Annotated in this window: 53 protein-coding genes, 3 tRNA genes and 1 pseudogene; 44 read left to right on the top strand and 13 right to left on the bottom strand. The window is 67.3% G+C overall.

The features are described from left to right. Positions 1-256 precede the first annotated feature (256 nt). From EX88_RS0108005 to EX88_RS0107995, 3 genes are all read right to left on the bottom strand, one after another. Entirely contained in the window at positions 257-1,213 is a 957-nt protein-coding gene (locus tag EX88_RS0108005) for a patatin-like phospholipase family protein (RefSeq protein WP_051884722.1), read from the bottom strand. Positions 1,214-1,366: 153 nt separating this feature from the next. Further along, entirely contained in the window at positions 1,367-2,524 is a 1,158-nt protein-coding gene (locus tag EX88_RS0108000) for a phospholipase A (protein ID WP_031371476.1), read from the bottom strand. A gap of 132 nt (positions 2,525-2,656) precedes the next feature. Continuing rightward, positions 2,657-3,142 (bottom strand): DUF456 domain-containing protein, encoded by a 486-nt coding sequence (locus EX88_RS0107995; protein WP_031371475.1) that lies wholly within the window; start codon positions 3,140-3,142, stop codon positions 2,657-2,659. 218 nt (positions 3,143-3,360) lie between these two features. On the opposite strand from EX88_RS0107995, the gene EX88_RS0107990 reads away from it, so the two are divergent. After that, entirely contained in the window at positions 3,361-3,570 is a 210-nt protein-coding gene (locus EX88_RS0107990; protein WP_031371474.1) for a cold-shock protein, read from the top strand. 687 nt (positions 3,571-4,257) lie between these two features. Here the strand turns inward: EX88_RS0107990 and EX88_RS0107985 are convergent. From EX88_RS0107985 to EX88_RS0107975, 3 genes are all read right to left on the bottom strand, one after another. Beyond that, entirely contained in the window at positions 4,258-5,367 is a 1,110-nt protein-coding gene (locus tag EX88_RS0107985) for a M35 family metallo-endopeptidase (protein WP_031371473.1), read from the bottom strand. A 282-nt stretch (positions 5,368-5,649) separates the two neighbouring features. Beyond that, positions 5,650-6,150, bottom strand: a complete 501-nt coding sequence (locus tag EX88_RS0107980) for a glycine zipper 2TM domain-containing protein (RefSeq protein WP_031371472.1) — start codon at positions 6,148-6,150, stop codon at positions 5,650-5,652. A gap of 150 nt (positions 6,151-6,300) precedes the next feature. Beyond that, positions 6,301-6,753 (bottom strand): hypothetical protein, encoded by a 453-nt coding sequence (locus EX88_RS0107975; RefSeq protein WP_036148322.1) that lies wholly within the window; start codon positions 6,751-6,753, stop codon positions 6,301-6,303. 221 nt (positions 6,754-6,974) lie between these two features. Between EX88_RS0107975 and EX88_RS0107970 the strand changes: the two genes are divergently transcribed. Further along, positions 6,975-7,793, top strand: coding sequence for a tRNA threonylcarbamoyladenosine dehydratase (locus EX88_RS0107970; RefSeq protein ID WP_031371470.1), 819 nt, complete (start codon positions 6,975-6,977; stop codon positions 7,791-7,793). A gap of 119 nt (positions 7,794-7,912) precedes the next feature. Here the strand turns inward: EX88_RS0107970 and EX88_RS0107965 are convergent, their stop codons facing one another. Together EX88_RS0107965 and EX88_RS0107960 are read right to left on the bottom strand one after the other, a co-directional pair. Next, complete coding sequence (locus EX88_RS0107965) at positions 7,913-8,704, bottom strand: TatD family hydrolase (protein WP_031371469.1); 792 nt, start codon at positions 8,702-8,704, stop codon at positions 7,913-7,915. A gap of 4 nt (positions 8,705-8,708) precedes the next feature. After that, positions 8,709-8,933: a DUF6116 family protein gene (locus EX88_RS0107960; protein ID WP_031371468.1), complete on the bottom strand. Its 225-nt coding sequence runs from the start codon at positions 8,931-8,933 to the stop codon at positions 8,709-8,711. 200 nt (positions 8,934-9,133) lie between these two features. On the opposite strand from EX88_RS0107960, the gene EX88_RS0107955 reads away from it, so the two are divergent. The 6 genes from EX88_RS0107955 to asnB all read left to right on the top strand — a co-directional run bounded on the left by EX88_RS0107955 (position 9,134) and on the right by asnB (position 17,219). Next, positions 9,134-9,955 (top strand): glycine zipper 2TM domain-containing protein, encoded by an 822-nt coding sequence (locus EX88_RS0107955; RefSeq protein ID WP_051884720.1) that lies wholly within the window; start codon positions 9,134-9,136, stop codon positions 9,953-9,955. 352 nt (positions 9,956-10,307) lie between these two features. Next, the gene (locus EX88_RS0107950; protein ID WP_031371466.1) at positions 10,308-11,471 is read left to right on the top strand and encodes an acyl-CoA dehydrogenase family protein; all 1,164 of its coding nucleotides are present in this window, start codon (positions 10,308-10,310) and stop codon (positions 11,469-11,471) included. Positions 11,472-11,669: 198 nt separating this feature from the next. Then, positions 11,670-12,224: a GNAT family N-acetyltransferase gene (locus EX88_RS0107945; RefSeq protein WP_031371465.1), complete on the top strand. Its 555-nt coding sequence runs from the start codon at positions 11,670-11,672 to the stop codon at positions 12,222-12,224. Beyond that, on the top strand, positions 12,224-12,862 hold the full coding sequence (locus tag EX88_RS0107940; protein ID WP_430536899.1) for a glutathione S-transferase family protein: 639 nt from the start codon (positions 12,224-12,226) through the stop codon (positions 12,860-12,862). Before EX88_RS0107945 ends, EX88_RS0107940 begins: the two co-directional genes overlap by 1 nt. A 137-nt stretch (positions 12,863-12,999) precedes the next feature. After that, positions 13,000-15,237, top strand: coding sequence for a thiamine pyrophosphate-dependent enzyme (locus EX88_RS0107935; protein WP_031371463.1), 2,238 nt, complete (start codon positions 13,000-13,002; stop codon positions 15,235-15,237). Positions 15,238-15,242: 5 nt separating this feature from the next. Beyond that, positions 15,243-17,219, top strand: a complete 1,977-nt coding sequence (asnB, locus tag EX88_RS0107930; protein ID WP_051884715.1) for an asparagine synthase (glutamine-hydrolyzing) — start codon at positions 15,243-15,245, stop codon at positions 17,217-17,219. A 387-nt stretch (positions 17,220-17,606) separates the two neighbouring features. Here the strand turns inward: asnB and EX88_RS0107925 are convergent, their stop codons facing one another. Beyond that, positions 17,607-18,479, bottom strand: a complete 873-nt coding sequence (locus EX88_RS0107925) for a folate-binding protein YgfZ (protein ID WP_031371461.1) — start codon at positions 18,477-18,479, stop codon at positions 17,607-17,609. 30 nt (positions 18,480-18,509) lie between these two features. Here EX88_RS0107925 and EX88_RS27465 point away from each other — a divergent pair, with 30 nt between their 5' ends. The 23 genes and pseudogenes from EX88_RS27465 (at position 18,510) to EX88_RS0107815 (ending at position 38,022) form a co-directional block, all read left to right on the top strand. Then, positions 18,510-18,698, top strand: coding sequence for a DUF1674 domain-containing protein (locus EX88_RS27465; RefSeq protein ID WP_081930722.1), 189 nt, complete (start codon positions 18,510-18,512; stop codon positions 18,696-18,698). Between the two features lie 96 nt (positions 18,699-18,794). Further along, positions 18,795-19,190: a succinate dehydrogenase, cytochrome b556 subunit gene (gene sdhC, locus EX88_RS0107920; RefSeq protein WP_031371460.1), complete on the top strand. Its 396-nt coding sequence runs from the start codon at positions 18,795-18,797 to the stop codon at positions 19,188-19,190. Then, positions 19,187-19,582 (top strand): succinate dehydrogenase, hydrophobic membrane anchor protein, encoded by a 396-nt coding sequence (sdhD, locus tag EX88_RS0107915; protein ID WP_031371459.1) that lies wholly within the window; start codon positions 19,187-19,189, stop codon positions 19,580-19,582. Before sdhC ends, sdhD begins: the two co-directional genes overlap by 4 nt. Before the next feature lie 42 nt (positions 19,583-19,624). Next, positions 19,625-21,379 (top strand): succinate dehydrogenase flavoprotein subunit, encoded by a 1,755-nt coding sequence (gene sdhA, locus EX88_RS0107910; RefSeq protein WP_051884726.1) that lies wholly within the window; start codon positions 19,625-19,627, stop codon positions 21,377-21,379. An 81-nt stretch (positions 21,380-21,460) separates the two neighbouring features. Beyond that, the gene (locus tag EX88_RS0107905) at positions 21,461-22,243 is read left to right on the top strand and encodes a succinate dehydrogenase iron-sulfur subunit (protein ID WP_031371457.1); all 783 of its coding nucleotides are present in this window, start codon (positions 21,461-21,463) and stop codon (positions 22,241-22,243) included. Between the two features lie 106 nt (positions 22,244-22,349). Further along, entirely contained in the window at positions 22,350-22,772 is a 423-nt protein-coding gene (locus EX88_RS0107900) for an MAPEG family protein (protein ID WP_031371456.1), read from the top strand. Further along, complete coding sequence (locus tag EX88_RS0107895; protein WP_031371455.1) at positions 22,769-23,452, top strand: hypothetical protein; 684 nt, start codon at positions 22,769-22,771, stop codon at positions 23,450-23,452. Before EX88_RS0107900 ends, EX88_RS0107895 begins: the two co-directional genes overlap by 4 nt. A 25-nt stretch (positions 23,453-23,477) precedes the next feature. Continuing rightward, the gene (locus tag EX88_RS0107890) at positions 23,478-23,753 is read left to right on the top strand and encodes a succinate dehydrogenase assembly factor 2 (RefSeq protein ID WP_031371454.1); all 276 of its coding nucleotides are present in this window, start codon (positions 23,478-23,480) and stop codon (positions 23,751-23,753) included. A 58-nt stretch (positions 23,754-23,811) separates the two neighbouring features. Further along, a complete protein-coding gene (locus tag EX88_RS0107885) occupies positions 23,812-24,150 on the top strand; it encodes a hypothetical protein (RefSeq protein ID WP_051884712.1) in 339 nt (112 codons plus the stop codon). A 151-nt stretch (positions 24,151-24,301) separates the two neighbouring features. Next, positions 24,302-25,546 (top strand): lipoprotein-releasing ABC transporter permease subunit, encoded by a 1,245-nt coding sequence (locus EX88_RS0107880; RefSeq protein ID WP_031371452.1) that lies wholly within the window; start codon positions 24,302-24,304, stop codon positions 25,544-25,546. After that, a complete protein-coding gene (gene lolD / locus EX88_RS0107875; protein WP_051884710.1) occupies positions 25,539-26,285 on the top strand; it encodes a lipoprotein-releasing ABC transporter ATP-binding protein LolD in 747 nt (248 codons plus the stop codon). Before EX88_RS0107880 ends, lolD begins: the two co-directional genes overlap by 8 nt. Before the next feature lie 2 nt (positions 26,286-26,287). Beyond that, positions 26,288-28,672: a DNA internalization-related competence protein ComEC/Rec2 gene (locus tag EX88_RS0107870; RefSeq protein WP_031371450.1), complete on the top strand. Its 2,385-nt coding sequence runs from the start codon at positions 26,288-26,290 to the stop codon at positions 28,670-28,672. 27 nt (positions 28,673-28,699) lie between these two features. Further along, on the top strand, positions 28,700-29,365 hold the full coding sequence (locus EX88_RS26775; RefSeq protein WP_036148319.1) for a MotA/TolQ/ExbB proton channel family protein: 666 nt from the start codon (positions 28,700-28,702) through the stop codon (positions 29,363-29,365). A gap of 11 nt (positions 29,366-29,376) precedes the next feature. Beyond that, a complete protein-coding gene (locus EX88_RS0107860; protein ID WP_031371449.1) occupies positions 29,377-29,826 on the top strand; it encodes an ExbD/TolR family protein in 450 nt (149 codons plus the stop codon). Continuing rightward, a complete protein-coding gene (msbA, locus tag EX88_RS0107855; RefSeq protein ID WP_031371448.1) occupies positions 29,823-31,571 on the top strand; it encodes a lipid A export permease/ATP-binding protein MsbA in 1,749 nt (582 codons plus the stop codon). Before EX88_RS0107860 ends, msbA begins: the two co-directional genes overlap by 4 nt. Further along, positions 31,568-32,611 (top strand): tetraacyldisaccharide 4'-kinase, encoded by a 1,044-nt coding sequence (gene lpxK / locus EX88_RS0107850; protein WP_031371447.1) that lies wholly within the window; start codon positions 31,568-31,570, stop codon positions 32,609-32,611. The genes msbA and lpxK overlap by 4 nt, the downstream gene beginning before the upstream one ends. 269 nt (positions 32,612-32,880) lie before the next feature. Continuing rightward, positions 32,881-33,663 (top strand): 3-deoxy-manno-octulosonate cytidylyltransferase, encoded by a 783-nt coding sequence (gene kdsB, locus EX88_RS0107845; protein WP_031371446.1) that lies wholly within the window; start codon positions 32,881-32,883, stop codon positions 33,661-33,663. Between the two features lie 2 nt (positions 33,664-33,665). Next, complete coding sequence (locus EX88_RS0107840; protein ID WP_031371445.1) at positions 33,666-34,142, top strand: low molecular weight protein-tyrosine-phosphatase; 477 nt, start codon at positions 33,666-33,668, stop codon at positions 34,140-34,142. Positions 34,143-34,540: 398 nt separating this feature from the next. Further along, positions 34,541-36,382 (top strand): annotated as a pseudogene (uvrC, locus tag EX88_RS0107835) (excinuclease ABC subunit UvrC); the annotation flags it as partial. A gap of 101 nt (positions 36,383-36,483) precedes the next feature. After that, entirely contained in the window at positions 36,484-37,059 is a 576-nt protein-coding gene (gene pgsA / locus EX88_RS0107830) for a CDP-diacylglycerol--glycerol-3-phosphate 3-phosphatidyltransferase (RefSeq protein ID WP_031371443.1), read from the top strand. A gap of 126 nt (positions 37,060-37,185) precedes the next feature. Further along, positions 37,186-37,261 (top strand) — tRNA-Gly (locus EX88_RS0107825). A gap of 133 nt (positions 37,262-37,394) precedes the next feature. After that, positions 37,395-37,468: transfer RNA gene (locus tag EX88_RS0107820), tRNA-Cys, on the top strand. A gap of 467 nt (positions 37,469-37,935) precedes the next feature. After that, positions 37,936-38,022 (top strand) — tRNA-Leu (locus EX88_RS0107815). A 179-nt stretch (positions 38,023-38,201) separates the two neighbouring features. Here the strand turns inward: EX88_RS0107815 and EX88_RS0107810 are convergent. Next, positions 38,202-38,747: a GNAT family N-acetyltransferase gene (locus tag EX88_RS0107810; RefSeq protein WP_200875816.1), complete on the bottom strand. Its 546-nt coding sequence runs from the start codon at positions 38,745-38,747 to the stop codon at positions 38,202-38,204. A gap of 5 nt (positions 38,748-38,752) precedes the next feature. Further along, positions 38,753-39,319 carry a helix-turn-helix domain-containing protein gene (locus EX88_RS0107805; RefSeq protein ID WP_031371441.1) on the bottom strand — a complete coding sequence of 189 codons (567 nt, stop codon included), beginning with the start codon at positions 39,317-39,319 and terminating at the stop codon, positions 38,753-38,755. A gap of 647 nt (positions 39,320-39,966) precedes the next feature. On the opposite strand from EX88_RS0107805, the gene EX88_RS0107800 reads away from it, so the two are divergent. The 3 genes from EX88_RS0107800 (at position 39,967) to EX88_RS0107790 (ending at position 42,181) form a co-directional block, all read left to right on the top strand. Further along, on the top strand, positions 39,967-40,236 hold the full coding sequence (locus EX88_RS0107800) for a hypothetical protein (protein WP_031371440.1): 270 nt from the start codon (positions 39,967-39,969) through the stop codon (positions 40,234-40,236). 7 nt (positions 40,237-40,243) lie between these two features. Then, entirely contained in the window at positions 40,244-40,621 is a 378-nt protein-coding gene (locus EX88_RS0107795) for a hypothetical protein (RefSeq protein ID WP_152566162.1), read from the top strand. A gap of 195 nt (positions 40,622-40,816) precedes the next feature. Next, positions 40,817-42,181, top strand: a complete 1,365-nt coding sequence (locus EX88_RS0107790) for a S8 family peptidase (RefSeq protein WP_031371438.1) — start codon at positions 40,817-40,819, stop codon at positions 42,179-42,181. Between the two features lie 90 nt (positions 42,182-42,271). On the opposite strand, the gene EX88_RS0107785 is transcribed toward EX88_RS0107790, so the two are convergent. Beyond that, the gene (locus EX88_RS0107785; protein WP_031371437.1) at positions 42,272-43,363 is read right to left on the bottom strand and encodes a M35 family metallo-endopeptidase; all 1,092 of its coding nucleotides are present in this window, start codon (positions 43,361-43,363) and stop codon (positions 42,272-42,274) included. Between the two features lie 236 nt (positions 43,364-43,599). Here EX88_RS0107785 and EX88_RS24405 point away from each other — a divergent pair, with 236 nt between their 5' ends. The 6 genes from EX88_RS24405 to EX88_RS0107755 all read left to right on the top strand — a co-directional run bounded on the left by EX88_RS24405 (position 43,600) and on the right by EX88_RS0107755 (position 49,198). Continuing rightward, positions 43,600-44,265: a hypothetical protein gene (locus EX88_RS24405; protein ID WP_051884708.1), complete on the top strand. Its 666-nt coding sequence runs from the start codon at positions 43,600-43,602 to the stop codon at positions 44,263-44,265. Positions 44,266-44,832: 567 nt separating this feature from the next. Further along, entirely contained in the window at positions 44,833-45,654 is an 822-nt protein-coding gene (locus EX88_RS0107775) for a right-handed parallel beta-helix repeat-containing protein (protein WP_031371435.1), read from the top strand. 213 nt (positions 45,655-45,867) lie between these two features. After that, on the top strand, positions 45,868-46,851 hold the full coding sequence (locus EX88_RS0107770) for an NAD-dependent epimerase/dehydratase family protein (protein WP_031371434.1): 984 nt from the start codon (positions 45,868-45,870) through the stop codon (positions 46,849-46,851). Between the two features lie 549 nt (positions 46,852-47,400). Then, positions 47,401-47,967, top strand: coding sequence for a 2-amino-4-hydroxy-6-hydroxymethyldihydropteridine diphosphokinase (locus EX88_RS26480; RefSeq protein WP_031371433.1), 567 nt, complete (start codon positions 47,401-47,403; stop codon positions 47,965-47,967). Continuing rightward, positions 47,967-48,668, top strand: coding sequence for an SDR family oxidoreductase (locus EX88_RS26475; RefSeq protein WP_031371432.1), 702 nt, complete (start codon positions 47,967-47,969; stop codon positions 48,666-48,668). Before EX88_RS26480 ends, EX88_RS26475 begins: the two co-directional genes overlap by 1 nt. 140 nt (positions 48,669-48,808) lie before the next feature. After that, positions 48,809-49,198, top strand: coding sequence for a nuclear transport factor 2 family protein (locus tag EX88_RS0107755; protein WP_031371431.1), 390 nt, complete (start codon positions 48,809-48,811; stop codon positions 49,196-49,198). A gap of 107 nt (positions 49,199-49,305) precedes the next feature. Here the strand turns inward: EX88_RS0107755 and EX88_RS0107750 are convergent, their stop codons facing one another. Continuing rightward, positions 49,306-49,653 (bottom strand): hypothetical protein, encoded by a 348-nt coding sequence (locus EX88_RS0107750; protein ID WP_031371430.1) that lies wholly within the window; start codon positions 49,651-49,653, stop codon positions 49,306-49,308. Between the two features lie 305 nt (positions 49,654-49,958). Here EX88_RS0107750 and EX88_RS0107745 point away from each other — a divergent pair, with 305 nt between their 5' ends. From EX88_RS0107745 to EX88_RS0107730, 4 genes are all read left to right on the top strand, one after another. Then, entirely contained in the window at positions 49,959-51,026 is a 1,068-nt protein-coding gene (locus tag EX88_RS0107745) for a diguanylate cyclase (protein WP_152566161.1), read from the top strand. 1 nt (position 51,027) lies between these two features. Continuing rightward, entirely contained in the window at positions 51,028-51,342 is a 315-nt protein-coding gene (locus EX88_RS0107740; protein ID WP_031371428.1) for a hypothetical protein, read from the top strand. Positions 51,343-51,495: 153 nt separating this feature from the next. Continuing rightward, positions 51,496-52,785 carry a nucleotide sugar dehydrogenase gene (locus EX88_RS0107735; protein ID WP_031371427.1) on the top strand — a complete coding sequence of 430 codons (1,290 nt, stop codon included), beginning with the start codon at positions 51,496-51,498 and terminating at the stop codon, positions 52,783-52,785. A gap of 148 nt (positions 52,786-52,933) precedes the next feature. After that, positions 52,934-54,556, top strand: a complete 1,623-nt coding sequence (locus EX88_RS0107730; RefSeq protein ID WP_031371426.1) for an FMN-binding glutamate synthase family protein — start codon at positions 52,934-52,936, stop codon at positions 54,554-54,556. Positions 54,557-54,921: the final 365 nt, after the last annotated feature.

The raw sequence follows: 54,921 nt of genomic DNA, 5'->3' as shown, positions 1-54,921 counted from the left end.
ATCCCTGTCCCGATGAAAAACGGCCCGCATCCCTGCGGGCCGCCCTCTGGGTCTTCGATGGCCTTCGCGATGTCGAATCGACGCACAGCAACAGCAAGGCTGCTTCGGGTAGGAGCGGTGCAAGCCGCGACCGCCATGCCGCGCTCTCGCGTCGTCGATGGCCGAAGGCTTAGGCGGCCCCCTGCAGGAGCGGCGCAAGCCGCGACCGCGAATCTGCAAGCAACGGCGCCACGTTACGGGACAATGCGATCGCCCCTCAAAGCTTCTTAACCAACTGTGCCAGCATCTTCTTCGTCGCCGGCCGGAGCAGATATTCGTTCGACAGTATCTCCAGCGCGGCGAGGTTGGTGGCGCTGGTGTCGTCGAGGTCGTCCAGGCCGACCAGCAGTTCGGTTTGCATCCGGTAATAGCCGTCGCCGACCAACTGCCTGGCGATGTAGTCGACCGAATCGGTGTTGCCGTCGAACAGGACGTCGATGATCGGCACCGCCCATTCCAGCGCGCCCCATTCTCGGGCCGAGTGCAGGTCGATGCTGCGGGTGCGTTCGCCGGTGCCGACCGACAGCACCACCAGGTCGCGGCTGTTGTCGACCTGGGCGTCCTTGCGCATCGCCTCGGCGATGGCGCAGGCGGTCGGGTTGTTGGCGACCACGCCGCCGTCGATCAGCGCGTGCAGCTTGCCCTGGAGGTGCATCGGATGGGCCGGAAAATAGGTCGGCGCGGCCGAAGACGCGCGACAGATCTCCCACACCGGCAGCTTGCGATGACAAGCATCGAAGCTCTTGAAGATCACCGGCGCGCGCGAAATCGTGTCGTAGCTGGTGACCAGCACCGGCGCCTTGAGCTGGCCGAGGGTGGTCTTGCCGAATACCTTCTTGAGTACCTTCTCCAGACCCACGCCGTCGTAGCGCGGGGCCGAGAGACCGGCGTAGAACACGCGTCCCGCACGCGACCACAATCGCCCGGCCAGATCCGGAAAGATCAGATGGCGTTGATCCCGATACAACTCGGCCATGGCCGCGGGGCTGAGCCCATGCGCGAGGCCGCAGGCGACCAGCGCCCCGGTGGAACTGCCGGCGATCAGGTCGAAACTCTCGAGCAGGCCGGGCTTGCCGGATTGGATCAGCGTCCGCTCGACGCCGTCGAGCCAGTGGCAACTCACCAGACCGCGTATGCCTCCGCCGTCGAGCGAGAGGATGCGCCGCATCTTCATCGCGTTCTCCGTCGTTGTGCAGTAAACACGCCGTGCTTCGAGGACAGGAGCGGCGCGAGCCGCGACCGCGATCCTGTCGCCGCGACGCGAATCGCGGCGGCTGCGTTCAAGGCCCCGGCGGCGCCCGCATGACGGGCGCGCAGGCGATCGAACTCAGTACCACTCCAACAACGACACACCCAGCCCGATGTAAGTCGCGCGGTGGTTGTAGTCGATCATGCTCTCGCCGTAGCCGTCGAAGATCTGCAGATGGCCGCGCAACTGGTTGTGGATCGGAAAGCCCCAGTCGAACTGCAACGCGCCGTGCGAACGGTCGCCGCCGCGCATCGAATGGCGCGCCATCAGCGAGAACTCGTGACCGCCGCGGCGATGCACCACGGTGAGGTCGCCGCGGCCGATGTAATCCTCGATGTCCGGATTGTCGTCGTCGTTGCCGTCCGACAAACGCCACCACGGACGCAGCATCACGGCCCAGTTCTCGCGGTCCAGGCCGACGTTGGCGATCACCCGGTTCCAACTGCGCGAAAACGGATCGGCACGGCCGTTGGACTGGTGGTTGATGCCGATCGCCGCCATGCGCCCGTTCCAGCCGCCGATGCGGTAGTTGTTGCGGAACACCAGCAGCACTTCCGGCTCGTAATTGGTTTCGCGGAACGGCCGCGAGTCCTCGCCGTTGTAGACCTGCCAGCGCGAGCTCTGGGTGTAGCCCATCCAGACGTCGCCGTTGTCGCCGAACAGATTCTCGACCGCCTTGGTCTTGAAGCTGATCTGGAACTTGGCCTCGATGTCCTTGAGCGATTGCGGCTCGGTCACGTTGTTGCGCGGGTTCGGCGACGACGGCAGCGTGTTCGGGTTGTCGTTCCAGAACACCGGCAGCAAATACACCGGCTTGTAGGCCCGGAAGTTGAACACGCCGAGCTTGGAATCCTTGGCCAGCTCCCAACGGCTGTCGAGCAGGCTGCCCTTGCCGGCGTTGGCGATGGCGCTGTCGAGCGGGTCGTCGTGGCTGAAGACGCTGCCCGACAGGGCGCGCTTGGCGCGTTCGCCGACGCTCGGCTTGGGCTCGCCGGCGATTTCGTCGCCGACCGCGAGGTTCTGCTGGATCGCCTTGGCTTCCTTGGCCGCGATATCGGCCTGGCGCGCGCCGTCGGCGGGGCGGCCGAGCGCGGCGTCGTAGCAAGCCAGGCGATCGGCGTTGCTGGTGATCGCCACGCAGGCTTCCGGGGTAGCCGCTTGCGGCGCGGTCTGGGCGAAGGCGAGCACGGGAGCGCTGGCGAGGGCGACGGATATCAAGCTGCGTTGCAGGGGCATGGCGATACTCACGGCGTATGGATCGCGAACGACAAAACCGTTGCAGTCTTGCATCCGGACGCGAACGAGACGTGAACCGCGTCGCAGCGCGAGGGCTGCGACGCGGTCGCGCGCCGGCTCAGAAGCAATGGCTCAGAAGAACCAGGCGAACGCGAACAGGCCGACCATCGCGAAGGCTAGGCCGAGCTTGAGCACGGTGCCGGCGACGATGCCGACCCAGGTGCCGACCCCGACCTTGGTGGCCTGGCTGAGCTGGCGGGTGTGGATCAACTCGCCGGCGAGGGCGCCGACGAAGGGGCCGATGAACACGCCGATCAGGCCAAAGGCCAGCCCTGCGAAAGTGCCGACGATCGAGCCGACGATCGCCAGCTTGCTGGCCCCGACCCGTTTGGCCCCCATCGCGGTGGCCACGAAATCCACGCCCATGGACAGCACGGTCAACACGCCGAGGATGACCAGCACCATCCAGCCGACTTTCTCGAATCCGGACACCCAGGAGGCGAGCACCATCCCGGCGAATACCAGGGGCAGGCCTGGCAGGGCGGGGAGCACCGTTCCGACCATTCCGACGACGACCAGCACCCCGGCCAAAATGTAATAAAACGTATCCAAATTCATGCCGAATCCCTTGTCCGGACAGGCTGTCCGGGCTGTTTGCATTTTGGCCCATGTCGGGGTACGTTGCGGTCGCTGCGTTTGCCAAGGGTCACCGTGAATCGTGGCCCCGATGCGGTAGATCCATCGATCCGCTACATCGTTGCACCTCGCTTCCTCCTTGCAACCAGCACGCGACGAAGGTCGTGTTAACAACATCACGTTCCAAGGAGAGAGTAGCGATGTCCGGCAAAGAAACGGGAACCGTCAAGTGGTTCAACGATGCCAAGGGTTTTGGCTTCATCAGCCGTGAAAACGGCGAAGATGTCTTCGTGCATTTCCGCGCGATCCAATCCCAGGGCTTCAAGAGCCTGAAGGAAGGCCAGAAGGTCTCCTTCACCGTCGTCCAGGGCCAGAAGGGCCTGCAGGCCGACGCGGTCGAACCGCTGTAAAGCTCGCACCGATGTTCGGCTGCGGTCTTCGATCGCAGCGCATAGAGTCAGAAAAGCCCGGCTTCGGCCGGGCTTTTTGCTATGTATTTCTTGATTTTCGTCACAGTTCCGGATATTGCCCGCTTCGCTCCAGAGCACTCGCAACGATTCCGGGCCTGTCGGATTCGTTGCACAGCGAACGCAGCCCGGCGCGAATCCTGCGGATATGGCTTTACTCCGGGTTATATCGATTGAATGCCGCCGGGCGAAAGCGCGGCATCGCTGCCCGCATCGCGAAGCCGCCGGTCGGCCGATGCGCCTGGGCGAATCCCGCAAGAGCGCCGGGGGCAGGAAGCCCCCGGCAACCCGACGGCCTCGCCGAGCCGTCCCGCGTCCTTGCAGTTGTTGCAGCGACCGGCGCTCCCGTCTCGCCATGCGCCGTTCGAGCTTCCGAATCTCCATCCGGAAGGAGCCCCGCACGGCGTCGACCCGGCCTCGTCTCCCGGTCGGCGCCTTGCGCCATCCTGGCGCCCGCTTCCGCTTTCGCATCCACTTCCGGCGGAAGGCTCGTGGTTATCGAACGCACCAGTCCGATGCATGGGGTCGAGCGCGAGCGGATTTCGCATCGAGGGCGGCCTCAACGCGAACGGCCCGCCATGGCGGGCCGTTCGGAGCTCGGCGGGCGAGCGCGCTGCGCGGGTGCGCGGCTCAGTTCTGGAACGGGGTGTTTTCGGCGAAGTACTCGTGGTTGTCGGCGTTGTCGAGTGCGGCGCTCGGGTTGCTGTTGGCGAGGCTCTTCGCCGCGCTTTGGCCGTAGGCGTGATCGTCGGTGCCGGCGACGACGGTGAAGTGGCTCATCTCGTGGATCAGGGTGCCGGCCTTGGAGTCGGTGCCGGTCAGCGGCGCGTTCCAGAACGCGTTGCAGACGTAGATCTGGTACGGCTGGTTCGGATAAACGTAGGCATAAGCGCTGCTGTTGCAACCGCAGTTGATGGTGATCTGGCCGTTGCTCTGGTCGATCGCCGAATCGATCGACGCGAAGTGCGAACGCGCGGTGCTGTAACGGCTGGAGGTGTAGGCGCCGAACCAGGTCGTGTAGCGCGGGCCGAGCGTGCCGGCATTGAGATAGCCCTTGGCGTTCTCGGCGTAGCTACGTGCGGCATTGACGGCCTGGCCGGCCGAACTCGTGCGCGAGGTGGTGCAACCGACGTAGTTGACGCCATTGACGATCGCGCTCGGGCCGACTGGCGGCTTCTTGGCCGCAGGCGAGGCCTTGCTGCCGCCGAGTTGGTCGAGGCCGTCGACCCACAGGCTCAGCGGCGCGCTTTGCGCGCTCATCGGCAAGCCGTTGGCCTGGTGCAGCATGACCCGGTCGGAGGTCGAGGCGTGCTGCAGCGGCGCATTGAAGCTGACCACGTATTGGCCGGTCTGCGACAGGTCGTAACCGGCCGAGAGGTCGATCACGCGGCGATAAGTCTGGCCGGGTTGCAGGATCGCGAAATCCTCGGCCTGCGGCAGGCCGCGCTTGACCATCGCGCCCTCGTAGGCGACCGGCTGGCCGTTGTAGCTGACGTTGAACAACTTGGCGTCGAACTGATCCGACGGCAGTTGCCACTTCGGCAGGCGCACGGCCTTGCGGCTGGTGTTGGTGATGCTGATCTCGACCGAGCCGAGGAAATCGTCGGCGGCGCCGGAGACGGCGACCATGCCGACGCGCAGCGGATTGTTCTGGGCTGCGCCGGGTGCGGCGACGGCGGCTGCAATGGCGCCGGTGAGCACGGCACTCGCGGAAACCAGATGCACGAAGCGAAGTTTCATTCCACGATCTCCTGATGTTGCGATGGGCGGGGTCCGGTGGCGGACTCGAAAACCCTAACCGAAGGCAAGATCGTGCAACGCGCGATAAGTGAGCCAGTTCCGCGCTTAATCGTGATGCGGGTCGTGAACGCGAAGCGCGGCGCGCGCGCAAGAAAAAACGGCCCGCGATGCGGGCCGTTTTTCCGTTACTTCTCGTTACATTGTTTCATCGCGGTTTGATCGCAAGCCCGGAACGATGCGGCCCGGTTCGCGTTCGATCGGAGCGAGCCCGATCGCCGTCGATCAACGAACGTAGGCGCGACCGTTGGCGACGCGCACGTAGGTGTTCTCGCGAATGCCGGCGAGGTCCTTCTGGCTGACCACGGTGGTGCGGCCGTCGTTCATGCGCACATAGATGTTGTAGGTCGGCGCGCCGACGCGGTTCTGGATGGCGTTGCCGGCGAGCGCGCCGGCGGCGGCGCCGGCGACGGTCGCGGTGTTGCGACGGCCCTTGCTGTCGGTGTGATCGTCGGCGATCTCGCGGCCGGCGACGGCGCCGACCAGACCGCCCAGGATCGCACCGGTCGCGCGCGGCGCCGTGCTGGTCGCGGTGGTCTGTTCGATGCGGGTCACGACACCGCAGTCATAGCAATTGTTCTGGTTGCTGTTGCCATAGCTCGGCTGCGACGGCGGCGGATAACTGTTGCCGTAGCCTCCGCCGTAGCCCGGAGAGGTCGCACAGCCGGCAAGCGCCAGCGTAGCGACCGTGGCCAGACCCAGCAATCGGATGTTATTGGTGTTCATTCGAGGCTCCTGCGCTTTAGGGGCGAGTGGCGGACAGTTGCCACGCATCAGCCAAGCTATGCGCAGTCACGTGAACACGTGTTCAATTTTCGACCTTGTATCCGACTTCTTCCCCACCGCGTTCAGCTCGCGGCGGGGAAGCCGGGGCGATCAGCCGCGGAAGTCCTGATGGCAGGCCTTGCAGGCCTCGCCGATCTGTTCCGAGACGGCGCCGACGCCGGCGCAGTTGAGCGGCGGGCTGGTCAGCGCGCCGTCGAGCGCAGCGCGCATCTTGCTTGCGTGCTGGCCGAAGCGGGTGTCGTCCTTAAGGTCGGGGAAGGCCGGTTCGAGATCGTCGGCCATGGTGCGCAGGGCCTTCAGATGCGGGAGCGTGTCGGTGGCTCCGCAACGGTTCTGTTCGACCTTGCCCTTGAGCTGGCCCAGATGCCACTGCTGCACTTGCATGACGCTGTCGGGGAAATGGTCCTTGCGCTGATCCAGTGCGCGTACCGCCATGACCGTGGCGACGACGCCGCCGACCAGGCCGATGAGAAACAGAAACAAGTACTTCGAACCATTGCCTTTGCGTTTCGCTTCGGCGTTGCTGGGCTGGGTATCGCTCATTGCCTGGCCTCCATCCAATGTCGGCGCACGATAGCACGCGCCAATGTGAGGTCCAGGTCAGAAACCTTTGGCGGCCAAGCCTTTCGGCGCCTTCGAAGGCACATTATTCGAGGAGCGGAGGCAGGGCCGCGGGGACGGACGGCCTGGCCAGGCGCGCTCGCGCGCCGCAGCGTCCTAACGCTCGCGCCGGAAAGCCGTGCCGTCGCCCTTACAATATGCGCATGACCCCGCAATCCTCCGACACTCTCTGGCAAGAACGCTTTGCCGGCATCGACCGCCTGTACGGTCACGGCTCGGTCGCACGCTTCCGCCAATGCCGCATCGCCGTGGTCGGCATGGGCGGCGTCGGTTCCTGGGCGGTGGAGGCGCTGGCGCGTACCGGCATCGGCCACCTGACCCTGATCGATGCCGACGATCTGTGCGTGTCCAACACCAACCGCCAGTTGCCGGCCTTGGAAGGCCAGTACGGCCGCGCCAAGGTCGAGGCCATGGCCGAACGTTGCCGCGCGATCAACCCGGCGATCGAGGTCGACGCGGTGCAGAGTTTCCTGACCCCGTCGAACCTGGACGAGCTGCTGGACCGCGGTTTCGACCTGGTCCTGGATGCTTGCGACAGTTTCCGCAGCAAGGTGGAACTGATCGCCTGGTGCCGGCGCCGTAAGCTGCCGGTGATCGTGGTCGGTTCGGCCGGCGGCCGCACCGATCCGACCCTGGTGCGGGTGCGCGATCTTTCGCGCACCGAACACGATGCGATGCTGGCGCTGATCCGCAAGAAGCTGCGCGGCGAGTTCAACTTCCCGAAGAACACCGGCCGCTATTTCAGCGTCTCGGCGATCTACTCGCTGGAGAACGTCAAATACCCGCAGCCCGACGGCAGCGTCTGCGGCCTGCGGCCGAAGGTCGCCGGCGATGCGGCCCTGAAGCTGGACTGCGGGGCCGGGCTCGGCGCAGCCACGCATATCACCGGCGTCTTCGCCTTCGCCGCGGTCGGGCGCGCGCTGGAGATCCTGCTCAAGCCTAAGGCGCAGGCGGCAGGCTAGGAACGGTGCGAGCCGCGACCGCGGGCTTTCAACCCGGTGCGAAGGCAGCAGTAGCGAAATCCATCGGCAACCGTCTTTGCGCCGTCGTTGCGATGGCGCGGTCGCGGCTCGTGCCGCTCCTACCCGGAGACGGTGTCTGAAGCCTGCGGCAGCTTGAACAGGCGCTCGGCGTTGGCGCTGGTCGCGGCGGCGAGTTCGTCCAGCGATATCCCGCGCAGTCCGGCGATCGTTTCGGCGATGCCGGCCAGGCGCGCCGGCTCATTACGTTGGCCGCGGATCGTGGCATCGGGCTGGTCGGGCGCATCGGTTTCGAGCAGCAATTGCCCGATCGGCATCGCCGCGACGATGCGCCGCAAGCGCTTGGCGCGGTCGTAGGTGACCGGGCCGCCAAGCCCGAGCAGGAAACCCGCTTTCCACAATTGCTCGGCCTGTTCCTCGCTGCCGGAATAGCTGTGGACGACGCCGCGCAGGCCGCCGATGCGGCGCAACGCGGCGATGGTCGCCTCGACCGAGTGGCGTGCGTGCACGATCAGGGGCAGGTCGAACTCGCGCGCGAGTTTCAGCTGGCCTTCGAAGTAACGCATTTGCTCGTCGCGATCGAGGCCTTCGACGAAATAGTCCAGCCCGCATTCGCCGACCGCGAGCGGCCGTTCGCGCTCGATCCAATCGCGCAGCTCGTGCAGATGCCCGGGCCGGTGCGAGGACAGATACATCGGGTGCAGGCCGTAGGCCGGATACAGACCGGGCGCGCTCGCGCAGACCTCGCGCAGTTTCGGCCAGCCGGCCGCGTCGACCGCCGGCACGACCTGGCGGGCGACGCCGGCCTGGCGCGCGCGCGCGATCACCTCGCCGCGGTCGAGGTCGAACTCGGCTGCGTCGAGGTGGCAGTGGCTGTCGACCAGGGCGTGCATGCGCTCAGCGCGCGGGCGGCGTCGGCGGCTCGATGGTCGGAGGCGCCTTGCGGTTTTTCCAGTTGGCCAGCAGCAAGGTGCCCAGGCCCAGCAGGATTTCGTCGGCGAGCGGGACGAAGTCGGGGATGACCAGGTCGACCAGGAACAGCGCCGCGGTAACCACGAACAGACGCGGATAGCTCAGGCGTCCGAGAAAACCCAACAGGGGAGCGAGCAGAGGATTGGCCATGTTCGATCGAGTTGTGACGCAGGTTGCAAACACGCTAGCACGCGGCCGCGTGACGATTCACGCAGGGGACAGATTGGCGAAAATCAATAGGCACTGGTTCAGCTTTCGAGTGGTGGAATGGCGCCGTCCCCCCAACGGTCGGCAACCTATCCCGACCGTCTGTACCTACATAGCTGCTCAGCGCGCCCCGGAGGCTCCAAATGAACAAGAACATGATAGCTGTAGCGATTGCCGCGCTGCTCGTCGGCGGCGTCGCCGTCGCGGCGTTCCAGAGCTTCCGAGGCAACGGCGCGGCCGGCCAGGCCGGGCTGGCTCCGGTCGCGGGCGCCGAACTCGCGCCGGCCGGCACGGTCGGCGACATCGCCGCCAACGGCGCGATCAACACCTCGCCGCAGGTCGATTACGCCGACGTGGTCAAGGTCAACCCGATCAACGAGAAGCAGAAGCTGTACGCGACCGTGATCGGCACCGATCCGGTCCGCGAGACCAACACCACCTCGACCCCGCGCGAAGTCTGCGAAGACGTGGTCGTGCAAGAGCGCCTGCCCGAACGCGACGGCAACGTCGGCGGTACCGTCGCCGGTGCGGTCATCGGCGGCCTGCTCGGCAACCAGGTCGGCGGCGGCAACGGCAAGAAGGCCGCGACCGCGGCCGGCGCCGTGGCCGGCGGCTTCATCGGCAACCGCGTCGACCGCAACCACGTCGGCGGCCGCGTCGTGAACCGCACCGAGCGCCAGTGCCACACGGTGTCCGACAAGTCGCAGTCCTCGCGCGTGGTCGCCTACAACGTGACCTACCGCAACCCGGACGGCACCACCGGCACCATGCGCACCGAGAGCAAGCCGGGCAGCCGCATCGCACTGGGCAGCGAAGACAAGGTCGTCGGCTACGACGTGACCTATCGTTACCAGGGCCAGGAGCAGACCATCCGCATGGACGAGCGCCCGACCCAGCGCCTGCCGGTCATCGACGGCCAGGTCGTGACCCAGACCGCGTCGGCCGGCGTGCCGAGCCGCGGCTGAGTCCAGCGCTACACGCGATACCCGAACGGGGCCGGATCTTCCGGCCCCGTTTCTTTTTGCCTGACAGTTCGGCGGCAGAGCAGAGCAGGGCAGGTGCAGCCGCAGTGCTGGCTCGGAACGGCCGGGGCGCTTCGTCGGAGCACGCGCGCCAACCGGCGGGCCTGCTTATCGCGCGCGGTTTTGTGCCGGGTCGCAGGTGCCGACGAGAAACCCGCCCGCTGCCGTGCTGGCTTGCGCAAGAATTCCCCGGATACCGCCCAGTGCGCAGTTCCGAGGGTTTTCGGCCTTACCCGGGCCGCGGCAGGCCATTACAATGACCGTCTTTCTGTCCTAGAGGTCTCCCAAGCGCGCCATGGCCCTGAATCCCTACGATCTCTACGACGTCCGTTCCTTGCTCAGCGACGAGGAGCGCGCCGTTCAGGACACGGTGGCCCGTTTCACCGATGAGCGCGTGATCCCGATCATCGGCGATGCCTTCGACCAGGGCCGCTTCCCGAAGGAACTGGTGCCGGAAATCGCCGCACTCGGCCTGCTGGGTTCCTCCTTGCCGGAAAAGTACGGTTGCGCCGGCCTCAATGCGGTCAGCTACGGCCTGATCTGCCAGGAACTCGAGCGCGGCGACAGCGGCATCCGCAGCTTCGTCAGCGTGCAGTCCTCGCTGTGCATGTACCCTATCTACGCCTACGGCACCGAAGAGCAGCGCGAACGCTGGCTGCCGGGCATGGCCCGCGGCGAGATCATCGGTTGCTTCGGCCTGACCGAGCCGCACGGCGGTTCCGACCCGGCCAACATGAAGACCAACGCCAAGCGCGACGGCGGCGACTGGGTCCTCAACGGCTCCAAGATGTGGATCACCAACGGCAACCTGGCCGACATCGCCATTGTCTGGGCGCAGACCGACGACGGCATCCAGGGCTTCGTGGTCGAGAAGGGCATGCCCGGTTTCGCCGCCCAGGAAATCAAGCACAAGATGAGCCTGCGCGCGTCGGTGACGTCGTCGTTGTTCTTCGACAACGTGCGCGTGCCCGAGGCCAACCGCCTGCCCAACGTCAAGGGTCTCAAGGGCCCGCTGGGCTGCCTGACCCAGGCCCGTTACGGCATCACCTGGGGCCCGATCGGCGCGGCCATCGCCTGCCTCGACGAGGTGCTGGGCTACACCAAGGAACGCATCCTGTTCGAGCGTCCGGTCGCGGCGACCCAGTCGGCGCAGATCAAGATGGCCGAGATGGCGCGCCGCATCACCATGGCGCAGTTGCTGGTGGTGCAGCTCGGCCGCCTCAAGGACGCTGGCAACATGCAGCCGACCCAGGTCAGCCTGGCGAAGTGGAACAACTGCCGCATGGCCATCGACATCGCGCGCGAATGCCGCGACCTGCTCGGCGGCGCCGGCATCACCACCGAGCATGCCGCGATCCGTCATGCCCTGAACCTGGAGTCGGTGATCACGTACGAAGGCACCGAGACCGTGCACCAGCTGGTGGTCGGCCGCGAGCTGACGGGGATCAGCGCGTTTTGAGTTTCCGCTCCCGTTCGCGGGAGCTTTGCGTTCGCCTCTCCCGCGTGCGGGAGAGGTCGGCCCGCAGGGCCGGGTGAGGGCAGGCCGCGATGCTGCCGATGCAGCACGAGCTATCGGCCTTCACCCCAACCCCTCTCCCGCAGGCGGGAAAGGGGCTTCCACATGGCGATGCTGGCGCAAGGGGAGAACCGAGCCGTGATGACGATTCCCGACATTAGACTGGAAACGCCGCGCCTGATCTTGCGCCCGCCGCGCCTGGACGACTTCGACGACTGGGCCGCCTTCATGGATGCCGGCGATTACCTGCGCTACATCGGCGGGCCGCAGCCGCGCTCGGTGGCCTGGCGCGGCCTGATGTCGGTGATCGGCTCCTGGGCTGCATACGGCTATGGGTTCTTCTCGGTCTACGAAAAAACCTCCGGCCGCTGGATCGGCCGCCTCGGCCCCTGGCAGCCGGATGGCTGGCCCGGCACCGAGGTGGGTTGGGGCATCGTCGAAAGCGAAGGCGGCAAGGGCTATGGCACCGAGGGTGCGGCCGCGGCGACCGACTGGGCCTTCGAACACCTGGGCTGGAGCGAGGTGATCCACACCATCGATGCGGACAATCTGCCGTCGAAAGGCGTAGCGGCCAAACTCGGTTCGCGCTATATGCGCCAGGACCGTTTGCCGGCGCCGGCCGACATGGAAGTGGAGGTCTGGGGCCAGACCCGCGAGGAATGGCAGGCGCGGCGCAAGCGGGGAGCGGGCGCGTGATCACCGTCTACGGCTTCTCGCCCTCGGGGAATTGCCACAAGCTGCGCCTGTTGCTCGAACAACTCGGCGAACCCTACGTCTGGGTCGAGGTCGACAGCAGCCGCGGCGAAACGCATACGCCGGAATTTCTCGCCCTCAATCCCAATGCCAAGGTGCCGGTCATCGAGCTGGACGACGGCCGCACCCTCAGCGAATCCAACGCCATCCTGTACTACCTCGCCGACGGCAGCGCGTTCTTGCCGAGCGACCGCTGGCAGCGCGCGCAGGCCTTGAGCTGGATGAACTTCGAACAGTACAGCCACGAGCCCTATGTCGCCGTGGCCCGTTTCATCGCCGGCTGGACGCCGCTGGATTCGCCGCGCCGCGCCGAGCTGCCGTCGCTGCGCGAACGCGGCCATCGCGCGCTGGCGGTGATGGAGCGGCATCTGCAGTCCCACGATTGGTTCAGCGGCGAGGCCTACGGCATCGCCGACATCGCCCTGTTCGCCTACACCGACGTCGCCGGCCACGGCGGCATCGAGCTGGCGCCGTATCCGGCGATCGACGCCTGGCGCGCGCGGGTGCGGGCGACGCCGGGCTTCGTCGCCTTGCCCGATCCCGACCCGCAAGCGGCGCAGCGCATCGCGCAGACGCCATGACGGGTTCCGTCTAATTCTTCCTTGATGAGCCGGCCCGGCGACGGGCGGCGGAGTGTTCGATGTCAGCGCAACTGCAGTCTTCGATCTTCAACAACGTGCCGAACTTCAACGCGGTGCCGAGCCCGATCCCGGCGCGCATGAAGGGCCTCAACCGGGCCGAGATCTGCGACGTCAATTTCGTCGAGTTCGTCAATCAGTGGAACGGCCGCGCCGATGCGCGGCCTGCGCCGGACGAGGCGATCCTGCAGGGCAGCGCGCTCGACGCGCGCGGTTTCCGCGAGCTGTTCGAGTCGCAGCTGATCAGCCGCCACCTCGACCTGATGGCGCGCGTGCTGCGCGTGCAGAACAAGGTCTTCTACACCATCGGTTCCAGCGGCCACGAAGGCAACGCGATGGTCGCGCGCTTGACCCGCCACACCGATCCGGCCTTCCTGCACTACCGCAGCGGCGGCTTCATGGCCGAGCGCTTCCGCAAATTGCCCGGTATGGACCCGGTGATGGATTCGGCGCTGAGTTTCGCCGCCAGCAAGGACGACCCGGCTTCGGGCGGCCGCCATAAAGTGTGGGGCAGCAAGCCCTTGTGGGTGCTGCCGCAGACCTCGACGATCGCCTCGCACCTGCCTAAGGCGCTCGGCACTGCGGTCGCGATCGAAACCGGTCGCCGCCTCGGCCACGCTCTGCCGATCCCCGACGACAGCATCGCCATCTGTTCGTTCGGCGACGCCTCGGCCAACCACGCCACCGCCCAGACCGCGTTCAACGCCGCCGCCTGGACCGCGTATCAAAAACTGCCGGCACCGGTGTTGTTCGTCTGCGAAGACAACGGCATCGGCATCTCGGTCAAGACCCCGGGCGGCTGGATCGCCAACCGTTTCCGCAACATGGACGGCCTGGATTACTTCGCCGCCGACGGCCTCGACCTGGCCAGCGGTTATGCCGACGTGCAGCGCGCGGTCGAGCATTGCCGCCGCAGCCGCCGTCCGACCTTCCTGCACTTGCGCACGACCCGCATCATGGGCCACGCCGGCACCGACTTCGAGATCGAATGGCGTTCTTTCGAGGAACTGTGCGCGGTCGAAGCCAGCGACCCGCTGCTGCGTTCGGCGGCGATCGCGCTCGAATCGGGGCTGATGTCGAAGCAGGACGTGATCGACCTGTACGAGGCCACGCGCAAGCAGTGCTTTGCGGCCGCCGAAGAGGCCGATCGCCGGCCGAAGCTCGACCGCCTCGACGAGGTGATCGCGCCGCTGGCGCCGTATTCGCCCGAAGCGGTGCAGCAGGAAGCCAAGCGCGCCGATTTCGCCGAACGCCGTCTGCAGGTGTTCGGCAGCGAAGCCAAGCTGCCCGAGCAACAGCCGCCGCGCCATCTGGCGATCCAGATCAACAACGCGCTGCACGACCTGTTCGCCAAGTACCCGGAAACGCTGCTGTTCGGCGAGGACGTGGCGCAGAAGGGCGGCGTCTACACGGTCACCAAGGGCCTGCAGAAAGCCTTCGGCCCGCGTCGAGTGTTCAACACCTTGCTCGACGAGACCATGATCCTCGGCATGGCCCAGGGCTTCGCCAATGTCGGCCTGATGCCGATCCCGGAGATCCAGTACCTGGCGTATTTCCACAACGCCTGCGACCAGATCCGCGGCGAGGCGGCGTCGCTGCAGTTCTTCAGCAACAACCAGTACCGCAACCCGATGGTGGTGCGCATCGCCGGCCTGGGCTACCAGCGCGGTTTCGGCGGGCATTTCCATAACGACAACTCGATCACTGCCTTGCGCGACATCCCCAGTCTGGTGGTCGGTTGCGCCTCGCGCGGCGACGACGCCGCGACCATGCTGCGCACCCTGACCGCGCTGGCCAAGGTCGACGGCCGCGTCTCGGTATTCCTGGAACCGATCGCGCTGTACATGACCAAGGATTTGTACGAAGCCGGCGACGGCGCCTGGCTGACTTCTTATCCGAAGCCCGACGAGGCGATGACGCTCGGCGAAGGCCGCAGCTATGGAGAGGGCGACGACCTGGTCGTGTTCTCCTACGGCAACGGCGTGCCGATGAGCCTGCGCGCAGTGCGCGAGATCGAGAAGCAGCACGGTTGGAAGGCGCGCGTGATCGACCTGCGCTGGTTGGTGCCGCTCAACGATGCCTACATCGCCGAACAGGCGCGCGGCGCCAAGCGCATCATCGTGGTCGACGAAGGCCGGCGCAGCGCCGGCGTCGGCGAGGGCGTGATCACGGCATTGACCGAGGCCGGTTTCGGCGGCGTGCCGCTGCAGCGCGTGGTCGGCGTCGACACCTACACGCCGCTGGCCGGCGCGGCCTTCCTGGTGATCCCCGGCGAGGACGACATCGTCCGCGCCGCCGACGTGCTGGCCAAGGGCTGACCCTCATGTGCGGACTGGCCGGCCTGCTGTGTCCGCGCACCGATATCGGCCACGAGCATCTGCTCGAACTGGCCGGCGCGATGGGCGACGCCCTGCGTCACCGCGGCCCCGACGACGACGGCGTCTGGGCCGATGCGCAACACGGCATTGCACTGGCGCATCGGCGCCTGAGCATTCTCGACCTGTCGCCGCTGGGCCATCAGCCGATGGCCTCGGCCAACGGCCGCTACGTGATCGCCTACAACGGCGAGGTCTACAACTTCGCCGCCTTGCGCGAAGAACTGCTCGAACTGGGCCACGCCTTCCGCGGCCACTCCGACACCGAGGTGCTGCTGGCCGCGGTGGTGGAGTGGGGCGTCGAGAACGCGGTGGCGCGCTGCAGCGGCATGTTCGCCATCGCCCTGTGGGACCGCCACGAACAGACGTTGTGGCTGGCCCGCGACCGGGTCGGCAAGAAGCCGCTGTACTACGGCTGGGCCGGCGACACCCTGGTGTTCGGTTCCGAACTCAAGGCGCTGTGGCGGCATCCGCAGTTCGACAACGGAGTCGACCGCAATGCGCTGGCCCTGTTGCTGCGTTACGACTACGTGCCGGCGCCGTACGCGATCCATACCGACACCTTCAAGCTGATGCCGGGCACCTTGCTGCGTTTCGACGCCGCTGCGGTCGCGCGCGGCGCCGCCGCGCACGACCCGGGGCGCGATCAGCGCCGTTACTGGCATGCGCGCGAGCGTATGGCCGCGGCGATCCGGCACCCGTTCGACGGCGACATCGACGCCGCTGAAGACCGGCTCGACGACCTGCTGCGCGACGCGGTCGGCCTGCGCATGGTCGCCGACGTGCCGGTCGGTGTGTTTCTTTCCGGCGGCACCGATTCGTCGGTGGTGACTTCGTTGATGCAGGCCTTGAGCGCGAAGCCGGTCAAGAGCTTCACCATCGGTTTCGAGGGTTCGCACCACGACGAGGCGCCGCTCGCGCTCGAAGTCGCGCGCCATCTCGGCACCGCCCACACCGAGCTCTACGTCAGCGGCGCCGATGCCTTGGCGGTGGTGCCGCGGCTGTCGGCGATGTTCGACGAACCCTTCGCCGACGCCTCGCAGGTGCCGACCGCGCTGGTTTGCGCCTTGGCGCGCAGCCAGGTCACGGTGGCGCTGTCGGGCGACGGCGGCGATGAGTTGTTCTTCGGCTATACGCGCTACGAGCGCGCCTTGCGCAACCTGCGTCTGCAGCGGCACGTGCCGGCGCCGCTGCGGCGCTGGCTGGCGAAATCCGCGGGCGGTCACGGCGAAGCCTCGCGCGCCGGCGGTTTCGCTGCGTTCGCCGCCGAGATGGGCGCGCAGGGCATCGGCGATGTCTATCGCAATCGCATCGTGCGCTGGCGTTTCCCCCAGGCCGCTGTGCCCGGATCGAAACTGCCGGCGACCATGTACGACCTCGCCGAACCGCTGGGCGGGCTGGGCACGCCCGCCGACGCGATGATGCTGGCCGACTACAGCGTGTACCTGCCCGACGACCTGCTGTGCAAGGTCGACCGCGCCAGCATGGCGGTCGGGCTGGAGGCGCGTGCGCCCTTGCTCGACACCCACGTCGCCGAATTCGCTTGGTCGTTGCCGCTGCAATTCAAGCGCGGCGACAGCGGCAGCAAGTACCTGCTCAAGCGTGTGCTCAAGCGCTACCTGCCCGACGCCATGGTCGATCGCGGCAAGCGCGGTTTCGGCGCGCCGGTGACGCAATGGCTGCGCGGCGACCTGCGCGAGTGGGCAGCGGCGTTGCTCGACCCGTCGCGCCTGGCGCAGGAGGGGTATTTCGACGCCGAGTTGGTCGGCGGCCTGTGGCGACAGCTCCTGGCCGGCGAGCGCCGCTGGCATACGCACCTGTGGAACGTGTTGATGTTCCAGGCCTGGCAGGCGCATTGGAAAACCGAGCGCAACGAAGTCGGGCGCTCGGTCTGGATGTCGACGACCGGCGAGGGCGGTTTGTAGGCGGCATGGTCGACCCGCGCCGCCAAGGGTAGGAGCGGCGCAAGCCGCGACCGCAGGGTGTCAGGCCGCGGCGCCGTGCCGGCCTTCGCAGTGCAACCCCTTGTAGAAGCGGCGCAAGCCGCGACCGCGGAGTTTCGGGTCGCGGCGTTGCTGTCTGGTGGGCGCGCGGTCGCGGTTCGCGCCGCTCCTACCCAGGGCAACGCAGGCAAGAGATAGGAGCGCCGCAAGCCGCGACCGCGCTTCTACAAGGCGCAGCGTCTGTCGGGGTTCACTGCGAACGGCTCATGCGGTGGATGTTTGACCGCTTCGGTCGATGACGTGGGACCGGAGTCTTCTGCGCGTCCCGCGGTCGCGGCTTGCGCCGCTCCTACTCCTGGAAGCGCAACCTCAGCGCGCGAAACCTTCCAGCAGCGGCACTTCCTCGACCGCTTGGCCGCCGATGCTCAGCGCCTGTTCGGGGCGCTCCAGCGGCAGCACCGCCAGGGCGAGATGGGTCCCACCATCGCTCGCCGCGGCGACCACGGTGCCCAGTGCTGCGCTTTCGCCACGCACTTCCGTTCCGGCCTCGATCGGTGCGGCAGCGGCGAACGCGACCACGCCGCGCTTGGCCTTGCCGAGGAAATGGGTGCGGGCGACGATCTCCTGGCCCGGATAGCAGCCTTTCTTGACGCTGAAAGCGCGCAGGCGCTCCAGCGACAGCTGTTGCGGGGTCCATTGTTCGGCCTGCGACGCCGGCAGCCGCGGCAGGCCGTGGCGCAGATCGGCCAGCGCCCACTGCGCGATCGCTGCCGGGTCCTCCGGCGCACTCGCGTCCGCGACGATGCGCAGGCTGCGCGCACCGCCGTCGCCGCTGAAGTCCAGCTCCAGGCCTGTCTCTTCGTCGCCGCCGAGGGCGCCGCCGCGCGCCTGCGCCGGCTCGGCCCAGCGCCCTTCGGCGCTCAGGTCCTCGCGCAGGGCGATGACCACCTTGCTGCGGAAGACGAAGCGTTTCAACGCCTCGGCGATGGCCGCGGCGTCGGCGTCGGGGACCAGCAGCCAGACGCGTTGGTCGGACAGGCGGAGCAGGGCGAATAGCGCAATCAGGCGCCCTTTGGGCGTCAGCCAGCCGCTCCAGTGCCAATGTCGATCGGCGAGCGTCTTCACGTCGTTCATGAACTGAGACTGCGCAAAGGCTGCTGCGTCGCGGCCTTCGAGGGTTATGAGGCGTTGGCCGGGCAGGGCAAACGCCTGTCCGTGCAAGGGGTGCGGGTTGTCAGGCATGGGGGCCGGGAATTAATATTTAACGCTGTGATGATAGGCGAAACCACCCCGGAAGCACCTTCGGACCTTGCGTCCGAGACCCCGGCGACTCCCGTACCCGAGACGGGAGGCGATTCGTCTTCCGCCAAGGACGCTCGCAAAGAGCACGGTGGTCGCGAGGGTCCCGAACCGACCCGTTACGGCGACTGGGAAAAGAACGGCCGCTGCATCGATTTCTGATCCGACGTCCGACCGCTAGCCCCTCACGCCCCCCACACAGCGCTCCCACGCTCCCCCCGCCACGCGGCGCCGCCGCCCAGCTGAGATTGCCATCGCATGGCGAACCGCGAACGACCCCTGTCACCGCATCTGCAGGTTTACCGCTGGCAGATACAGATGGTGACCTCGATCCTGCACCGGGCCACCGGTGTCATCCTTTCCGTCGGCGCTTTGCTGATCGCCTGGGCGCTGGTATCGCTCGCGGCCGGTCCCGAAGCCTGGGCCCAGTTCACCGCCTGCGCCCGCTCGCCGCTCGGTTTCCTGATCCTGTTCGGCTGGACCTGGGCCTTCGCCTACCACCTGATCAACGGCATCCGCCATCTGGTCCAGGACGCGGGCTACGCCTACAAGGTCGATACCTTCGTGCGCAACGGCTGGATCAGCGTCATCGGCAGCCTGGTGCTGACCGCCCTGATCTGGATCGTCGCCATGATGTCGCGAGGTGGCGCATGAGCGCGAACAACAAGCATCTGCGCAACCCGCTCAAGACCGCGCGCGGCCTGGGCTCGGCGAAGGACGGCACCCACCACTTCGTGGTCCAGCGCGTCACCGCGGTCGCCCTGATCGTCCTGACCTTGTACGTGCTGGGCCTGATCGTGTCGTGGATCGGCGGCGATTACGCCTCGGTGCGCGCCTCGGTCGCCCATCCCTGCAACGCCGTGCTGCTGAGCGCGTTCGTCGTGGCGATGTTCTGGCACGCCAAGCTCGGCCTGCAGGTCGTCATCGAGGACTACGTCCACACCCCGGGGCTGGCGATCGCCTCGCAGCTCGCGGTCGTTTTCGTTTGCGTACTCGCGGCTCTCGCCAGCGTGCTCGCCATCATCCGCATCGCGTTGGGAGCCTGAGTCGTGGCCTCTGCCTACAAGATTCAAGAACACAAGTTCGACATGGTCGTGGTCGGCGCCGGCGGCGCCGGTCTGCGCGCCACCTTCGGTCTCGCCCAGAAGGGCCTGAAGACCGCCTGCATCACCAAGGTGTTCCCGACCCGTTCGCACACCGTCGCCGCCCAGGGCGGTATCTCGGCCGCCCTCGGCAACATGGGCGAGGACGACTGGCGCTACCACTTCTTCGACACCGTTAAGGGTTCGGACTGGCTGGGCGACCAGGACGCGATCGAGTACATGTGCAAGGAGGCCATCCCGGCCATCATCGAGCTCGAGCACCAGGGCGTGCCGTTCTCGCGCACCGACGAGGGCAAGATCTACCAGCGCCCGTTCGGCGGCATGACCACCAAGTACGGCGAAGGCCCGCCGGCGCAGCGCACCTGCGCCGCTGCCGACCGCACCGGCCACGCCATCCTGCACACCCTGTACCAGCAGTCGCTGGCGCACGACGCGCAGTTCTTCATCGAATACTTCGCCCTCGACCTGATCATGGACGAGACCGGCGCCTGCCGCGGCGTGCTCGCCCTGGACATGGCCGAAGGCACGCTGCACCTGTTCCGCGCCCAGGGCACGGTGCTGGCGACCGGCGGTTACGGCCGCGCCTATTTCTCGGCGACCTCGGCCCACACCTGCACCGGCGACGGCGGCGGCATGGCCCTGCGCGCCGGCCTCGGCCTGCAGGACATGGAATTCGTCCAGTTCCACCCGACCGGCATCTACGGCGCCGGCTGCCTGATCACCGAGGGCGTGCGAGGCGAGGGCGGCATCCTGCGCAACGCCAACGGCGAGCGCTTCATGGAGCGCTACGCGCCGAGCGTGAAGGACCTGGCGCCGCGCGACATGGTCAGCCGTTCGATGACCATCGAGATCCGCGAAGGCCGCGGCGTCGGCGAGCACAAGGATCACATCCTGCTCGACCTGACCCACCTCGGCCCCGAGGTCATCCACGAAAAACTCCCCGGCATCGCCGAATCGGCGCGCATCTTCGCCAACGTCGACGTCGAGAAGGAGCCGATCCCGGTCATCCCGACCGTGCACTACAACATGGGCGGCATCCCGACCAACTACCACGGCGAAGTCGTGCAGTTGAAGAACGGCGACCCCGATGCGGTCGTGCCGGGCCTGTATGCGATCGGCGAAGCGGCCTGCGTGTCGGTGCACGGCGCCAACCGCCTGGGCTCGAACTCGCTGCTCGACCTGGTGGTGTTCGGCCGCGCGGTGGCCAACCGCTGTGCCGAGACGGTCACGCCCGGCGGCGCCCACGCCCGCCTGGCCGGCGACGCCTGCGACGAAGCGCTGGCGCGCCTGGACAAGCTGCGCAACGCCACCGGCAGCACGCCGACCGCGGTCATCCGCGACAAGATGCAGCGCACCATGCAGGCCGACGCGGCGGTGTTCCGCACCGGCGAGACCCTCGCCGACGGCGTGCGCAAGATGCGCGAGATCCACGCTTCGTTCGCCGACGTCAAGGTCAGCGACCGTTCGCTGATCTGGAACTCGGACCTGATCGAGACCTACGAGCTGTCGAACCTGCTCGGCCAGGCCTTGGCCACCATCGTCTCGGCCGAGAACCGCACCGAGTCGCGCGGCGCCCACGCCCGCGAGGACTTCGCCACGCGCAACGATGAGCAGTGGCAGAAGCACACGCTGTGCTGGGTCGACGAGAAGGGTACGACGAGCATCGACTACCGTCCGGTGCACAACTACACCTTGACCGACGACGTCGCCTACGTCCCGCCCAAGGAACGCAAGTACTGATCGGCGCTACGGCGCGCAGTTCCGCTGCGCGCCATTCACGCAACCCACCGCAGTACTGCCGCAAGCCGAGAGATCGCCAGCATGGCCGAATTCGCTCTACCCAAGAACTCCCAGATCCAGAAGGGCCGTCACTGGCCGACGCAGGGCGCCAAGCAGCCGCGTACCTTCAAGGTCTATCGCTGGAACCCCGACGACGGCCTCAACCCGCGCGTGGACACTTATGAAGTGGACCTCGCGACCTGCGGCCCGATGGTTCTCGACGCGCTGATCAAGATCAAGAACGAGATCGACCCGACCCTGACCTTCCGCCGCTCCTGTCGCGAAGGCATCTGCGGTTCGTGCGCGATGAACATCGACGGCACCAACACCCTGGCCTGCACCCGCGCGATCACCGATTGCGACAAGCCCGAGGTGCCGATCTACCCGCTGCCGCACATGTCGGTGGTCAAGGACCTGGTGCCGGACCTGACCCACTTCTACGCCCAGTACGCCTCGATCCGCCCGTGGCTGCGCACCCAGAGCGCGACCCCGTCGGACCGCGAGCGTCTGCAGTCGCCGGAAGACCGCAAGAAGCTCGACGGCCTGTACGAGTGCATCCTGTGCGCGTGCTGCTCGACCAGCTGCCCGAGCTATTGGTGGAACGGCGACCGCTACCTCGGCCCGGCGATCCTGCTGCAGGCCTATCGCTGGATCATCGATTCGCGCGACGAGGACACCGGTGCGCGCCTGGACGATCTGGAAGATCCGTTCAAGCTCTATCGCTGCCATACCATCATGAACTGCGCCCGCACCTGTCCGAAGGGGCTGAACCCGGCGCAGGCGATCGGCGAGATCAAGAAGCTGATGCTGGCGCGTCGCGTCTAAGGCGAACGCGGCACCGCCCGGTTCTAACCCACGACGGCGCCTCGGGCGCCGTCGTGCCGTCCAGCCAGTCGCAGGCGGCGTATCCGCGCCGCGCCAGGGGTGAGCGATGCAGTCGAAGGCGATTTTCCTGCCCGCGGTGGCGATGGTCGCGTTGACCTGCGCGGTGTGGCTGCGCATGTACGCGGTGCGGATCGGGCAGATGCGCCGCGAGCGCATCCACCCGCAAGCGGTCGCGACCTCGGCGCAGGCCGTCGCCCGGCTCACCGACAGCGCCGCGGCCGACAATTTCCGCAATCTGTTCGAACTGCCGGTACTGTTCTATCTGGCGGTGGTCGTGGCTGCACTGGCCGGATTGGCCGATGGCGCTACTCTCGTCTTGGCCTGGTTGTTCGTCGCGCTGCGCATCGCCCACAGCGCGATCCACTGCAGCTATAACCGGGTCATGCACCGTTTTTTCGTCTACGCCGCCGGCGCGCTCGCGCTGTGGGCGTTGTGGATCCATCTCGCAATCGGACTGCTGAGCTCATGAACAGTTTTTCCCGCGTCACCGCTTCGCGTTTCGCCCATCGCACCTTGGCTGCGTTGATCGCCGCTGCGTTCTGCGTCGCACCGGCTTTCGCCGATACGGCCAAGGCCGCCGATGCTGCGCACGGCGGCGCCCGTGTCGCCGATGCTCGCCAGTTGCTGGAGACGATGCGTTACGCCGAGATCCTCAAGCAGGGTTTGAGCCTGGTGTTCAGCCAGGCCATACCCGGCAGCGAGGCGCTTTCCGACGAGCACAACGGGGTCATGAAGCGCTTGTTCGACAGCATGCCGGCCGGGCCTTTCCTCGACGGCGCCTCCAAGCGTCTGGCGCAGAGCGCGACTCAGGCCGAAATCGACGAGGCCCTGGCGTACTTCCGCGGCGCGGCCGGACAGACCGAGCTGGCTTGCGTGCGCGACACGCTCGGCACGCCGACCACGCTCGACTGCATCCGCGAGCGCGGCGGCGAAGCGCACCTGCAGGCGCATAGCGCCTTCGCCGAAAGCTCGATCGAGAACAAGCTCGGCGAGATCATGGCCGGCGACAGCGGCGATGCCGATTTCGCCGCCTCGGCCAAGCTCGCGCTCGAGCAGGATCCGACGCTGGCGAAGGACTTCGACGCCTATTGCGGAAGTCATCCGGGCGGCCTGTGCGATGTGCTGAAACCGACCCAGGCGGCGCCCTGAGCGTTCGATGCGAGGAAGCGACGAGATGAGCGAAGCCGAAATCAGCCGCGAGGAGCGCGACGAGATCGAATTGCGTCGCTTGCGCTGGCGTTGCCGGCGCGGCATGCGCGAACTGGACCAGTTGTTCGGGCGTTATCTCGACCGTGTCTGGAAGCAGGCTTCCGACGCCGAGCGCGGGGTTTTCCTACGTTTGCTGGAAACCGAGGACGATAAGCTCTGGCACTGGTTCATGGGCCACGAGGCCGCCAGCGATGCCGAACTCGACCGTCTCGTCCAATCGATCCGGGCCTTGCCGCCTTGAGTGGCGGCCGTCGCGTCTGCTCGCGGCGGCGCTGATCGTTTTGGGGCTTGCGGCGGCGTTGTCGCTGTGGTTCAGCGAATGCCCGCGTGCCGTGGCCGGGCCGCTGGCGGTGCTGGCCCTGGCCTGGGCGCTGTATTCGGCGCGGCGCGAACTGCGCCGGCCGCCACAGCGTCTGGTCATCGCCGGCGAGCGCGCCAGCCTCGACGAATTGCCGATCACAGAGCTGCGCCTGCAGTGGCGCGGCTGGCTGGCCCGGCTCGATTTCACCGGCCCGGACGGGCAGGGGCGGCGCCTGCTGTGGTGGCCGGACCGCCTGGACGCCCGCGGCCGCCGTGAACTCAGGCTGGCCGTGGCGGTCTCAGCCCCTGCGCGCGATCCGCGTTCGATGGCACCATGAGGCAGGGACTAGGCAGTCGGGATTCGGGGTTGGCAAGGCGGCCAACGCCGAATCACTGAGCGCCGCGCCCGTCCAAGCCGCCAGCATTAGAGAGACAGAGTTCACGATGAAAGCAATGTCCAGTCCCCAGCTTCCGGTCTCGGCCGCATAGATGTTCAAACCCATCTCCGTCGCCATCGGCCTGCGCTACCTGCGCGCCAAACGCCGCAACGGCTTCATCTCTTTCATCTCCCTGGCCTCGATCGGGGGCATCGCCCTCGGCGTGACTGCGCTGATCACCACTCTGGCGGTGATGAGCGGCTTCCAGCGCGAGATCCGCGACCGCATGCTGCAGATGGCCGCCCACGCCACTATCAGCGCCTACGGCGAACCGGTGACCGAATGGCGGCTGGCGATCGACAAGGCCGCCGCCGACCCGCGCGTCGCCGGCGCCGCGCCCTACATCGAAAAAGAAGCGCTGCTGTCGTCGACGCGGCAACAGCCGGCGATCATCCGCGGCGTCGATCCGGCCGAGGAGAGCAAGGTCTCGGTGCTTGCCGACAAGATGGTCGAAGGCAAACTCGGCTCGTTGACCCCGGGCAGCTTCAACATCGTCCTGGGCAAGGAACTGGCCCTGTGGATGGGCGCCCAGGTCGGCGACAGCGTGGTGGTGATGACCGCAGACGGCCGCAGCACGCCGATGGGGGCGATGCCGCAGCTCAAGCGCTTCACCGTCAGCGGCATCTTCGAAGCCGGCTACAGCGAATACGATAAGGGCCTGGCGGTGGTCAACATGAGCGACATCCAACGGGTGCTGCGCATGGGCGACGGCGTCACCGGCGTGCGCTTGAGGCTGCACGACATGGACAAGGCCTGGGACGTCGCCCGCGATCTCTCGGTGGCCCTCGGCGGCCCCTACCGGATCACCGATTGGAGCAGCGACAACGCCAACATGTTCCGCGCCCTGAAGATGGAAAAGGTCGTGATGGCGGTCCTGCTGTCGCTGATCATCGCCATGGGTGCGTTCAACCTGGTGTCTTCGCAGGTCATGCTGGTCACCGACAAGCAGGCCGATATCGCGATCCAGCGCACCCTCGGGCTGACCCCGATGAGCGTGATGCGGATCTTCGTCGTCCAGGGCACCCTGATCGGCATCGTCGGCACGGTGCTCGGCGTGGTCGGCGGTATCGTCCTGACCTTGAACCTCGAACACATCCTCAAGGCCATCGAGACCGTGCTCGGTGTGCAGTTGATGCCGGAAGACGTCTACTACATCACCGGCCTGCCGACCGACCTGCAGACCAGCGACGTCACCATCATCGCCTGCGTGGCGCTGGCGATGGCCTTCCTGGCCACGATCTATCCCGCCTGGCGCGCCGCGCGCACGGCGCCGGCGGAGGCGCTGCGTTATGAATAACCCTCAAAATGCCGACGTCCGCCGGACCGTCGCCGACGACATCGTGCTGCGTTGCGACGGCCTGGCGATGACTTATTCCGAAGGCAAGCTGCACACGCCGGTGTTCCAGGGGTTGGAACTGGCCGTGCGCAAGGGCGAGACCGTTGCGATTCTCGGTGCGTCCGGCGCCGGCAAGAGCACCTTGCTGCATCTGCTCGGCGGCCTCGACACGCCGACCGCGGGCGAGGTCTACGTCGCCGGCGAGCGCATGAGCGCGCTGTCCGATCGCGCGCGCGGCCTGCTGCGCAATCAGGCCTTGGGTTTCGTCTATCAGTTCCATCACCTGTTGCCCGAGTTCACCGCGCTCGAAAACGTGATGCTGCCGGTGCTGCTCGACGGCCGCAGCCGTTCGGCCACGACCAGGCAGGCGTCGGAGCGGGCCAGGGCACTGCTCGAATCGGTCGGCCTGGGCCATCGTCTCGATCACAAGCCGGGCGAATTGTCCGGCGGCGAGCGCCAGCGCGCCGCGGTCGCGCGCGCGCTGGTCAATCGCCCGGCCTGCGTGCTCGGCGACGAGCCGACCGGCAACCTCGACGAAAAAACCGCCGCGGTGGTGTTCGAGCTGATGCTCGCGCTCAATCGCGACCAGGGCACCAGCCTGGTGTTGGTGACCCACGACCGCCGCCTCGCGCGGCGCCTGGACCGCGTGCTGGAATTGCACGAAGGCAAACTGCGGCAACTGGACGCCGCCGAGGTGTAGACATGCACGACGCGGCAAGGACGCCGCCCTTCGGAAAACTCGTCGCCTGCGCATTGCTGACCGGCATCGGTGCCGGACTGGCCTTGCCGCATGCGTGCCCGTGGGGAGTTTCGTTACCCGCCCTGATCGCCGCTGCCGTCGCGTGGTGGCGTTTGCCGCGCTGGCGCTGGCTCGCCGCGGCGGTGTTGGGGTTCGCGCTCGCCAGTCTGCACGCGGCCTATGCGCTGAGCCTGCAGTTGCCGTCGGATTGGGAGAGGCGCGAGGTCGTCGTCAGCGGGCGCATCGTCGATCTTCCGCAGCACGAACCGCGCCGCAGCCGTTTTCTGTTTCGTGTCGACGAGAACGCGCAGCAGCCCGAGCCCTTGCGCGGCCGCTTGTTGCGATTGGCCTGGTACGACGATGAACTCGAACCGCGTCGCGTGCTGCGGGCCGGCCAGCGTTGGCGGTTCCAGGCGCGGGTGCGGGCGCCGCGCGGCCTGCGCAACCCGGGCGGTCCCGACGCCGAAAAATACGCCTTGATGCAGCGTTTGGCCGCGACCGGCTACCTGCGCGAGCCGGAGCGCGCACGGCTGTTGGCCAAGGCGAGCGGGCTGGATGCCTGGCGCGAATCGATCTCCGACCGCATCGCGGCGACGGTGCGTTCGCCGTCTTCGCGCTTCGTGCGTGCGCTCGCGCTCGGCGACACCCGCGGCTTGGACGAGCGCGACTGGAGCGTGCTGCGCGCCGACGGCCTGACTCATCTGATCGCGATCTCCGGCTTCCATGTCGGCCTGGTCGCGGGCTTCTTCGCCTTGTTCGCGGGCCGGTTATGGCGTGTCTTCCCCGCGCTGGGGCGGCGCTGCCCCGGGGTGGTCGCGGCGGCGGTCGCGGCGATGCTCGGCGGTTTGGCCTATGCGGCCGCGGTCGGCTTCGCCCTGCCGACCGTACGCACCTGGCTGATGATCGCGCTGGTCGCGGCGCTGCGCATGTCGCGCCGGCCTTTTCATGCCTTCGACACCTTGGCGATGGCGGCGATCGCGATGGCCTTGGCCGATCCTTTGGCCTTGCTCGGCGCCGGCTTTTGGCTGAGCTTTCTCGGCGTCGCCTGGCTGCTGTGGTGCCTGCCGGATTCGATGGCGGCGACCGGCTGGCGCGATCGGTTGCGCGGGTTCCTGAGCGCGCAGGGCGTGGCGAGCCTGGGTTTGCTGCCGGTGTGCGTGCTGTTATTCGGCCAGGCCTCCCTGGCCGGGCCTTTCGCCAATCTGATTGCGGTGCCGTGGTGGAGCCTGGTGGTGGTGCCCTTGGCCTTGCTCGGCACCGGGCTGGAGGCGCTCCACGCCGGCGCCGGCGAGTTCGCCTGGCGCGGCGCCGCCGCTTGTTTCGACGCAAGTTGGCCCGGGTTCGAGTCCCTGGCAGACAGCGGTCTGGCGCTGTGGTGGCTGCCGGAGCCGGCCTGGTTCGCCTTGCCGCTGGCGATGCTGGGCGCGTTCTGGCTGCTGCTGCCGCGCGGCGTGCCCGGTAAGGCGCTGGCGCTGCTGTTGTGGCTGCCTTTGCTGTGGCCGGACCGGCATCTGCCCGAGCCGGGCGAAGCCGAATTGGTCGTGGTGGACGTGGGGCAGGGCTTGTCGGTGCTGGTGCGCACGGCGAACCACAGCCTGCTGTTCGACGGCGGGCCCTCGGTGCGCGACGGTTTCGACGCCGGCGAGCGCGCGGTGGTGCCGGCCCTGCATGCGCTCGGGGTGCGCCGCCTCGACCGTGTCGTCGCCAGCCACGGCGACAACGACCACGCCGGCGGTGTGGCCAGCGTGCTGCGCGCGTTTCCGTCGCCGGCCGTGTTCGCGCCACCCGAAGTCGATGGCGAGGCGCTCGAGGGCATCCGCACCCGTCCCTGCGAGGCCGGGCGCAGTTGGGAATGGGACGGCGTGCGCCTGCGTTTCCTGCACCCGCCCCGGCATTTTCCCTACCTGGGCAACGAATCGAGCTGCGTGCTGCGGGTCGAAAGCCGGCACGGCGCGGCGCTGTTGACCGGCGACATCGGCGAGGTGATCGAGCGCGATCTGGTCCGCCGCGCCCGGCTTTCGCCGCAGGAGCGCCTGCGCGCCGAGGTGGTGCTGGTCGCCCACCACGGCAGCGGCGGCTCTTCCGACCCGGATTTCGTCGCCGCCACCGGGGCACGTCATGCCCTGATCTCCAGCGGCCATGGCAACCGCTTCGGCCACCCGCGCGCGGACGTGCTGGAACGCTGGCGGCGAGCGGGGGCGGGCACCCGCGATACCGCCGCCGATGGCGCCTTGCGAGTGGGGCTGCGCGCCGGCGGCATCGCCGTGGAAACGCGACGCCAGACACACCCGCGTCTGTGGGATGCGACCCGGCGTGCGGGCGCTGGGCTATCCTATCGGCCAGATTGATGTCGGCCACAGGCCGGAGGTTCGCGAGTGCTGGAACTGGTCAAGGCCGGCGGTTGGCCGATGATTCCGTTGTTGATCCTGTCGGCGGTGGCGCTGGCGATCATCATCGAACGCCTCTGGACCCTGCGTCGCAGGGCGGTGTTGCCGCCGCAGCTCGGCCAGGAAGTCCGCGCCTGGGCCGCGACCGGCAAGCTCGACCCGGCCCACATCGAGTCGCTGCGCGCGACCGCGCCGCTCGGCGAACTGCTCGCCGCCGCGCTCGACGTCCGCCATCGCCCGCGCGAGGAAATCCGCGAGCGCATCGAGGACGTCGGCCGCCATCTCGTGCACCGCATGGAGCGTTACCTGAACACGCTCGGCACCATTTCCGCCGCCGGCCCGCTGCTCGGGCTGTTCGGCACCGTGGTCGGCATGATCCAGATGTTCATGGTCATCAACGACCACGGCATCGGCGACGTCAACCAACTCGCCGGCGGCATCGGCAAGGCGCTGATCTGCACCGCGACCGGCATGATCGTGGCCATTCCGGCGCTGATGGCCCACCGCTGGTTCCGCGGCCGCATCGCCGAATACATCGTCGCGATGGAGCACGAAGCGATCGCCCTGGTCGACGTGCTGACCCCGGGCACGGTCGAGTCGCGCCAGCAGCATGAGGCGCGCGCGCCGGTGCGCCTGGCCGGCCAGGCCGGCTGAGGCGCCGACGCATGCGCATCCGCGACCATCGCTCCGACGATGAGCCCGAGATCAACCTGGTGCCGTTGATCGACGTGATCCTGGTCCTGATCATCTTCTTCGTCGTCACCGCCACCTTCGACGCGCGCTCGGTGCTCAAGCTCGAACTGCCGCGCGCCACCGGCGAGCCCTCCGGCGACGCCAGCAAGGCCCTGATCGTGCTGGTGAATGCCGAAGGCCGTTATTTCGTCGGCGACCGCGAGGTGCTGCGCGACGATCTGGAATCGCTCAAGACCACGATAGCGGAGGTCGCCGGCAGCGACCGCGACCGCACGGTCATGCTGCGCGCCGATGCGCGCACGCCGTACCAGGCCGTGGTCACCGTCTACGACGCGCTCGGCCAGCTCGGTTTCCGCAGGATCATGAGCGCGACCGCGCCGCCGCAACCCGGTGCTCAGGCCGCCGCGGGGACGGTGCGGTGACAGCCACCGCATCGCCCTGGCAGACCTACCGCCGGTTGCTCGAATTCTCGCGGCCTTACCGCGGACTGCTCTGGATCGCCGCGCTCGGCATGGTGATCGAGGCCGCCGCCGGCGCCGGTTTCACCAAGATCATGGAACCGATCATCAACCAGACCTTCATCGCCAAGAACTCGGCGTTGGCGATCTGGCTGCCGGCGGCCATCGTCGCCTTGTTCGTGCTGCGCGGTCTCGCCGGTTACCTCACCGATTACTACATGGCCAAGTCCGGCCGCGGCGTCGCCCGCGACCTGCGGGTGAAGGTGCTCGGCAAGTACCTGCGCCTGCCGGGTTCGCGCTTCGATACCGAGCCGGTGCCGTCGATGCTGGTGCGGCTGGGCTCCGACAGCGACCAGGTCGCGCAGGCCGCGGTCGACGCGCTCAAGGTCATGGTCCAGCAGTCGCTGCAGGCGCTCGCGCTGCTCGGCGTGATGATCTGGACGAGCTGGCAGGTCACCATCGCCGTCGCGGTGATGGCGCCGCCGCTGGCCTGGGTCATGGACAAGGTCGGCCGCCGTTATCGCCGCATCAGCCACAAGATCCAGGAAAGCGGTGCGCAGTTGCTGCTCGCGGCCGATCAGGCGCTGTCGAACCAGCAGGAAGTGAAGGTCTACGGCGCGCAGCCGACCGAGCTGACCCGCTACGGCGCCATCGCCGACGACTACCTGCGCCTCAGCCTCAAGGTCGAATCCACCCGCAGCATCGCCTCGGCCATGGTCCAGCTGATGGGCTCGATCGGCCTGGCCTTGCTGCTGCTGGTCGCCAGCCACGAAGCCTTCGCCGGGCGCCTCAGCGCCGGCGGTTTCGTCGCCTTGATGATGTCGATGATGGCGATGATTCCGGCGCTGCGTCAGCTCACCAACGTGCAGAACATGCTGCAGCGCGGCCTGGCCTCGGCCGAGCGCTTGTTCGACGTGCTGGATGCTCCCGACGAATTGGACGAAGGCACGCGCGAACTCGCGCGCAGCCAGGGCCTGGTCGAGTTCCGCGACGTCACTGCGCGTTATCCGGGCCAGGACCGTCCGGCGTTGTCGGACATCAGTTTCGTTGCGCGTCCCGGCACCGTCACCGCCATCGTCGGCCGCTCCGGCAGCGGCAAGTCGACCCTGATCAAGCTGATCCCGCGTTTCTACGACCCCGAGGCCGGGCAGATCCTGCTCGACGGCCATCCCGTGCAGGACTACCGCCTCGCCGACCTGCGTCGCCAGATCGCTCTGGTCGGCCAGCAGGTGATGCTGTTCGACGGCACGGTGGCGGCCAACGTTGCTTACGGCGAACTGCAGGACAGCGACGCCGAGGCCCTGCAACGCGCGGTCGGCGGCGCCAATGCCAGCGAGTTCATCGAACGCCTGCCGGAAGGCGTGAACACGCCGATCGGCGCCAAGGGCGGCAAACTTTCCGGTGGGCAGCGCCAACGCCTGGCGATCGCGCGCGCGATGCTCAAGGACGCACCGATCCTGATCCTCGACGAGGCCACCGCCGCGCTCGACACCGAATCCGAACGTCTGGTCCAGGACGCGCTCGAACGCCTGATGCCGGATCGCACCACCTTGGTCATCGCCCATCGTCTGTCGACGATCGAGCACGCCGACCAGGTGTTGGTGCTCGATCAGGGCCGTATCGTCGAGCGCGGCAGCCACGGCGAATTGCTCGCCCAGGGCGGTCTGTACGCGCATCTGCACCGCATGCAGTTCCGGGAAGCCGAATGAGCGGCGCCTCGGATCGGCAGCCGCATGTACCGGCGTATTGGTACGGCGACGTCCCGGTGCCCGCGCATGCGCGCCTGCTCTCGGGCCTGTACGGCGCGGTCACCGACCTGCGCCGCACCCTGTACCGCAAAGGCCTCAAGCGTCGTCGCCACCCCGGCGTGCCGGTGATCGTGGTCGGCAACATCACCGCCGGCGGCGCTGGCAAGACACCGCTGACGATCGCCCTGGTCCAGCGCTTGAAGCAGGAAGGCTGGAACCCGGGCGTGGCCAGCCGCGGCTACGGCCGCGACGACATCGCCACGCCGCTGTGGGTCGAGCGCGACACCGATCCGCGCGTGGGCGGCGACGAGCCGGTGCTGATCGCGCGCCGCACCGGCGCCAGGCTGCGCGCCGACCGCGACCGCGCCGCCGCCGCGAAAGCCCTGGCCGACGCCGGCTGCGACATCGTCGTCTGCGACGATGGCCTGCAGCATTACCGCCTCGCCCGCGACATCGAGATCGAAGTCGTCGACGGCCGCCGTCGTTACGGCAACGGCCAATTGCTGCCGGCCGGACCGTTGCGCGAGCCGCCCGAACGCGGCGCCGAATGCGATTTCCGTGTGGTCAACATGCCCAACCTCGCCGGCGACGCCGCCGCCGCGACCACCGGTTTCGGCGAATGGCCGATGCGATTGATCGCCGACCAGGCGCTGCCGCTGCTCGGCGGCCGCCCGCTCAAGCTCGACGCCTTCGTCGGCCAGCGCGTGCACGCGGTCGCCGGCATCGGCGACCCCGAGCGCTACTTCGGCATGCTGCGCAGCCTCGGCATCGCCATCGTGCCGCACGCCTTCGCCGATCATCATCGCTACAGCGCCGCCGATTTCGAGTTCGGCAGCCGCCTGCCGGTGCTGATGACCGAAAAGGACGCGGTCAAGATTCCGCTGGCGGGCGAGGGCGCGTTCGCCTCGGACCTGCAGTACAGCGTGCCGGTGCGTGCCGAATTGCCGGAAGCGTTCTGGGTTTCGTTGCTCGACAAACTGCCGGCGCGCGGCGCGCGCTGACGTTGCACCGCGGCGCGCCGGCGGCGTCCATCGATCCGCCCGAGGCGCCATCGTGCGCCCCCGGCTCGCCGGAGTTCCAAGGGTGACAGCGGCACAAGCCGCGACCCTTCCGTCTATACGCTTCGCCAGCACCCAACCCGAGCTAGCCGGCCTGATCCAAGCCGGCCTGATCCAAGCCGGCCCGACCTAAGCCGGCCTGACGTAAGCTTGTCCTGCGCCGCACGCGCGCATCGAATTTCTCGCGGCCAGCCGCGACCGTTGGAGCGAACATGTCCCAGGATTTCGTCGTCGCCATTCCCGCCCGCTACGCGGCTTCGCGTCTGCCGGGCAAACCCCTGCGCGAGCTGGCAGGCGAGCCGCTGGTCCTGCACGTCGCCCGGCGCGCCCTCGCGGCCGGCGCGCGCGAGGTCTGGGTCGCGGCCGACGACGAACGCATCGCGCGTGCGCTCGAAGGCAGTGGCGTGCAGGTGGCGATGACTTCGACCGAACACGCCTCCGGCACCGACCGCCTCGCCGAGTGCGCCGACATCGCCGGCTGGCGCGACGACACCGTGATCGTCAACCTGCAGGGCGACGAACCCTTCGCGCCGGCCTCGGGCATCGTCGCCACCGCGACCGCGTTGCGCGACAGCGACGCCGAGATGTCGACCCTGGCCGCGCCGATTACCGAAGTCGAGGTCTTGTTCGATCCGAACGCGGTCAAGTTGGTGCGTGCCGGCAACGGCGATGCGCTGTACTTCAGCCGCGCGCCGATTCCGTGGCCGCGCGACGCTTTCGCCAACGACCGCGAGCGCATGCCCGGCGGCGGCGAATGGCTGCGCCATATCGGCATCTACGGCTATCGCGCCGGTTTCCTGCGCAAGTTCGCCAAGCTGCGGCCGGGCCGGCTCGAACAGATCGAATCGCTGGAGCAATTGCGCGCGCTCGAAGCCGGCTACCGAATCGCCGTCGGCATCACCCCGGAGCCGTTCCCGCCCGGCGTCGACACCCCCGAAGATCTCGCCCGCGCCGAAGCGCATCTGGCCGGCCGCGCGGCGGGAGAGGGCGCCTGAGCATGCGCCTGCTGATCGTCTGCCTCGGCAATATCTGCCGCTCGCCGGTCGCCGAGGGCGTGCTGCGCGCCCGCATCGAGACCTCGTCGGTGGCCGGGCGGGTCGAGCTCGATTCGGCCGGCACCGGCGACTGGCACGTCGGCGAGCCGCCGGACCGGCGTTCGATCGCCAACGCCGCCGAGCACGGCGTCGACATCTCCGGCCTGCGCGCGCGCCAACTCGCCGCGTCGGACTACACCGACTTCGACTGGCTGCTGTGCGCCGACCGCGCCAACCTGCGCGATGTCCGTGCCCGCGCGCCGCGCGGCGCCAGGGCGCGCACCGCGCTGTTGCTGGATTGGTGCGGTTTGGAAACCGAAGGCGAAGTGCCCGATCCCTACACCGGCGGGCCGGCCCAGTTCGAGCACGTGTTCCAGTTGCTCGACCGCGCCGCCGACGGCGCGATCGCACGCCTGCGCGAAGAACTGCATCTGCGTTGATCGCCCGATGAGGCGACAGGCTCCGGCACCGCGCCGGCGCCGGTCGATGCGGATGGGGCGGGGCGGCAGCAACGAACCAAGCGCCGCAGACTCGCCGGGCCGGGCCACCGCCATGGCGCACACGGATTTGCCGTTCGCGGCACGACCGCCTTGCCGTCCGGGCCGTTCCCCGATGCATTCGGCCCCAAGGCCCGGTTCGGGCCCTTGCGCTCGCGCATAATCAACCCAATCCAGAACCCGGTCCTCCGTTTCCGGTTCCCCGATCTGCCGATGCCCGCCACCGCGCCCGCCTGTCCGAACGCTCACCTCCGCGCCATCGCCGGCACGTGGGCGATGCCTGCCTGTGCCGCGCCCGGCCTCGTCGCGAGCGTTCGCGCTTACTCGCAAGCGAGGGCCTCGTGACGACCGCCTCCCAGCCCGCAGCGTTCGACGGCAAGGCCTTCGTCAAGCATCTGAGCACCGCGCCGGGCGTGTATCGCATGATCGGCGCCGACGACAACGTGCTCTATGTCGGCAAGGCCGGGGCGCTGCGCAACCGCGTATCGAGTTATTTCAACGCCACGCCGAAGTCCACGCGCATCATGTCGATGCTGTCGCAGACGGTACGCATGGAGGTCACGGTCACCCGCACCGAGGCCGAGGCGCTGATCCTCGAGAACCAGCTGATCAAGTCGCTCAAGCCGCGCTACAACGTGCTGCTGCGCGACGACAAGAGTTATCCCTACGTATTGATGACCCAGGAAGCCTGGCCGCGCATCGCCATGCACCGCGGGCCGCGCGCGATCCCGGGCCGCTACTTCGGTCCTTACGCCAGCGTCGGCGCGGTGCGCGACACGCTCAACCTGATGCACAAGCTGTTCCGCCTGCGCAGCTGCGAGGACAGCGTGTTCCGCAATCGCTCGCGGCCTTGTCTGCAGCACCAGATCGGCCGTTGCAGTGCGCCCTGTGTCGGCCTGGTGCCGGCGCGCGACTATGCCGAGAGCGTGCGTCGCGCCGGGCTGCTGCTCGACGGACGCAGCGACGAGCTCACCGACGAACTCGGCCGGAGCATGGAAGAGGCGAGCATGCGCCTGGATTTCGAGGACGCCGCACGCCTGCGCGACCTCATCACCGGCATCCGCACGCTGCAGGCGCGCCAATACGTCGACGGCCGCGCCGCCGACCTCGACGTGCTCGCGGTGGCGATGCAGGGCGTCTCGGCCTGCGTGCTGCTGCTGGCGTTCCGCGATGGCCGTAACCTCGGCACGCGCGCGTTCTTTCCCAAGACCAACGGCAGCGACAACCCCGAGGAAGTGCTGGCCGCGTTCGTCTCGCAGTACTACGCCGAGCAACCGCCGCCGCGCGAGATCGTGCTCGATCGCGACCTGCCCGATCGCGAATTGCTCGAGCATGCGCTGTCGAGTTCGGGCGAGCGCCGGGTCCAGATCAAATGCAACGTGCGCGGCGAACGCGCCGGTTATCTCGACATGGCGCGGCGCAATGCCGAGCTCGCGCTCGGCACCGAACTGACCAGCCACGCCGCCCAGCTCGCACGCGCCGAGGCACTGCGCGACCTGCTCGGCATGCCGTCGCTGCCGGCCCGGATCGAGTGTTTCGACATCAGCCACACCATGGGCGAGGCCACCGTGGCCTCGTGCGTGGTGTTCGATGCCGAGGGGCCGGTACGCGGCCAGTACCGCCGCTACAACATCGCCGGCATCGTCGAGGGCGACGACTACGCCGCCATGAACCAGGCGATTTCGCGCCGGTTCCGGCGTGCGGTCGAGGAAAACGGGGTGGTGCCGGACGTGCTGCTGATCGACGGTGGCGCCGGACAGGTGGCCCAGGCCCGGTCTGCCCTGGACGAGCTGGGGGTCGAGGGGCTGATCCTGGTGGGCGTGGCCAAAGGCCCGGCCCGCCGTCCCGGCGATGAAGAACTGCTGCTCCCGGACGGCCGGGTGGTCCGCCCGGGCGCCGAATCGCCGGCCCTGCAGCTGGTCCAGCAGGTTCGCGACGAGGCGCACCGTTTCGCCATCACCGGCCATCGGGGGCGTCGCCAGAAGGCCCGCAACAGCAGTAGGCTGGAAGACATTCCCGGTATCGGACCGCGTCGGCGCGCTAATCTGTTGCGGCATTTCGGCGGTCTGGGCGGCCTGAAGGCCGCCGGGATCGAGGAAATTTCCCGGGTCGAGGGGGTCAACGAAGCCCTGGCCGAGCGCATCTACGCCGCCTTGCACGGGCTGGACGCGCCCGCCGAGGCCGCGGTTACGGGCACTATCCAAAAGGGCGCCGCTGTGGCGGCGACGGGCGGCAAGAAGCAGGGGGCCGCGGTTGCGGCACCCGATCGCAAGCGGAGTGAAGGATGAAGTTGACCATACCCACCATGCTGACTCTGGCCCGGATCGTGCTGATCCCGGTGCTGGTGGTGGTGTTTTTCCTGGACTATCCGTGGACCAACTTCGCCGCCGCGTTCATTTTCGCCTTCGCCTCGATCACCGATTGGCTCGACGGCTGGATCGCGCGCCGTTACGACCAGTACTCGGCATTCGGCGCATTCCTCGACCCGGTAGCCGACAAGCTGATGGTCGCGGTGGCGCTGCTGCTGATCGTGCAGAAGCATCCGACGGTGTGGATGACCTTGTGGGCGGCGGTCATCGTCGGCCGCGAAATCGCCGTTTCCGCGCTGCGCGAATGGATGGCCGAGCTCGGTCAGCGCGCCGCGGTGAAAGTCGCCTCGATCGGCAAGATCAAGACCATCGTGCAGATGGTCGCGCTGGTTTGCCTGCTTTATCAGGAGCGCGTGTGGGGTTTGCCGATCTTCGGCATCGGCGAATGGTTGCTTGCTGCAGCGGCCTTGCTAACTTTGTGGTCGGGACTAGCGTATTTACGCGCGGCATGGCCTATAATGCGCGAGGACGCCAACAAGCCCACGAACTGATCGTATCGGTTCGGCGCGAACGAAGCCTTGGCAGGCAACGAACGCATCGGGGACTGAATCGTTTCCAGGCATCGAAAAAAAGTAGTTGACACTTTTCTTTCGATCCCTAAAATATCGCTTCCTTCAGCGGGAATAGCTCAGTTGGTAGAGCACGACCTTGCCAAGGTCGGGGTCGCGAGTTCGAGTCTCGTTTCCCGCTCCAAATTAGAGGACCTCCGGTAACGGAGTCATCCTCAGAAACAAAACCCCGCCCGCGGGGTTTTGTTTTTTCAGGCGAAGGCTTGCAGCGATTGCAAGCCGACGCAGCCGCAGGCAGTATGCTGTGGCAAGTCACCGGCCGGGTGGCAGAGTGGTTATGCAGCGGACTGCAAATCCGCGTACGCCGGTTCAATTCCGACCTCGGCCTCCAATTCGAAAAAAACGACCAGGGCAACCTGGTCGTTTTTTTGCGCCATCGTTTCGTGCGAATCGACCGAAGCGAGAGGGTTGCGCGGCACCCGGTTCGAGGTTGCGCCGTGCTCCGTGCGCATTCGGGGTCGGTTCGATCCATTCGGGCAGTTGTGCAGGCGTGCATGCCGAGTTTGCCCGCAGGCTGCCCCGGGACCCGCGCGCATCGACGATAGCGAGTATCCGCAGTGGGCCGTTTCGCCGCGACCGCTTCGCGGATTCGACAGTCGGAGCGTCGGGATCGGATCGGGCACGCAAGCCGTCGCGACCCGATCCGCAAGCGCATTGACGACCCGTCCTGACGGCACAGTCGAGTGCGTCGCATCGCCGTTGTCCGGAGCAAGCGAAACCGTCCCCGGATGGTTCGGACAACGCTCTTGGTGTCGTGTCGCGCACGGCTGTCGTAAGCTATCGCGGTCACCGCATCCTGCCCGGATGGCGAAATCGGTAGACGCAGCAGACTTAAAATCTGCCGGGGGCAACTCCGTGCCGGTTCGATTCCGGCTCCGGGCACCATCGCGCGGTTCTGGGAAAACGTTTGGATTTGCGCTTCGGGTCCAGCGCCCCCAGCGCAGCACGCGGCCTGCCGAAAACCGCTTTCCCTGCAGGTTTTTCCCACGCCGCATCGGATATCGCGCTCGGCTCGTTCGGGCGCCGCGTGCGCGCCGATAACGGGGCGGCCGCGCCGGCCCGGCTCAAACCTTCTTCCAGAAAATGATCGTTCCGGTCAGCCCGCCGTGCGGTTTCAGGGCGTAATCGGGGATTTCGCCGGCGCGTACGTAGCCCAGCTTTTCGTAAAAGGCCGATGCGCCTTTGTCGCTGGCGGTATCGAGCACGAGCAACGAGCGTCGGTGCTCGACTGCGAGTGTTTCGACGGCGCGTATCAGCGATGAAGCCACGCCCCGGCCGCGATAGTCGCGGCACGTCATCAGTTTCGCGATCTCGCCGCGATGCGGTTGATTGGGCGGGCAATCGAGCAACAAGGTCGCCGTGCCCACCAAGCTGTCTTCATCGAAGGCGCCGAGCACGATGCGCGAGCCGAGATCGGCCGCGGCCAGCGAGTTGTGCCAGAACGCTTGGGCTTGTTCTGGCGACAGGGGATGCATGAAGCCGACCGAGCCGCCGTGGGCGACGACGTCGATCAGCAGTTCGCTCAGCATCGAGAGGATTTCGGCCGAGGACGACAGCGCTCTGATCTCCAAGGCGGGCATATCGATGGAGTGCATATCGATGGAAAGCATGCGGCTCAGCTCCTGGCCAGGACGACGAGGTAGACGCAAGGTCTCGGTGTGTCGTTGGCGAGCGTGACGTCCGACGGCGCGCCGAAGCCGAGGCAATCGCCGGCCTGCAATCGGTGGCTTTCGCCACCTTCGACGATGCTGAGCTCGCCCTTGATCACCCGGATCGCCTGGCGGATGCGGGCGTAGGACGAGGCGGGCAGGCAGACGCGCCGTCCCGCGGGCATCTCGACCTCGACGATCTCGATCGGATGGTCGGGGCGGACGAACACCTGTTTGCGCCGATAGCCGGTTTCCGGATCGCGCCAAACCGGTTGCGCGTCGGCTCGCGACAGCCGGCCGGCATCGCCTTCGGCGCGCAGCAGCAGCCCGGCCAGGGTCAGGTCGAACGCGCCGGCCAGGCGGACCAGCAAGGCCGCGGTCGGGCTGGTCTCGCCGCGCTCGATCTTGCTGATCGCAGCCTTCGACACCTCCGAACGCGCCGCCAGGTCGGCCAGGGACCAGCCGCGGGTTTCGCGCTCCAGGCGTATCCGGCGGGCCAGTTGCAGGCTCGATTCGTCCAGTAAAGTGGTCATTCGTATCTTTTACTGGACGTTCCCGTCCGGCGTCAATTGCGCTCGGCGAGAGAGGGGAGACGCGGGCCTGGCGCGCGTGGAAGTCGCCGAGAAGGCCGTGCAGCAAGGCGCTCGGCCGGTCCGGGCGGCGCCCCGACCCGGCCGCGCCGATGCGATGCGGCCGGCCGAGACCGTCGTCGCCTGGGTCAGACTCAGGATCGATTCACGTGCGGCTAACGCTTGCGGGCGCAGGCTGGCCCGTCACCACGACGCAATGTCGTATTCAGCCATTCAGGCGCAGAAGATTCTTTTCCTTCCGCATCAGCTTCGCACTCCCACGTCCGGCGAGTGCACGGTCTTGGTCGTTTATCGCGTCGCTGGAGACGGTTATGAACGATCGGCGTGACTAGCGTTTGCGGGTTCCGCATCCGGTTTTGGTGCGGCTTCGGCTGCAGCGCCGGCGCGGTACGAGCGGATCGCCGGCGCGCCGAATCGAAGAGTCAACGATCCATCAGGAAAAGCGAGGCGGCGAGGAAGATCTTCGCCGTCGTTTAGGTGCGAGCCAAGGAGTCGACGGTGCGGGACTCTAGGTCCGGCACTGCCGCAGCGGCTCGCGATGGAATCAGCCGGGCGCAACGCAACCCGTTCGCCGTGTGCCGGAGAGACCGATGCAAGAGAACGTCGAATGGTTCTATTTCACGCTGGGAAACGGCCAGAGCATCGGGCCGCTGCAACTGCGGCGAATCTGGATGGAAGCCTGCAGCTCCACCAATGTGAGCGTTCACCGCACGCATCGTCTGTTGTTGGGAAAACAGACGGCGATCTATTCCTTGCGCGCTTCGCCCAGGCTCGGCGATCTGCGCATCGTCGAGTCGCGTCTTCGCCGGCTGCTGGACGATTCCAGGCTCAGCAGTGTCTTAACTTTCGTGTCGCATTGAGGTTTTCATGCAGCTTATGTTCGATATCGCCGTTGGCAAATGCGAATCCATCGACCAATCGTCGGTGACGGTTCGCCTCGACAGCGCCATCGTCAGTCGTCTTATCCCCGGCCGTGCCTGGAGCCGCTCCGGCACCAGCATCCTTAAAATCAGCCTGCGCCTGTGCAGCGAGCGCAGGCCGCCCAAGGTCGGCAGCGAGACCTTCCTGCAGCGCGAGGCCTTGTTGCGCAATCCGCTCGCCAGCCTCGATTTGCTCGGCGACGGCGAGTTCACCCCGGTCAGGCTGCGCGCGCTCGGCACCGATACCGATCCGCAGTTGCCCGAGGCGGCGCCCGTCCGCGGCAAGGCCGACCGCGCACCCTCGCGTCCGCGCAAGGATTCCTGACCCGGCACGGCATGGCATAGCCCTTCTGTGGGCGGCTCAGGGCGCTGGTCTCAAGCGTGGCTGCGCCCGAATTCAGTCAATTCAGCGTTTGCTGCGACGCAGCATGTATGTGACCGATTTGGCACATACGCTCGTGAAGCGACCGGTCGGGTCGCCAGCCAATACCTGAAGCCAAAACCTGAAGGGCATGAGCCAATGAAGTCGTCATTTCGTATCGCCTTGCTGTGCGGCGCGGTGCTTTCCGCGCTCGGTGTTTCCTCCGCCGCGGTCGCCGGCGGCAGGCCGGACCTCGTCCTGGCCGGGCTGAAGGCCGGCCGTGCGCACCAACCGGGAGAGCTCCTGGTGAAATACCGCGACGGCAGCAATGCCGTACAGCAAGCTTCGGCCCGTCAGGCGTTCGGACTGCAAAAGCTCGACACCCTGCGTGGCGGCAATTCCTCGCGCGGTGAGCTCGCCCTGATGCGGGTGCCGGCCGGACGCGATCTGGCCGCGACCCTGTACGAACTCGGCAAGAACCCGAGCGTCGAATACGCGGAACCGAACTGGCAGTACGAACATCAGGCCAGCTCGAACGACACCTATTACACCAACGGTTCCCTGTGGGGCATGTACGGCTCCGGATCGAGCCCGGCGAACGCATACGGCTCGCAGGCCGCGGTGGCCTGGGCCGGCGGCCACACCGATTGCAGCAACGTCGTCGTCGGCATCATCGACGAAGGCTATATGTATTCGCATCCGGACTTGGCCGCCAACGCCTGGACCAACCCCTACGATCCGGTCGACGGCGTCGACAACGACGGCAACGGCTATATCGACGACGTGCGCGGCTGGGACTTCGAAGGCAACGACAATCAGGTCTTCGACGGCGCGGGCGACGATCACGGCACCCATGTGGCCGGCACCATCGCCGGTGCGGGCGGCAACGGCCAGGGCGTGGCCGGCGTGTGCTGGAGCGGCGTCAAGCTGATCAGCGGCAAGTTCCTCGGCCGCCGCAGCGGCACCACCGCGAATGCGATCAAGGCCATCGACTACTTCAACGACCTGAAGTCGCGTCATGGCCTGAACATCGTCGCGACCAACAACTCCTGGGGTGGCGGGCCGTTCTCGCAGGCGCTTCAGGATGCGATCGGCCGCGCCAACACCGCCGGCATCCTGTTCGTGGTCGCCGCCGGCAATGCCGGCGTCAATTGCGAAACCTCCGATTGTTATCCGGCCGAGTACCCGAACCCGAACGTGTTGTCGGTAACGGCGTTGCGTTCGAACGGCACGCAGATCTACAGCTACGGCTCGACCACGATCGATATCGGCGCGCCGGGCTACGGCATCTGGTCGACCGTGCCGGTGTCGTCGAAGGGCAACGTCATACCCAGCTATGCGAGCTACAACGGCACCTCGATGGCGACGCCGCACGTGACCGGTGCGGTGGCCTTGTATGCGTCCTCGCATCCGGGCGCGACCGCGGCCGACATCAAGAGCGCGATCATGAGTTCGGCGATCGCCACGCCCTCGCTGAGCGGCAAGACGGTGAGCGGCGGGCGTCTCAACGCCAGCGGCTTCTGAGGCCGCGCTAAAGACCGATCGTAAAAGACCGGCCGTAAAAGAACAGGCCCCGGGAAACCGGGGCCTGTTCGTTGTTGCGTCGGGTGAGGGTCAGTTTTGCGCCGGCGTGTTCTCGGCGAAGTACTCGTGGCTGTCGGCGTTGTCGAGCGCGTTGGTCGGGTTGCTGATCGCGAGGTTCTTCGCGCCGGCCTGGCCGTAGACGTGATCGTCGGTGCCGGCGACGGCATCGAAGTGGCTCATCTCGTGGATCAGGGTGCCGGCCTTGGAGTCGGTGCCGGTCAGCGACGCGGACCAGAACGCGCGGCAGACGTAGATCTCGTAAGGCTGGTTCGGATAGACGTAGGCGTAGTACTTCTGGTTGCAGCCGCAGTTGACGGTGATGGCGCCGTTGCTCTGGTCCATGGCGGCGTCGATGGCGACGAAGTGCTGGCTGGCGGTGCCGTAGCGTTGCGAGGTGTAGGCGCCGAACCAGGTGGTGTAGCGCGGGCCCACGGTGCCGGCGCCGAGATAGCTCTTGGCATTTTCCGAATAACCGCGCGCGGCGGTGATGGCGCTGCCGATGGTGTCGATCTGGGTCGCGCTGCAGCTCTTGTAGGACACGCCGTTGACGACGCTGCTGCCGCCGCCACCGGGCTTGCCCTGACCGCTGACCTCGCCCTTGCCGTTGACCCACAGGCTCAGCGGAGCGCTCTTGGCGACCAGCGGCAGGCCGTTGTCCTGGCGCAGCAGTTTGCCGTCGGATAGCGAAGCGAATTGCAGCGGCGAATCCAGGGCGACCACGTATTGGCCGCTTTGCGAGAAGTCGTAGGCCTTGGACAGGTCGACGACGCTGCGCAGGGTTTCGCCGGCGCGCAGGATCGTGAAGTCGGCTGCATCGGGCAGGCCGCGCTTGATCATGGGGCCGTTATAGGAAACCGCTACGCCGTCGCGGCTGATCTCGAACAACTTGGATTCGGCGAGATTCGAAGGCAGTTGCCATGTGGGCACGCGAGCGGTGTGACGGCTGGTGTTGGTGACGGTGACTTCGACCTGGCCGCCGAAGTGTCCGTTCTGATCGGCGAGCGCCATCAAACCGATGCGCAAAGGATTGTTCTTTTCGTGTGGCGGGGCGGCGGTGACGGAGGCGATCGCGCCGGCGAGAACGACGCTGCCCGCGACGGCGGACATGAGACTGATTTTCATTCAAAAATCCCCGAGAAAATGAACGGCAAAGTCCGCGAGGGCGGACACGTCCACGTAACCAGAATGTCGCCCTGAATGCATTGTGCGACGCATCACGCTTTAATCGGTCGAGGTTAAGGCGTGCGGCGGATACTGCGGTGGAAGAGCCGGCAAAAACGTATGCTCGGCGCCTTCATCCGGACTTCACGCACGATCACGACGAGGTGTTTGCCATGCGGTACATGAAGCGAGCGGGTATGGCCCTGTTGCTGGGTTTGAGCCTGGCGGGGGCCGCGCAAGCACAGACGGTCGGTTACAACATCCGCACCGGCGACGTCTGGGTCGATACGCGGCTCGGTGAGATCAACGACTACGGTCGTCGCTATCGCGAGCCCTTCATCCACGAGATCAGCGGTTATTACGGCGCACCGCGTTCGCTGATCGACGAGTTGCTCGATCGCCGCGGCTGGGCCCCCGGCGATGTTTACTACGCATGCGCGATCGCGCGTGCGCTCGGCGTGCCGTGTCTGAACGTCGTGCGCGAATACGATCGCAACCCCGGCCAGGGTTGGGGTGCGGTGGCCAAGCGGATGGGCATCAAGCCCGGTTCGCCGGCCTTCCATGCGCTCAAGCGCGGCGCCATCGGCACCTACGACCGCTGGGGCTATCCGATCACCGTCAATCAGTCGGTGCACGTGGATTGGGCCCAGCACGGGCCGGGCAAGGGCAAAGGCAAGAGCAACGGCCATCCCGGCGGCAAGAAGAGCGGAGCCGGCCCCTCGCATTACGACCACCAGAGTTCGAAAGGAAACGGACGCGGCAACTCCGACAAGGGCGGTGGCCATGGCAAGGGGCAGGGTGGCGACAAAGGCCACGGCGGCGGCAAGGGCCAGGGCAAAGGAAAGGACAAGGGTCACGGCTGAGTCGGGCCGGTAAGAAACGGACCCGAGGCGTCAGCCTCGGGTTTCGTTCAATGCAACCGGCAAAGACTGTGCCAGTGGCTAAGATTTTTCGGGTTTAAGGCTCGGCTCGCGAGCCAGGCGCGAGCCGAAGCGCCGCGCCGAGGTCATCGCCGCAATACGCGATCGCAGTTCCCGATTGATCGAACGCAGACGCAGCCGCAACGGCATGCGCGTCCGAACGCAGCGCGATACCTCCCCGCTTCTTGCAAATAGACGCCGACGGCCCGCGCCGTCGCGGCGCCTGCGACGCCGACCGGCGATTCTGTCCCGGTCGCGATGCAGGCAGGCCGGGGAAGCTGCTTCATTCGCGGTCGACGCCAGGAATCTCGCATTCGACAGGGAAGTCGGCATCGAATGCGATGCTTCCGGCGCGCCGCAGGTCCAGGGACGACCGTCGGGATCGCCGGTCTGCTTCATCACGACATTCCACCCAACGCAGGATGCGGCATGTCGCCGCGTGTTCCTGTGCGGCACGACGGGGGCGTCTCGCGCAGCCGTCGTTTCATCGGCGCTCTTAAAAGGATATTCATGCGCTCCATTCTGCTTTCCAGCCTGGCCCTGTCGGCCGCGATGTTCAGTGCCAGCTCGCTGGCTTGCGACACCGTCGTCACCTCGGCCAATCCGCATATCACCGCGCCCGGAAAATACTGCCTGGCCGGGAATCTTGGCGTCCCCATCGTCATCACCGGCGAAGACATCGAGTTCGATTGCAAGGGACGCACTCTGGCCAATCCCGACCCGAACCCCAACGGCGCCGCCGCCATTACCGTCGACTCCTGGTCCAGGGTGACGGTACGCAACTGCCGCATCGAAGGCTATTCGCTCGGCATCCACCTGCGCACGCGATCGGGCGATCAACTGCTCAATAACACCGTGGTGCGTCCCTACGATGCGGGCATCGTGATCTTCGGCGACAGCCCGCCGGACGGTACAGGGGCGCGTGTGGTCGGCAATCGCGTCATCGATTACGGCAACCCGAACATCTCGCCGTGGCGCGAGGCCATCCAGATCACGATGGCGCCGCGCACCGTCGTCACCAACAACGTGATCGCCGGCTACAGCGGCGGCGGCCTGCTCGTCGACCGCTCGGCCGACGTGCAGGCGACCGGCAACCAGTTCCTCGATTTCCCGGACAATACGCAGCGGATCATCGAACTGCGCCAGTCGCCGCGGGCGCGGTTGGTGCACAACTCGATCATGCTGCGGACGCGTTCGGGCGTGCAGGGGCTGATCGGCGGCAGCAGTGCGACCTGCATCGAGAACGTCGCCATCAACACCGCGCATTCGGGCTTCTCCGAGTGCGCGGTCACCCGCTACAACGTCGAAGAGCCATCGCCGTTCATGCCGTAAGCCCGTGCTGAAACGCCGGCGCTGCGTTCGCAGCGCCGGCGTTCTTGCGCATGCGGCCCGCTTTCTCCAGAAGCGCACCAGCCAGCCATCGCAGCGGCGGGTTTCAGCGCTCCGCACATGGCGTCGCCATCGCAGCCTTGCTAGGCTTTGCGCATCCATCTAAGCCTGGGCCGCTGCGGCAGCGGGCGTGCGCGTCGCCAGGAGTCCGTCTCGATGTCCATCCTCGTTACCGGCAGTGCCGGCCATCTCGGTGAAGGCCTGATGCGCCGTCTGCGCGCGCAATCGCGCGACGCCGTCGGCATCGACATCAAGGCCTCCGCGTTCACCGGCCAGGTCGGTTCGATCGCCGATCGCGGTTTCGTCCGGCGCGCCATGCAAGGCGTGCGCGCGGTGGTGCACACCGCGACCCTGCACAAGCCGCACGTCGCCACCCACCGCTACCAGGATTTCGTCGACACCAACGTCACCGGCACCCTGGTGCTGCTCGAGGAAGCGGTCGCGGCCGGCGTCGAATCCTTCGTTTTCACCAGTACCACCAGCGCGTTCGGCGCGGCCTTGAAGCCGGTGCCCGGCGGCCCGGCCACCTGGATCACCGAAGCGGTGACGCCGGTGCCCAAGAACATCTACGGCACCACCAAGATCGCCGCCGAAGGCCTGTGCGAGCTGTTTCATCGCAAGCACGAGTTGCCGGTGCTGGTGTTGCGGACCTCGCGCTTCTTTCCCGAGGACGACGACGATGCCTCGGTGCGCGACGTCTACGCGCCGGCCAACGTCCAGGCCAACGAATTGCTGTATCGCCGCGCCGACATCGAGGACATCGTCGACGCGCATCTGCGGGCGGTCGAACGCGCGCCGGCCCTGGGCTTCGGCCGTTACATCGTGTCGGCGACTGCGCCGTTCGGTCGCGACGATCTGCTCGCCTTGCGTCAGGACGCCGCCGCGGTGGTGGAGCGGCTGTTCCCGGATTGCCGCGAGTTGTACGCGGCCAAGGGCTGGCGGCTGTTTCCGCAGCTCGACCGGGTCTACGTCAACGAACTGGCCCGCCGCGACCTGGGGTGGGAACCGCGTTACGGTTTCGCCTACGTGCTCGATTGCCTGCGCGCCGGCATGGATTTCCGCAGCGCGCTCGCCCACGAGGTCGGCGTGAAGGGCTATCACGACCGCGTGTTCGAGGGCATGCCGTATCCGGTGGCTTGAAGCGGAGCGGACCGCGCTGAGGTGGCCGCAAGCGCGGGGTAGCAGCGGCGCGAGCGGTGAGAGCGGCATTGCGCGCGGCCGCGGAGGTACCTGGGCCGGAAGTTCACGGTCGCGACTTGCCTCGCTCCTACTCAAAAGCAGGGGCGGATCGTGGACGCAGAGCAGGGCTGGAGCGGTGTCGGCACGCGGCGATGACTGCTGCATCCGTTCTCGCAGCGCAGCAAGATGCGTCGCGGCCATCGTCTTTCGCCGCCTAACCGGTCTCGTTTCCGCGCCGTGTCGGGCCTGGAATAGGGAAAACCGCCGTCAGCTGGCTAGAATGCAGATCATCGCGATCGGAGCTTTGCGGCGGGTACGTCCGGTCGCCGACGCTCCGGCCGCCGTCGATTGGACGCAGCGCCGAGGAGTAGACGAGATGGCGATCGATTCTGGCCGGCCCCTGCCGCACCCGCCTGTAACCCGCCGCACCGCTGCGGCCCCGCGCCTGCGATCGCAGGCCGCCTCATCCATGCCGCGCCCGGCGTCGCCGGCCGGGACCGTTTGCGCTTTATGAGCTGGACCGCACTGATCTGCCTGGGGGCCAGCGACGGCCCGCGTGTCGAGAATCTGCTGTTGTCGGCGGCGCAGCTGCTGACCGAGTTCGACGATGCCGCCGATGCAACCGCCTTGTGCGCATGCTCGGAACTGTACGGCGACCGCCATCGCGTCCATCGCGGCGGCGCCACGGTCAACCTGATGCTGGCGATGAAGGTCGCGCCGCGCTGGTCGATCGAAATCATGGAGCGTCGTTTCAAACAGATCGAGGCGGCGTTCGGACGCGAGCGCGATCCGCAACGCGCCCTGCCGGTGCCCTTGGATATCGACCTGGTCGGCAGGATCGACGGCGAGGTGCAGTGGCAGGATCGCTACGACCCGGCCCGGCCGTATCTGTTCCATGGCCTGCATCAGTTGGCGTTGCCATCGTTGCGCAAGGCGCTGGATGCCGTCGCCTTGCAGCGCGGCTTCCGCCCCGAACACAATGCGATGGGTTTCTATTCCTTGGCCGGAGCGGATTTCGTCGAACGTTTCCTGCACGCCCAGGCCGAGCCAGCCACCGCCGCCAAGGAGGCCAGCTGATGTCCGAACGCATCACTCTCGTTACCGGCGCTTCGCAACGCATCGGCCGGGCCATCGTCGAGGCCTGCCTGCAACGCGGCGAGCAGGTCGTCGCCCATCGCCGCCGCGCCGCTTCGACGCCGGCGCCGTACTCGGCGCCGGTGCACGAATGGAGCTGGGACATGACCGAGCCGCTGCAGGTCTTGCCGCCGGTGGAGGTGACCGACCTGGTCCTCAATGCCTCCCTGTTCGAGCGCGGCCATGCCTGGGGCGACCTCGGCGCCGGCGATACCGACGAGGAGCGCGAGCGCCTGGAGCGGCATCTGCGGGTCAACCTGATCGCGCCCTGGGAACTGGTGATCGGTCTGCACCAGCGGCATCCGCTGCGCTCGGTGGTGGTGATGCTCGACACCTATCTCGATCGCTCCTTCGCCGGTCATGCGGCCTATCAGGTCAGCCGCGCGGCCGGTGCCGGCATGGTGCGTGCGCTCGCCGCCGAGCTCGCGCCAACCCGTGTCAATGCGGTCGCCCCGGGCACCGTGCTGCCGTCGGCGCGCGACCCGGCCGAACGCGCCGAACAGGAAGACGCGATCGCCGCGCGCACCGTGCTCGGTCGCATCGGCACGGTCGAGGCCGTGGTCGAGGCGGTGTTGTATCTGCGCGATGCCAGCTACAGCACCGGCGAAATTCTGCGCATCGACGGCGGCCGCTTCAAACTCTGAGCGCGGCGAACGCCGAGTGCGGCCTGCGCCGGTCGGCGTTGCAAGGGCGCGACAGGCCGGTCCATGGATGGGCTCGTGGCGGCGGCGGGCGCTGCCCATAATCGGCGCATTGCCATCGCCAACTCGCCAGGGAAGACCGCATGAGCGCCACCCACAGCCACGACTACGACGCGGTCATCGCGACCCTGGCGGATTATTTCGACGGTCTGTACTACAGCGACACCGCCCGATTACGTCGCGCCATGCATCCGCAGGCGCATTACGTCTGTGCGACCGACGGCAGTTTGTTGAAGCTCGACATGGAGGCGTATTGGGCGGTCGTCGAGCAACGCGCATCGCCGGCCAGCCAGGGCGCCGCACGCGAGGATAAAATCGTCTCGATCGAATTCGCCGGCCCGGTGACCGCGTTCGCGCGGGTCGAATGCGCGATCCCGCCGAAGCGCTTCACCGATCTGCTGACCCTGATCAAGCTCGACGGCCGCTGGCAGATCATCTCGAAGGTGTTTCACTACGAACTCGACGCCGCCTGATCGGGCGGCAGCGCCGCGGCCTCGCTGTGGCGACGCGCGTCGGATGCGCTCGCGGATGCCCGGAGCGCGCAACGCGCTCCGGGGATGGGTTTCGAGTAGCGTTTGGCTCAGGAATGTGCGGCCAGTTGCGCCACGCGGCGCCCGATCTGCGCCTGCGCGGCCTCGGCGTTCTCTTTCGCGCGCTGCCACGCCGATCGCGCCGCGTCTTCGGCCTGTTCCCAGTTCAATACCGAGCCGAGACGGATGCGTTGATAGCGGGCCCTCAAGTCCAGGCGGGGATCGTCGAAGTCGCGGTCCGGATGTTCGAGGTGGGCGGCGATGCCGACGTAGAACGCAGGTGCGTAATCGCTGAAACGCAGGCCGTCGCGATAGAAGCCGGCGCTGCGGAACTGACTCGCCCAGTAGCTCAAGCCGGGCGTGGTCGGGGCGGGGCGGCCTTGCAGGGTGCTCGTCATCACACAGGCTCCGCTCTGGGAACCCCCTGTGGGGCGAATCTTGCCCGATCCCGGCGTTAGTCTTTCGTGTACGGAACGTTCAATCCCCGCTGTCGGAGGCGGGGCGGCCGGGTTCGAGCCGGGGTGGGCCGGGTCCCGTACCCCGGGCCCCGACCCCGAGGCTGGCCACTGCCCTGGCGCCGGTCATCGGAAGCCGCCTGCGGCGGCCCGCTTGCGCATTCAGGGCCGGGCGAGCAGGGTATGCTGGTAGCCGCCGCACCCCCGGGCGGTACTCGTCTCGATGATCCAGGCCGCTGGGAGCGTGCGTGACTGGAATTGCCGACACCTCATTCGACCCGGTTCGAGCGACCGAGCATCTGCGGTTCGTGCGCCGCATCTACCAGATGCGCACCCTCGGCCTGGGGACGGGGTTCTTCGCCGTCGCGGGGGTCTTGTACGAACACGATGCCAGCGCCTGGGTCTGGGCGCTGCTGTTCGCCAACGGTTATCTGTGGCCGCCGCTGGCCTACCTGGTCGCCTCGCGCAGCGTCGACCCCGAATACGCCGAGTACCGTAACTTGGTGATCGATTCGGCCCTCGGCGGGATCTGGATCGCGGTCATGCATTTCAACGTCGTGCCGAGCGCGCTGCTGGCCGTGATGCTGTCGGCCGACAAGATCAGCGTCGGCGGCTGGCGTTTCTTCGTGCGCACCGCGACCGCGCAGCTGTTCACCTGCGCCACGGTGTGGGCGCTGCTGGGCTTTCCGTTCGCGCCGGACAGCTCGATGCCGGTGATCCTGGCCAGCCTGCCTTTCATGTTCGTCTATCCCATGGCGATCAGCAGCGCGGCCTACGGCCTGGCGCGTAAGGTCGTGCGCCAGAACAAGCAACTCGACCAGCTCAGCCGTACCGATCCGCTGACCGGCCTGCAAAACCGCCTGCATTGGGACGATTCGGCCACCGCGACCATGACCTACTGCGCGCGCTCCTCGAAGGGCGCGGCCTTGATCCTGATCGACATCGACCGCTTCAAGGAGATCAACGACTTCCACGGCCACCTGGTCGGCGATGCGGTGTTGCGGCGCGTCGCCGGCACCTTGCACGAGGTGGTGCGCCTGACCGACACCGCCAGCCGCATCGGCGGCGACGAGTTCGCCCTCATCCTCATGGACACCGGCCTCGATGCGGCGGTGGCGATCGCCGAACGCATCCGCAATGCGGTCGAGGACGCGCGCTTCGACGAAGCGCCGGCCTTGCGCTGCACGGTCAGCGTCGGTGTCGCGACGACCGGGCCGAAGACCATCAGCGCGGCCATGTGGATGCGCCATACCGACAGCGCGCTGTATCGCGCCAAGGAGCTCGGGCGCAATGCGGTGGTGGTCGCCGAGGATTGAGATGAGCGGGGAACGCGCGCCGGTGATGTGGACACGCTGGACGCCGGGCCCGGGCTGGGCCGGCTTCGACGCGCACCGGGCGCTGTCGGACGCGATCTGGAGCGGGCTGTCCGAGGTCGACGGCGTTTGGCAGTACATGAACTTCAGCCAGGACCACTCGATCTGGGAACACCGCGCCGACGGCAGCGAGATCGTGATCCAGTACCGCGGCGAGCGCATCGACAGCCTGCATTCCAGCGCGGGCGAGGCGCAGGCTTACCTGCGCGCGGCGTTGGCGCCGTTCGGCCTGATCGCGCAGGAAGGCCCGGCGCCTTAGCCGAAGTCGCCCAGGGCCCCGTGGGCGGAGCGATCCGAGCGTTTTTACCGGCGCCCGGGAACGCGACCGAGCGCACCGGTTTGCCAGTCCGGAAAGCGGGTCTCTAGAATCCAGGACCGGACCGCCACCACGGCGGTGAACCTAGGGCAGGGCATGACGCAGTACGAAGGCAGCATCGCGCAAACGCGCATCGGCGTGATCGGTCTGGGCTACGTCGGCCTGCCGCTGGCCCTGGAGTTCGGCAAGCGCTACGACACCATCGGTTACGACACCAATGCCGTGCGCGTGGCCCAGCTCAGCGTCGGCGAAGACCACCACCGCGAAAACGACGCCGACGAGATCGCCGCATCGACGCATCTGCGCTTCACCGCCAGCGCCGCGGACCTGACCGATCGCGATGTCTACGTGGTCACGGTGCCGACCCCGATCGACGAGCACAAGCGCCCCGACTTCACGCCGCTGATCGAGGCCAGCCGCGGCATCGGAGGCTTGCTCAAGCCCGGCGACACGGTGATCTACGAGTCGACGGTCTACCCCGGCGCGACCGAGGAGATCTGCGTTCCCGAGCTCGAACGCGCCTCGTCGCTGCGTTTCAACGTCGACTTCTTCGTCGGCTACAGCCCCGAACGCATCAATCCCGGCGACCGTAAGCGCCGCCTGGTCGATATTCCCAAGGTGACTTCGGGCTCGACGCCGCAGACCGCCGAGCGCGTCGACGCGCTGTACCGCAGCATCATCCCGGCCGGCACCCACCTGGCCTCCAGCCTGCGCGTGGCCGAGGCCGCCAAGGTCATCGAGAACACCCAGCGCGATGCCAACATCGCCCTGATCAACGAGTTCGCGCTGATCTTCCAGAAGCTCGGCATCGACACCACCGAGGTGCTGGAGGCGGCCGGCAGCAAGTGGAATTTCCTGCCGTTCCGGCCCGGCCTGGTCGGCGGCCACTGCATCGGCGTCGACCCGTACTACTTGATCCAGAAGGCGCAAAGCGCGGGCTACTACCCCGACATCCTGCTGGCCTGCCGGCGCATCAACGACGCCATGGGCAGCCACATCGCCTCCGACATCGTCAAGCTGATGATCCAGCGCGGCGTGGCCCTGGCCGGTTCGCGCATCCTGATCCTCGGCATCACCTTCAAGGAGAACTGCGCCGACCTGCGCAACACCCGCGTGGTCGATCTGGCGCGCGAGCTCGGCGAGTACCGGGCCCAGGTACAGATCCACGACCCCTGGGCCAACGCCGAGGAGGCGCGGCGCGAGTACGGCGTAGAGATGATCGGCACGCCGGAGGCCGGGGCCTTCGATGCGGTCGTCGTCGCGGTCGCCCACGAGGAGTTCCGCGCCCTTGGCTCGGCCGGCGCGCGCGCCTATGGCCGCCCGGGCGCCTTGCTGTACGACATCAAGAGCCTGTATCCGCGCATCGAGGTCGATGCACGGCTTTGATCGGTCACCGGGCGCGCCTGCCCGCGGGTCTGGGGGCCGGTAGTGGCGCGGCGTGTTTAGGCTGAGCGCTCATCCGCCCTGCCTCGTACAGCGATTGCACACGCGCAGGGTTATGCTCGCCCTCAGCTCGTGAACTGATCCGATCGCCATGCGCTATGCCGCTTATGTCGCCAGCCTGCTCCTGACCCTGATCTCGGTGGTGTTGGTGTTCCTGCACCACGCCGATTGGTTGTGGGGTGTCGGCCTGTTCGGCGCGCTCGCCGCGCTCGGCACCTGGGACTTGTTGCAGACCCGCAGCACCTTGCGTCGCAACTATCCGGTGCTGGCGCATTTTCGCTATGGCCTGGAATCGATCGGCCCGGAGATGCGCCAGTACTTCATCGAGGCCGACACCGCCGAGGTGCCGTTCTCGCGTCAGCAGCGTGCCCTGGTCTACCAGCGCGCCAAGTCGGTCAACGACGTGCGCCCGTTCGGCAGCCAGCAGGACGTCTACGGCGTGGACTACGAATGGATCAACCATTCGATGGCGCCCACCGCGCACGTCTCGCACGACTTCCGCATCGTCATCGGCGAGAACACCGCGCATCCGTACTCGGCCAGCGTGTTCAACATCTCGGCGATGAGCTTCGGATCGCTGTCGGCGAACGCGATCCGCGCTCTGAACCGCGGCGCCAAGCTCGGCGGCTTCTATCACGACACCGGCGAAGGCTCGATCTCGCCGTATCACCGCGAGAACGGCGGCGACCTGGTCTGGGAGATCGGCTCGGGTTACTTCGGCTGTCGCGACGAACGCGGGCTGTTCAACGAAGAACGCTTCGCCAGCAACGCCGGCGACCCGCAGGTCAAGATGATCGAGATCAAGCTCTCGCAGGGCGCCAAGCCGGGCCACGGCGGCGTGCTGCCGGCGGCCAAGGTCAGCGCCGAGATCTCGGCCACGCGCGGCGTGCCGATGGGGCAGGACTGCGTATCGCCCGCCGCGCACACCGCCTTCGACTCGCCGCAGGGCCTGCTGCATTTTGTCGCCCGCCTGCGCGAACTGTCGGGCGGCAAGCCGACCGGCTTCAAGCTGGCGATCGGCCATCCCTGGGAGTGGTTCGGCATCGCCAAGGCCATGCACGATACCGGGGTGTTGCCGGACTTCATCGTCGTCGACGGCGCCGAGGGCGGCACCGGCGCCGCGCCGGCGGAATTCATCGATCACGTCGGCGTGCCGATGCACGAGGCCTTGATGCTGGTCCACAACACCCTGGTCGGCCTGGAGCTGCGCGACAAGATCCGCATCGGCGCAGCCGGCCGCATCACCAGCGCCTTCGACATCGCCCGCACCCTGGCGATGGGCGCGGACTGGTGCAACGCCGGGCGCGGCTATATGTTCGCCCTGGGCTGCATCCAGGCGCAGAGTTGCCACACCGACCGTTGTCCGACCGGCGTCGCGACCCAGGACCCGAGCCGTTGGCGCAAGCTCGACGTGCCGGACAAGGCCACTCGGGTATTCCACTTCCACGACAACACCCTCAAGGCCTTGCGCGATTTGCTGTGCGCAGCGGGCTTGAGCCATCCGGCCGAGATCGGGCCCGAACACATCCTGCGTCGCGTCTCGCCGACCGAAGTGCGTTCGCTCGGTGCGCTGTACAACTTCCTTGCGCCCGGCGACTTGTTGGGCAAGATTCCTGCGCATGCGGTGTTCCAGTCGTTCTGGGCGAACGCGCGCAGCGATTCGTTCGCGGCGCCGGATCGGTTGTTGGCGATGCGGGGCAGCAAGTCGTTTTGAGAGGCGGTGCGGATTTCCCGACTGTAGGAGCGGCGTGAGCCGCGACCAGGGGATGCGCTGAGGCAGCAAGGCTGATGCTCTCTATCGAAGGGGCGTCCTGCCGCGAGGGTAGGAGCGGCGCAAGCCGCGACCGCGCTGCGATGGTCTTGCGCCGCATCGATCAATCGAGCGAGCTCAGGGGCAGACGCTAAGAGCTTCTGGCAACAAAGCGACTGGTCACCTTTTTTGTCTGACAGATCTGCGAGCGAAGTCGTTGCTGTTGCCGTTGTCGTGAAAGCTTGGCGCAGCAATGAGCTCGCGAGACCGATAGAGACCCGTAGGGCGGCGCACAGGACGTGCGCCGTTTTTCGATAGGACAAGGATGT

It is taken from the genome of Lysobacter antibioticus (assembly GCF_000731095.1).
GTDB lineage: Bacteria > Pseudomonadota > Gammaproteobacteria > Xanthomonadales > Xanthomonadaceae > Lysobacter > Lysobacter antibioticus_B.
This window is presented reverse-complemented; position numbering and strand designations above follow the sequence as displayed.

Coding starts and splice junctions, on each gene's coding strand:
- EX88_RS0107730 (WP_031371426.1), top strand. CDS start 52,934: ATGCGCTATGCCGCTTATGTCGCCAGCCTGCTCCTGACCCTGATCTCG.
- EX88_RS0107785 (WP_031371437.1), bottom strand. CDS start 43,363: ATGAAAATCAGTCTCATGTCCGCCGTCGCGGGCAGCGTCGTTCTCGCC.
- kdsB (WP_031371446.1), top strand. CDS start 32,881: ATGTCCCAGGATTTCGTCGTCGCCATTCCCGCCCGCTACGCGGCTTCG.
- EX88_RS0107935 (WP_031371463.1), top strand. CDS start 13,000: ATGAAGGGCCTCAACCGGGCCGAGATCTGCGACGTCAATTTCGTCGAG.
- EX88_RS0107755 (WP_031371431.1), top strand. CDS start 48,809: ATGAGCGCCACCCACAGCCACGACTACGACGCGGTCATCGCGACCCTG.
- EX88_RS0107955 (WP_051884720.1), top strand. CDS start 9,134: ATGAACAAGAACATGATAGCTGTAGCGATTGCCGCGCTGCTCGTCGGC.
- EX88_RS24405 (WP_051884708.1), top strand. CDS start 43,600: ATGGCCCTGTTGCTGGGTTTGAGCCTGGCGGGGGCCGCGCAAGCACAG.
- EX88_RS0107805 (WP_031371441.1), bottom strand. CDS start 39,319: ATGACCACTTTACTGGACGAATCGAGCCTGCAACTGGCCCGCCGGATA.
- EX88_RS0107735 (WP_031371427.1), top strand. CDS start 51,496: ATGACGCAGTACGAAGGCAGCATCGCGCAAACGCGCATCGGCGTGATC.
- EX88_RS0107900 (WP_031371456.1), top strand. CDS start 22,350: ATGCAGTCGAAGGCGATTTTCCTGCCCGCGGTGGCGATGGTCGCGTTG.
- sdhA (WP_051884726.1), top strand. CDS start 19,625: ATGGTCGTGGTCGGCGCCGGCGGCGCCGGTCTGCGCGCCACCTTCGGT.
- lolD (WP_051884710.1), top strand. CDS start 25,539: ATGAATAACCCTCAAAATGCCGACGTCCGCCGGACCGTCGCCGACGAC.
- EX88_RS0107990 (WP_031371474.1), top strand. CDS start 3,361: ATGTCCGGCAAAGAAACGGGAACCGTCAAGTGGTTCAACGATGCCAAG.
- EX88_RS0107980 (WP_031371472.1), bottom strand. CDS start 6,150: ATGAACACCAATAACATCCGATTGCTGGGTCTGGCCACGGTCGCTACG.
- sdhD (WP_031371459.1), top strand. CDS start 19,187: ATGAGCGCGAACAACAAGCATCTGCGCAACCCGCTCAAGACCGCGCGC.
- EX88_RS0107950 (WP_031371466.1), top strand. CDS start 10,308: ATGGCCCTGAATCCCTACGATCTCTACGACGTCCGTTCCTTGCTCAGC.
- EX88_RS26480 (WP_031371433.1), top strand. CDS start 47,401: ATGAGCTGGACCGCACTGATCTGCCTGGGGGCCAGCGACGGCCCGCGT.
- EX88_RS0107965 (WP_031371469.1), bottom strand. CDS start 8,704: ATGCACGCCCTGGTCGACAGCCACTGCCACCTCGACGCAGCCGAGTTC.
- EX88_RS0107790 (WP_031371438.1), top strand. CDS start 40,817: ATGAAGTCGTCATTTCGTATCGCCTTGCTGTGCGGCGCGGTGCTTTCC.
- EX88_RS0107895 (WP_031371455.1), top strand. CDS start 22,769: ATGAACAGTTTTTCCCGCGTCACCGCTTCGCGTTTCGCCCATCGCACC.
- EX88_RS26475 (WP_031371432.1), top strand. CDS start 47,967: ATGTCCGAACGCATCACTCTCGTTACCGGCGCTTCGCAACGCATCGGC.
- EX88_RS0107770 (WP_031371434.1), top strand. CDS start 45,868: ATGTCCATCCTCGTTACCGGCAGTGCCGGCCATCTCGGTGAAGGCCTG.
- EX88_RS0108000 (WP_031371476.1), bottom strand. CDS start 2,524: ATGCCCCTGCAACGCAGCTTGATATCCGTCGCCCTCGCCAGCGCTCCC.
- EX88_RS0107870 (WP_031371450.1), top strand. CDS start 26,288: ATGCACGACGCGGCAAGGACGCCGCCCTTCGGAAAACTCGTCGCCTGC.
- EX88_RS0107995 (WP_031371475.1), bottom strand. CDS start 3,142: ATGAATTTGGATACGTTTTATTACATTTTGGCCGGGGTGCTGGTCGTC.
- EX88_RS0107775 (WP_031371435.1), top strand. CDS start 44,833: ATGCGCTCCATTCTGCTTTCCAGCCTGGCCCTGTCGGCCGCGATGTTC.
- EX88_RS0107795 (WP_152566162.1), top strand. CDS start 40,244: ATGCAGCTTATGTTCGATATCGCCGTTGGCAAATGCGAATCCATCGAC.
- EX88_RS0107860 (WP_031371449.1), top strand. CDS start 29,377: ATGCGCATCCGCGACCATCGCTCCGACGATGAGCCCGAGATCAACCTG.
- EX88_RS0107970 (WP_031371470.1), top strand. CDS start 6,975: ATGACCCCGCAATCCTCCGACACTCTCTGGCAAGAACGCTTTGCCGGC.
- EX88_RS0107925 (WP_031371461.1), bottom strand. CDS start 18,479: ATGCCTGACAACCCGCACCCCTTGCACGGACAGGCGTTTGCCCTGCCC.
- EX88_RS27465 (WP_081930722.1), top strand. CDS start 18,510: ATGATAGGCGAAACCACCCCGGAAGCACCTTCGGACCTTGCGTCCGAG.
- EX88_RS0107960 (WP_031371468.1), bottom strand. CDS start 8,933: ATGGCCAATCCTCTGCTCGCTCCCCTGTTGGGTTTTCTCGGACGCCTG.
- EX88_RS0107985 (WP_031371473.1), bottom strand. CDS start 5,367: ATGAAACTTCGCTTCGTGCATCTGGTTTCCGCGAGTGCCGTGCTCACC.
- lpxK (WP_031371447.1), top strand. CDS start 31,568: ATGAGCGGCGCCTCGGATCGGCAGCCGCATGTACCGGCGTATTGGTAC.
- EX88_RS0107840 (WP_031371445.1), top strand. CDS start 33,666: ATGCGCCTGCTGATCGTCTGCCTCGGCAATATCTGCCGCTCGCCGGTC.
- sdhC (WP_031371460.1), top strand. CDS start 18,795: ATGGCGAACCGCGAACGACCCCTGTCACCGCATCTGCAGGTTTACCGC.
- EX88_RS0108005 (WP_051884722.1), bottom strand. CDS start 1,213: ATGAAGATGCGGCGCATCCTCTCGCTCGACGGCGGAGGCATACGCGGT.
- EX88_RS0107750 (WP_031371430.1), bottom strand. CDS start 49,653: ATGACGAGCACCCTGCAAGGCCGCCCCGCCCCGACCACGCCCGGCTTG.
- EX88_RS0107810 (WP_200875816.1), bottom strand. CDS start 38,747: ATGCTTTCCATCGATATGCACTCCATCGATATGCCCGCCTTGGAGATC.
- EX88_RS0107945 (WP_031371465.1), top strand. CDS start 11,670: ATGACGATTCCCGACATTAGACTGGAAACGCCGCGCCTGATCTTGCGC.
- pgsA (WP_031371443.1), top strand. CDS start 36,484: ATGAAGTTGACCATACCCACCATGCTGACTCTGGCCCGGATCGTGCTG.
- EX88_RS0107890 (WP_031371454.1), top strand. CDS start 23,478: ATGAGCGAAGCCGAAATCAGCCGCGAGGAGCGCGACGAGATCGAATTG.
- EX88_RS0107800 (WP_031371440.1), top strand. CDS start 39,967: ATGCAAGAGAACGTCGAATGGTTCTATTTCACGCTGGGAAACGGCCAG.
- EX88_RS0107880 (WP_031371452.1), top strand. CDS start 24,302: ATGTTCAAACCCATCTCCGTCGCCATCGGCCTGCGCTACCTGCGCGCC.
- asnB (WP_051884715.1), top strand. CDS start 15,243: ATGTGCGGACTGGCCGGCCTGCTGTGTCCGCGCACCGATATCGGCCAC.
- EX88_RS0107905 (WP_031371457.1), top strand. CDS start 21,461: ATGGCCGAATTCGCTCTACCCAAGAACTCCCAGATCCAGAAGGGCCGT.
- EX88_RS0107740 (WP_031371428.1), top strand. CDS start 51,028: ATGAGCGGGGAACGCGCGCCGGTGATGTGGACACGCTGGACGCCGGGC.
- EX88_RS0107975 (WP_036148322.1), bottom strand. CDS start 6,753: ATGAGCGATACCCAGCCCAGCAACGCCGAAGCGAAACGCAAAGGCAAT.